Source organism: Roseisalinus antarcticus (assembly GCF_900172355.1).
In the GTDB taxonomy this organism is placed as follows: Bacteria; Pseudomonadota; Alphaproteobacteria; order Rhodobacterales; family Rhodobacteraceae; genus Oceanicola; species Oceanicola antarcticus_A.
The window spans coordinates 1-55,226 of sequence record NZ_FWFZ01000019.1 but is presented as its reverse complement, the minus strand read 5'-3'; the positions used below and the strand labels follow the sequence as shown (position 1 = coordinate 55,226).

55 protein-coding genes, 1 tRNA gene and 1 pseudogene (1 of these 57 running past the window's edge) are annotated in these 55,226 nt (G+C 67.2%); 29 read left to right on the top strand and 28 right to left on the bottom strand.

Annotation, left to right across the window (positions count from 1 at the left end; translation table 11 throughout):
* The 8 genes from ROA7023_RS15745 to ROA7023_RS15715 form a co-directional block, all read left to right on the top strand.
* A protein-coding gene (locus tag ROA7023_RS15745; protein ID WP_085879997.1) for a hydantoinase B/oxoprolinase family protein crosses the window boundary here: on the top strand, positions 1–643 show its 3' portion. 1,250 nt of this gene lie to the left of the window's left edge; only the last 643 of its 1,893 coding nucleotides appear in the window; the start codon falls outside the window, past its left edge; its stop codon occupies positions 641–643.
* Positions 644–656: 13 nt separating this feature from the next.
* Positions 657–1,307 carry an isochorismatase family protein gene (locus ROA7023_RS15740; RefSeq protein WP_085879996.1) on the top strand — a complete coding sequence of 217 codons (651 nt, stop codon included), beginning with the start codon at positions 657–659 and terminating at the stop codon, positions 1,305–1,307.
* Positions 1,304–2,386 (top strand): sugar ABC transporter substrate-binding protein, encoded by a 1,083-nt coding sequence (locus ROA7023_RS15735; RefSeq protein ID WP_085879995.1) that lies wholly within the window; start codon positions 1,304–1,306, stop codon positions 2,384–2,386. The genes ROA7023_RS15740 and ROA7023_RS15735 overlap by 4 nt, the downstream gene beginning before the upstream one ends.
* A complete protein-coding gene (locus ROA7023_RS15730; protein WP_143535590.1) occupies positions 2,383–3,945 on the top strand; it encodes a sugar ABC transporter ATP-binding protein in 1,563 nt (520 codons plus the stop codon). Before ROA7023_RS15735 ends, ROA7023_RS15730 begins: the two co-directional genes overlap by 4 nt.
* Before the next feature lie 10 nt (positions 3,946–3,955).
* Positions 3,956–5,023, top strand: a complete 1,068-nt coding sequence (locus tag ROA7023_RS15725) for an ABC transporter permease (protein ID WP_234992262.1) — start codon at positions 3,956–3,958, stop codon at positions 5,021–5,023.
* Positions 5,024–5,361: 338 nt separating this feature from the next.
* Positions 5,362–5,613: an Arm DNA-binding domain-containing protein gene (locus ROA7023_RS23900; RefSeq protein WP_143535589.1), complete on the top strand. Its 252-nt coding sequence runs from the start codon at positions 5,362–5,364 to the stop codon at positions 5,611–5,613.
* Entirely contained in the window at positions 5,610–6,044 is a 435-nt protein-coding gene (locus tag ROA7023_RS23895; protein ID WP_143535588.1) for a peptidase M15, read from the top strand. The genes ROA7023_RS23900 and ROA7023_RS23895 overlap by 4 nt, the downstream gene beginning before the upstream one ends.
* Complete coding sequence (locus tag ROA7023_RS15715; protein ID WP_085879992.1) at positions 6,041–6,313, top strand: hypothetical protein; 273 nt, start codon at positions 6,041–6,043, stop codon at positions 6,311–6,313. The genes ROA7023_RS23895 and ROA7023_RS15715 overlap by 4 nt, the downstream gene beginning before the upstream one ends.
* A 179-nt stretch (positions 6,314–6,492) precedes the next feature.
* On the opposite strand, the pseudogene ROA7023_RS15710 reads toward ROA7023_RS15715, so the two are convergent.
* A pseudogene (locus ROA7023_RS15710) lies at positions 6,493–7,286 on the bottom strand (IS5 family transposase).
* A gap of 74 nt (positions 7,287–7,360) precedes the next feature.
* Between ROA7023_RS15710 and ROA7023_RS15705 the strand changes: the two are divergent.
* Together ROA7023_RS15705 and ROA7023_RS15700 are read left to right on the top strand one after the other, a co-directional pair.
* Positions 7,361–7,723 carry a class I SAM-dependent DNA methyltransferase gene (locus ROA7023_RS15705; RefSeq protein WP_143535587.1) on the top strand — a complete coding sequence of 121 codons (363 nt, stop codon included), beginning with the start codon at positions 7,361–7,363 and terminating at the stop codon, positions 7,721–7,723.
* Positions 7,724–7,954, top strand: coding sequence for a hypothetical protein (locus ROA7023_RS15700; RefSeq protein ID WP_085879990.1), 231 nt, complete (start codon positions 7,724–7,726; stop codon positions 7,952–7,954). It abuts the gene before it with no gap.
* Between the two features lie 458 nt (positions 7,955–8,412).
* Here ROA7023_RS15700 and ROA7023_RS15695 read toward each other — a convergent pair.
* A tRNA-Leu gene (locus tag ROA7023_RS15695) sits at positions 8,413–8,499 on the bottom strand.
* 199 nt (positions 8,500–8,698) lie between these two features.
* Here ROA7023_RS15695 and lipB point away from each other — a divergent pair.
* Positions 8,699–9,376 (top strand): lipoyl(octanoyl) transferase LipB, encoded by a 678-nt coding sequence (gene lipB, locus ROA7023_RS15690; protein WP_085879989.1) that lies wholly within the window; start codon positions 8,699–8,701, stop codon positions 9,374–9,376.
* Between the two features lie 255 nt (positions 9,377–9,631).
* Positions 9,632–11,305, top strand: coding sequence for a cytochrome c oxidase subunit I (ctaD, locus tag ROA7023_RS15685; RefSeq protein WP_085879988.1), 1,674 nt, complete (start codon positions 9,632–9,634; stop codon positions 11,303–11,305).
* A 147-nt stretch (positions 11,306–11,452) separates the two neighbouring features.
* Here the strand turns inward: ctaD and ROA7023_RS15680 are convergent, their stop codons facing one another.
* Together ROA7023_RS15680 and ROA7023_RS15675 are read right to left on the bottom strand one after the other, a co-directional pair.
* The gene (locus ROA7023_RS15680; protein ID WP_085879987.1) at positions 11,453–12,070 is read right to left on the bottom strand and encodes a TetR/AcrR family transcriptional regulator; all 618 of its coding nucleotides are present in this window, start codon (positions 12,068–12,070) and stop codon (positions 11,453–11,455) included.
* Between the two features lie 44 nt (positions 12,071–12,114).
* Entirely contained in the window at positions 12,115–12,501 is a 387-nt protein-coding gene (locus tag ROA7023_RS15675; protein ID WP_085879986.1) for a cupin domain-containing protein, read from the bottom strand.
* Between the two features lie 335 nt (positions 12,502–12,836).
* On the opposite strand from ROA7023_RS15675, the gene ROA7023_RS15670 reads away from it, so the two are divergent.
* The 3 genes from ROA7023_RS15670 to ROA7023_RS15660 are packed head-to-tail and all read left to right on the top strand — an operon-like array spanning position 12,837 to position 15,141.
* Positions 12,837–13,670, top strand: a complete 834-nt coding sequence (locus ROA7023_RS15670; protein ID WP_085879985.1) for an SHOCT domain-containing protein — start codon at positions 12,837–12,839, stop codon at positions 13,668–13,670.
* 56 nt (positions 13,671–13,726) lie between these two features.
* A complete protein-coding gene (locus ROA7023_RS15665) occupies positions 13,727–14,233 on the top strand; it encodes a DUF2244 domain-containing protein (RefSeq protein WP_085879984.1) in 507 nt (168 codons plus the stop codon).
* The gene (locus ROA7023_RS15660) at positions 14,230–15,141 is read left to right on the top strand and encodes a hypothetical protein (protein ID WP_085879983.1); all 912 of its coding nucleotides are present in this window, start codon (positions 14,230–14,232) and stop codon (positions 15,139–15,141) included. Before ROA7023_RS15665 ends, ROA7023_RS15660 begins: the two co-directional genes overlap by 4 nt.
* Positions 15,142–15,145: 4 nt before the next feature.
* On the opposite strand, the gene ROA7023_RS15655 is transcribed toward ROA7023_RS15660, so the two are convergent.
* The gene (locus tag ROA7023_RS15655; RefSeq protein ID WP_085879982.1) at positions 15,146–15,613 is read right to left on the bottom strand and encodes a GatB/YqeY domain-containing protein; all 468 of its coding nucleotides are present in this window, start codon (positions 15,611–15,613) and stop codon (positions 15,146–15,148) included.
* Between the two features lie 195 nt (positions 15,614–15,808).
* Here ROA7023_RS15655 and carA point away from each other — a divergent pair, with 195 nt between their 5' ends.
* Positions 15,809–16,984, top strand: a complete 1,176-nt coding sequence (gene carA / locus ROA7023_RS15650) for a glutamine-hydrolyzing carbamoyl-phosphate synthase small subunit (RefSeq protein ID WP_085879981.1) — start codon at positions 15,809–15,811, stop codon at positions 16,982–16,984.
* A gap of 56 nt (positions 16,985–17,040) precedes the next feature.
* Positions 17,041–18,957, top strand: coding sequence for a glycosyltransferase (locus ROA7023_RS15645; RefSeq protein ID WP_085879980.1), 1,917 nt, complete (start codon positions 17,041–17,043; stop codon positions 18,955–18,957).
* Here ROA7023_RS15645 and ROA7023_RS15640 read toward each other — a convergent pair.
* Positions 18,920–19,573, bottom strand: coding sequence for a GntR family transcriptional regulator (locus tag ROA7023_RS15640; RefSeq protein ID WP_085879979.1), 654 nt, complete (start codon positions 19,571–19,573; stop codon positions 18,920–18,922). The two genes, ROA7023_RS15645 and ROA7023_RS15640, sit on opposite strands and share 38 nt — an antisense overlap.
* Before the next feature lie 101 nt (positions 19,574–19,674).
* Here ROA7023_RS15640 and ROA7023_RS15635 point away from each other — a divergent pair, with 101 nt between their 5' ends.
* Positions 19,675–20,319: a pyrimidine 5'-nucleotidase gene (locus ROA7023_RS15635; protein WP_085879978.1), complete on the top strand. Its 645-nt coding sequence runs from the start codon at positions 19,675–19,677 to the stop codon at positions 20,317–20,319.
* Positions 20,320–20,361: 42 nt separating this feature from the next.
* Complete coding sequence (locus ROA7023_RS15630; protein WP_085879977.1) at positions 20,362–21,558, top strand: UbiH/UbiF family hydroxylase; 1,197 nt, start codon at positions 20,362–20,364, stop codon at positions 21,556–21,558.
* 12 nt (positions 21,559–21,570) lie between these two features.
* Here ROA7023_RS15630 and ROA7023_RS15625 read toward each other — a convergent pair whose 3' ends face one another.
* Positions 21,571–22,710 (bottom strand): aminotransferase class V-fold PLP-dependent enzyme, encoded by a 1,140-nt coding sequence (locus ROA7023_RS15625; protein ID WP_085879976.1) that lies wholly within the window; start codon positions 22,708–22,710, stop codon positions 21,571–21,573.
* A gap of 658 nt (positions 22,711–23,368) precedes the next feature.
* Between ROA7023_RS15625 and ROA7023_RS15620 the strand changes: the two genes are divergently transcribed.
* Entirely contained in the window at positions 23,369–23,998 is a 630-nt protein-coding gene (locus tag ROA7023_RS15620; RefSeq protein ID WP_085879975.1) for an HAD-IA family hydrolase, read from the top strand.
* Here ROA7023_RS15620 and ROA7023_RS15615 read toward each other — a convergent pair.
* Both ROA7023_RS15615 and ROA7023_RS15610 read right to left on the bottom strand, forming a co-directional pair.
* The gene (locus ROA7023_RS15615) at positions 23,995–24,450 is read right to left on the bottom strand and encodes an Lrp/AsnC family transcriptional regulator (RefSeq protein WP_085879974.1); all 456 of its coding nucleotides are present in this window, start codon (positions 24,448–24,450) and stop codon (positions 23,995–23,997) included. The two genes, ROA7023_RS15620 and ROA7023_RS15615, sit on opposite strands and share 4 nt — an antisense overlap.
* Positions 24,447–24,902: an Lrp/AsnC family transcriptional regulator gene (locus ROA7023_RS15610; protein ID WP_085880025.1), complete on the bottom strand. Its 456-nt coding sequence runs from the start codon at positions 24,900–24,902 to the stop codon at positions 24,447–24,449. The genes ROA7023_RS15615 and ROA7023_RS15610 overlap by 4 nt, the downstream gene beginning before the upstream one ends.
* A 133-nt stretch (positions 24,903–25,035) precedes the next feature.
* On the opposite strand from ROA7023_RS15610, the gene ilvC reads away from it, so the two are divergent.
* Entirely contained in the window at positions 25,036–26,058 is a 1,023-nt protein-coding gene (gene ilvC, locus ROA7023_RS15605; protein WP_085879973.1) for a ketol-acid reductoisomerase, read from the top strand.
* 116 nt (positions 26,059–26,174) lie between these two features.
* Here the strand turns inward: ilvC and ROA7023_RS15600 are convergent, their stop codons facing one another.
* Positions 26,175–26,399: a hypothetical protein gene (locus tag ROA7023_RS15600; protein ID WP_143535585.1), complete on the bottom strand. Its 225-nt coding sequence runs from the start codon at positions 26,397–26,399 to the stop codon at positions 26,175–26,177.
* 66 nt (positions 26,400–26,465) lie between these two features.
* Between ROA7023_RS15600 and ROA7023_RS15595 the strand changes: the two genes are divergently transcribed.
* Positions 26,466–27,383 carry a DMT family transporter gene (locus ROA7023_RS15595; protein ID WP_370739238.1) on the top strand — a complete coding sequence of 306 codons (918 nt, stop codon included), beginning with the start codon at positions 26,466–26,468 and terminating at the stop codon, positions 27,381–27,383.
* Between the two features lie 40 nt (positions 27,384–27,423).
* Here ROA7023_RS15595 and glmM read toward each other — a convergent pair whose 3' ends face one another.
* The 8 genes from glmM to ROA7023_RS15555 form a co-directional block, all read right to left on the bottom strand.
* Positions 27,424–28,773 carry a phosphoglucosamine mutase gene (glmM, locus tag ROA7023_RS15590; protein WP_085879970.1) on the bottom strand — a complete coding sequence of 450 codons (1,350 nt, stop codon included), beginning with the start codon at positions 28,771–28,773 and terminating at the stop codon, positions 27,424–27,426.
* The gene (folP, locus tag ROA7023_RS15585; protein WP_085879969.1) at positions 28,766–29,776 is read right to left on the bottom strand and encodes a dihydropteroate synthase; all 1,011 of its coding nucleotides are present in this window, start codon (positions 29,774–29,776) and stop codon (positions 28,766–28,768) included. The genes glmM and folP overlap by 8 nt, the downstream gene beginning before the upstream one ends.
* On the bottom strand, positions 29,773–30,684 hold the full coding sequence (locus tag ROA7023_RS15580; RefSeq protein ID WP_085879968.1) for a dihydroneopterin aldolase: 912 nt from the start codon (positions 30,682–30,684) through the stop codon (positions 29,773–29,775). The genes folP and ROA7023_RS15580 overlap by 4 nt, the downstream gene beginning before the upstream one ends.
* A gap of 201 nt (positions 30,685–30,885) precedes the next feature.
* Positions 30,886–31,572 (bottom strand): cell wall hydrolase, encoded by a 687-nt coding sequence (locus ROA7023_RS15575; RefSeq protein ID WP_085879967.1) that lies wholly within the window; start codon positions 31,570–31,572, stop codon positions 30,886–30,888.
* Positions 31,573–31,727: 155 nt separating this feature from the next.
* On the bottom strand, positions 31,728–34,295 hold the full coding sequence (locus ROA7023_RS15570) for a putative PEP-binding protein (protein WP_085879966.1): 2,568 nt from the start codon (positions 34,293–34,295) through the stop codon (positions 31,728–31,730).
* A 64-nt stretch (positions 34,296–34,359) separates the two neighbouring features.
* Positions 34,360–36,447 (bottom strand): glycine--tRNA ligase subunit beta, encoded by a 2,088-nt coding sequence (glyS, locus tag ROA7023_RS15565; RefSeq protein ID WP_085879965.1) that lies wholly within the window; start codon positions 36,445–36,447, stop codon positions 34,360–34,362.
* Positions 36,447–36,977 carry a DUF6446 family protein gene (locus ROA7023_RS15560; RefSeq protein ID WP_085879964.1) on the bottom strand — a complete coding sequence of 177 codons (531 nt, stop codon included), beginning with the start codon at positions 36,975–36,977 and terminating at the stop codon, positions 36,447–36,449. The genes glyS and ROA7023_RS15560 overlap by 1 nt, the downstream gene beginning before the upstream one ends.
* Complete coding sequence (locus ROA7023_RS15555; protein WP_085879963.1) at positions 36,974–37,894, bottom strand: glycine--tRNA ligase subunit alpha; 921 nt, start codon at positions 37,892–37,894, stop codon at positions 36,974–36,976. Before ROA7023_RS15555 ends, ROA7023_RS15560 begins: the two co-directional genes overlap by 4 nt.
* A gap of 201 nt (positions 37,895–38,095) precedes the next feature.
* Between ROA7023_RS15555 and ROA7023_RS15550 the strand changes: the two genes are divergently transcribed.
* Positions 38,096–39,916 carry a serine protease gene (locus ROA7023_RS15550; RefSeq protein WP_234992258.1) on the top strand — a complete coding sequence of 607 codons (1,821 nt, stop codon included), beginning with the start codon at positions 38,096–38,098 and terminating at the stop codon, positions 39,914–39,916.
* Between the two features lie 23 nt (positions 39,917–39,939).
* On the opposite strand, the gene ROA7023_RS15545 is transcribed toward ROA7023_RS15550, so the two are convergent.
* The 3 genes from ROA7023_RS15545 to metZ all read right to left on the bottom strand — a co-directional run bounded on the left by ROA7023_RS15545 (position 39,940) and on the right by metZ (position 43,840).
* The gene (locus tag ROA7023_RS15545) at positions 39,940–41,388 is read right to left on the bottom strand and encodes a TrkH family potassium uptake protein (protein ID WP_085880024.1); all 1,449 of its coding nucleotides are present in this window, start codon (positions 41,386–41,388) and stop codon (positions 39,940–39,942) included.
* A gap of 86 nt (positions 41,389–41,474) precedes the next feature.
* Positions 41,475–42,581: a GTP cyclohydrolase FolE2 gene (folE2, locus tag ROA7023_RS15540; RefSeq protein ID WP_085879961.1), complete on the bottom strand. Its 1,107-nt coding sequence runs from the start codon at positions 42,579–42,581 to the stop codon at positions 41,475–41,477.
* A gap of 83 nt (positions 42,582–42,664) precedes the next feature.
* Positions 42,665–43,840: an O-succinylhomoserine sulfhydrylase gene (gene metZ, locus ROA7023_RS15535; RefSeq protein ID WP_085879960.1), complete on the bottom strand. Its 1,176-nt coding sequence runs from the start codon at positions 43,838–43,840 to the stop codon at positions 42,665–42,667.
* A 268-nt stretch (positions 43,841–44,108) separates the two neighbouring features.
* Between metZ and ROA7023_RS15530 the strand changes: the two genes are divergently transcribed.
* Together ROA7023_RS15530 and ROA7023_RS15525 are read left to right on the top strand one after the other, a co-directional pair.
* Positions 44,109–44,981: an alpha/beta hydrolase gene (locus tag ROA7023_RS15530; RefSeq protein WP_085879959.1), complete on the top strand. Its 873-nt coding sequence runs from the start codon at positions 44,109–44,111 to the stop codon at positions 44,979–44,981.
* 27 nt (positions 44,982–45,008) lie between these two features.
* Entirely contained in the window at positions 45,009–45,332 is a 324-nt protein-coding gene (locus ROA7023_RS15525) for a PilZ domain-containing protein (protein WP_085879958.1), read from the top strand.
* Here the strand turns inward: ROA7023_RS15525 and ROA7023_RS15520 are convergent.
* The 4 genes from ROA7023_RS15520 to ftsY all read right to left on the bottom strand — a co-directional run bounded on the left by ROA7023_RS15520 (position 45,329) and on the right by ftsY (position 48,788).
* Positions 45,329–45,958: an inner membrane-spanning protein YciB gene (locus ROA7023_RS15520; protein ID WP_085879957.1), complete on the bottom strand. Its 630-nt coding sequence runs from the start codon at positions 45,956–45,958 to the stop codon at positions 45,329–45,331. The two genes, ROA7023_RS15525 and ROA7023_RS15520, sit on opposite strands and share 4 nt — an antisense overlap.
* Positions 45,959–45,967: 9 nt before the next feature.
* The gene (locus ROA7023_RS15515; protein WP_085879956.1) at positions 45,968–46,870 is read right to left on the bottom strand and encodes an EamA family transporter; all 903 of its coding nucleotides are present in this window, start codon (positions 46,868–46,870) and stop codon (positions 45,968–45,970) included.
* 54 nt (positions 46,871–46,924) lie between these two features.
* Positions 46,925–47,611, bottom strand: coding sequence for a VPLPA-CTERM sorting domain-containing protein (locus tag ROA7023_RS15510; RefSeq protein ID WP_085879955.1), 687 nt, complete (start codon positions 47,609–47,611; stop codon positions 46,925–46,927).
* A gap of 73 nt (positions 47,612–47,684) precedes the next feature.
* Positions 47,685–48,788, bottom strand: a complete 1,104-nt coding sequence (gene ftsY, locus ROA7023_RS15505; protein ID WP_085880023.1) for a signal recognition particle-docking protein FtsY — start codon at positions 48,786–48,788, stop codon at positions 47,685–47,687.
* 106 nt (positions 48,789–48,894) lie between these two features.
* Between ftsY and ROA7023_RS15500 the strand changes: the two genes are divergently transcribed.
* The gene (locus tag ROA7023_RS15500) at positions 48,895–49,929 is read left to right on the top strand and encodes an alkane 1-monooxygenase (protein ID WP_234992257.1); all 1,035 of its coding nucleotides are present in this window, start codon (positions 48,895–48,897) and stop codon (positions 49,927–49,929) included.
* A 46-nt stretch (positions 49,930–49,975) separates the two neighbouring features.
* The gene (locus tag ROA7023_RS15495; RefSeq protein WP_143535583.1) at positions 49,976–50,371 is read left to right on the top strand and encodes a hypothetical protein; all 396 of its coding nucleotides are present in this window, start codon (positions 49,976–49,978) and stop codon (positions 50,369–50,371) included.
* A 47-nt stretch (positions 50,372–50,418) separates the two neighbouring features.
* Here ROA7023_RS15495 and xseA read toward each other — a convergent pair whose 3' ends face one another.
* Positions 50,419–51,960 carry an exodeoxyribonuclease VII large subunit gene (gene xseA / locus ROA7023_RS15490; protein WP_085879952.1) on the bottom strand — a complete coding sequence of 514 codons (1,542 nt, stop codon included), beginning with the start codon at positions 51,958–51,960 and terminating at the stop codon, positions 50,419–50,421.
* A gap of 69 nt (positions 51,961–52,029) precedes the next feature.
* On the opposite strand from xseA, the gene purD reads away from it, so the two are divergent.
* Positions 52,030–53,292 carry a phosphoribosylamine--glycine ligase gene (gene purD / locus ROA7023_RS15485; RefSeq protein ID WP_085879951.1) on the top strand — a complete coding sequence of 421 codons (1,263 nt, stop codon included), beginning with the start codon at positions 52,030–52,032 and terminating at the stop codon, positions 53,290–53,292.
* 22 nt (positions 53,293–53,314) lie between these two features.
* Here purD and ppk2 read toward each other — a convergent pair whose 3' ends face one another.
* On the bottom strand, positions 53,315–54,232 hold the full coding sequence (ppk2, locus tag ROA7023_RS15480) for a polyphosphate kinase 2 (protein WP_085879950.1): 918 nt from the start codon (positions 54,230–54,232) through the stop codon (positions 53,315–53,317).
* Positions 54,233–54,474: 242 nt separating this feature from the next.
* Here ppk2 and ROA7023_RS15475 point away from each other — a divergent pair, with 242 nt between their 5' ends.
* Complete coding sequence (locus ROA7023_RS15475) at positions 54,475–54,720, top strand: hypothetical protein (RefSeq protein WP_085879949.1); 246 nt, start codon at positions 54,475–54,477, stop codon at positions 54,718–54,720.
* Positions 54,721–54,811: 91 nt separating this feature from the next.
* On the opposite strand, the gene ROA7023_RS15470 is transcribed toward ROA7023_RS15475, so the two are convergent.
* On the bottom strand, positions 54,812–55,226 hold a 415-nt coding region (locus ROA7023_RS15470; protein WP_234992256.1), incomplete at its 5' end, for an H-type lectin domain-containing protein.

Genomic DNA, 55,226 nt, shown 5'->3' with positions numbered 1-55,226 from the left:
TTCCATGTGGCCCGCCTTCACCAACGTCCCCAACGAGTTCCTGGAGGCTTACTTTCCACTGCGCATCCGCACCTATGCGACGATCCCGGATTCGGGCGGTGCGGGCAAGCACCGTGGCGGCAACGGCATCACCATCGCCTACGAACTGCTGGAGGAGGGCGAGGTCTCAATCCATGACGACCGCTGGCTGACCTACCCCTGGGGCGTGAACGGCGGCGAGCCGGGGATGCGCTCCACCAAGACGCTGGTGCGCAAGGACGGCACGACCGAGAACATCCCATCCAAGTGCGACCGGGTGAAGGTCATGCCCGGCGACATCCTGCATTTCAACACCTGGGGCGGCGGCGGCTGGGGCGACCCGCTGGAGCGCGAGACCGCGGCGGTGCTGCTGGACGTCAAGCGGCACCTCGTGACGATCGACGGTGCCCGGCGCTACGGCGTGGTCATCAAGGGCGGCGCGGTGGACGAAAGCGCCACCGCCAAGCTCCGCAAGGAGATGGCGGCCAAGCGCGGCGGAACCGAACTCTTCAACCGCGGCTTCGGCTCGATCAAGGAGCTCAAGGCCCGGGCCGAGAAAGAGACCGGCTTCAAGCCACCGGTCGACCCGGTGTTCCGCGCCCAGTTCCGAACCGCCGCCGAATAAGGAGCCGACCGCCATGTCCGAAGACCTCGATACCAATTACAGCCGCGCGGGCTATCACGCGCGTCAACGCTGGGGCACCCGGCCGGCTGTGCTGATGATCGACTTCGCCGTGGCCTATTTCGACGAGGGCTCGCCGCTCTACGGCGGCGAGGGCTGCCAGACCGCGCTCGACAACGCCGTGCGTCTGGCGGCCGGGGCGCGGGCGGCGGGCATCCCACTGATCTTCACGCAGGTGAAGTATCAGCCGGGCGGCGCGAACGGCGGCGCGTTCTATGCCAAGGTGCCGGCGCTGGCCTGTTTCGACGCGGGCGCCGAAACCCAGAAACTCGCCTCGCCGCTGACCTACGAGGCCGGCGACATCGTTATCGAAAAGCAGTATCCGTCGGGCTTCTTCGGCACGTCGCTGGCCGCGACGCTGCACTGGCTGAAGGTGGATACGTTGCTGCTGGCGGGGGTCACCACCTCGGGCTGCGTCCGCGCGACCTGCATCGACAGCATTTCCCACGGCCTCGTCACCCTCGTGGTCGAGGATGCCGTGGGTGACCGGGCCGACGGCCCGCACCAGGCGAACCTCTACGACATGAGCGCCAAGTACGCCGACCTACTGACCACCGACGCGGCGCTCGCCTACCTCAAAGAAACCAGCACGGGAGAGACCACATGAACCGCATCCTTCTGGCCCTCGGGGCCACAGCCCTCGCGGGGCCCGCCCTCGCCGACATGGAGGCCGCGCAGGCCCTGATCGACCAGTACAGCTCGGCCCCCACCTTCACCGCCCCCGGGCCCGCGTTCGACGCCAGGGCCTGCATGGCCGACAAGTCGATGTTCGTCATCCCGCTGACCAACGCCAACCCGTTCAACCAGGCGATCTCGGACGGCTTCGTGCAGGCGGCCGAGATCGTCGGCTTCGACCTGCGCGCCTGGGAGACGCAGATGGACCCGGCCGGCTGGATCCAGGGCATCAACACCGCCGTCGCCGAGGGCTACAGCCTGATCGACATGCAAGGCGGCCTGCCGCCCGAATTCCTGGTGCCGCAGATCACCGAGGCCCGCGATGCCGGCCTACTTGTGACGGCCACGCACAACTGGGACGCCACCACCCAGGAAATCCCCGATTTCATGGACGGTGCGGGCAACGTGGACTATGTCACGGTCGGTCAGATCATCGCCGCCTGGACCATGGTCCAGACCGTCGGACAGGTGAACGCGCTGGTCCTCGGCCCTGACGAGATCACGCCGACCGCGCCGCTGCGGGACTCGATCCTCGGCTATCTGGAAGAGAACTGCCCCGAGTGCACGACGCGTTACATCAACGTGCCGGTCAATGACTGGGCGACGCAGGGACAGGGCGCGGTGCAGAACGCGCTGCTTCAGGATCCGTCGATTAACTACGTCCTGCCGGTCTACGATTCCATGTCGCAGTTCATCGTGCCCGCGATCCAGATCGCCAGGTCCGACGCCAAGATCGTCAGCTACAACGGCACGCCCTTCGTGCTGGACATGATGCGCGACGGCGACATCGTCGAGATGAACGTGGGCGAGAGCCTCGGCTGGGTCGGCATGGCCGGCACCGACGCCAACATGCGCCTGCTCTGCGGCCTCGATCCGGTGACGACGCTGAACACGCCCGCCTTCATCTTCACCGATGAGAACGTCGAGACCGCGGGCATCCCCGCAACCTTCGACGACGGCTACGGCGACGTGCATATCGAGGGCTTCAAGGCGCTCTGGGGTATCGAGTGACCGCAGCCATGACCGGGGGCGGCGACACCGCCGCCCTCGACATCCAGCACCTGACCAAGCGGTTCGGCGGCGCCACCGCCCTTGATGACGTGTCTCTGACCGTCGCGCGGGGCGAGGTGCACGGGCTTCTTGGGTCCAACGGATCGGGCAAGTCCACGCTGATCAAGGTCCTCGCAGGGTTTCATACGCCCGAGCCGGGGGCGCAGGTGCGCCTTTACGGCCGTGCCGTGCCGCTGCCGATCCCCGGTGCGCGGGTGCGCGAGCTTGGTCTGGCCTTCGTTCACCAGCACCTCGGGCTGATCCCGTCGCTGTCGGTGACCGAGAACCTCAACCTCGGCGATCTGGCCACCGGGGCCAATTGGGCCATCGACTGGCGCGGCGCCCATCGCGAGGCCGCCGAGACCTTCGCCCGCTTCAACCTGTCCCTCGACCCCAGGGCCGAGGTCGGAACGCTGTCGGCCGTCCAGCAGGCGCTGCTGGCGATCGTGCGGGCCTACGTCGACCTGCAGAGGGCCGCCAAGGACCATGCCGACCGCCCGGGTGTGCTTGTGCTGGACGAACCCACGCCATTCCTGCCGCGCGCGGGCGTCGAGCAGCTCTTCGATCTCGTCCGCCGCTGCACCGCCACCGGCGCGTCGGTCGTCTTTGTCAGCCACGACGTGGACGAGGTGCGCGAGATCACCGACCGCGCCACCATCCTGCGCGACGGCCACCTGATCGACACCGTGGATACCGCGAGCACGTCGCACGACGCCTTTGTCGAACGCATCATCGGCCGCAGCCTGGACGACTACGGCGCCCGCACCGCCCACCCCAAGGAGACCGCCGCCGAAATCGAGGACCTCGCAGCACCGGGTCTCGGTCCCCTGAGCTTTTCCGTCGGCACCGGAGAGATCCTGGGCCTGACCGGCCTGATCGGATCGGGCGCCGACCGGGTGCCCGCGCTGCTCTATGGCGCGGCCAGGGCCGAGGGCGGCCGTCTGCGCCTGCACGGGCGCGGGACCCCCCTGCCCCTCATCGACCCGCAATCCGCCCTCGCCCGCGGCATCGCCTATCTGCCCGCCGACCGGCTGGGGCAGGCCGGTGTCGGCTCTCTTTCGGTCGGAGACAATGTCGCCATGCCGGTGTTCGAACGCCTTCGCAGCGCCTTCGGCCTGACCACCGCCGGTATTGACTCCCACGCCGGCCAGCTTGGCGCCGAGGCCGGGGTCAAGCCCAACCTGCCCGCGTTGCCGCTGTCGGCCCTGTCCGGCGGCAACGCGCAAAAGGCCCTGATGGCCAAGTGGTTACAGACGGACCCCCGGCTTCTTCTGCTGGACGAGCCGACCCAGGGCGTCGACGTGGGTGCGCGCCAGACGCTCTGGTCGATGCTCGACCGGGCGGCGGAGGGCGGCGCCGCCATCGTGATCGCTTCGACCGATTACGACCAGCTTGCCCAGATCTGCCACCGCGTGCTGATCTTCGCCCGGGGCGGCATCGTCGCCGAACTGACCGGCGAGCAGCTGACCAAGACCGACATCGCCGAGCATTGCTTCCGCTCCACCAGCCTTTCAGCCTGAGAGAGACCGCATGAGCCCTACGGACACACGCGCCGACATGGCCGATTACGACGCCCGGATCGCCGAGCTGGAGGCCAAGCTCGCCCGGCTCGAGGCAACGACCGAGACCCGCACGGCGCGAACCGGCACGGGCCTGAAGGACTGGGCGGAGCGTTACGGCCTGCTGGCGGCCTGGGTGCTGATCATCCTGATCCTGGGCGCCTTCCGGCCCGAGCAGATGTTTTCCTGGAACTCCTACGCCACGATGCTGGGGTCGAACGCGATGATCGTGGTGCTGACGCTGGCGCTGATCATCCCGCTGACCACCGGAGATTTCGACCTGAGCGTCGCCAGCGTGATGGCCATATCGTCCATGCTGATCGCGGTGCTGAACGTGCGGCTGGGCTATCCCATCGGGTCAGCGATGCTGATCGCGTTGATGGCGGGGGCGGCGATCGGTTTCATCAACGCGCTGTTCATCCTCTATTTCGGCATCCATTCCCTGATCGTCACGCTGGGGACAGGGTATTTCATCAACGGAGTAGTGCTCTGGATCTCGGGCGGCACACCGATCGCGGGGGTCTCGATGGACCTCGTCCGCGCGGTGATCCTGACGCGCTTTCTCGGCATCCCGGTGGGCTTCTACTACGCGCTCGCGCTGACGGCGGTGCTTTGGTACGTGTTCCAGCACACTGCCCTCGGGCGCCGCCTGCTGTTCGTCGGGCGCGGGCGCGAGGTCGCGCGGCTGTCGGGCGTGAACGTGAACCGGGTCCGCACCGGGGCGCTGGTGGCCTCTTCGACGCTCGCCGCTTTCGCGGGGATCCTCTACACCGGCATGCGCGGGGCGTCGGATCCGTCCTCGGCGCTGGCCTTTCTGCTGCCCGCCTTCGCGGCGGCGTTCCTCGGCTCCACCGCGATCTACCCGGGGCGTTTCAACGCGATCGGCGCCTTTGTCGCCGTGTTCTTCCTGTCGACCGGGATCATGGGGCTGAACTTCCTCGGTGTGGACAGTTTCGTTCAGAACCTGTTCTACGGCGGCGGTCTGGTCATCGCGGTCTCGATCAGCCAGCTTCTGCGCGGCCGCCGCCCGATGGATTGAGCGGCAAGGGCTGCATTCCGTCTGCATCGCGGACGGGCCGGCTTGAACTCGTGAGGTTGCGAAGCCGCCCCACGTCCCTCGCTGCCACCGGCTCGCGGCCCACCGGACCGCGAAAACCGGACCGGAATCCCGGTAACTGGAGCGGGAAAACTGGTGCTGTCGATGTGCAGCAACTATCTGTTTCTGCTTACCTTTCCCTGCCCTCTCCTGCCCACATCAACCTTGAAAACATGGCCTGACTGTGCAGCCGTGCCTTGTCGCCCCATCCATATCCGGCGACAGAAGGTGGACAGGCGGGTCGACAGCTACAGCCCGCCTGAACTGGCAAAGGGCAGGAGATGCGGGCACGAAATCGGCTTTCGTCGGTTTTCGTCCGGAACGTCCCGGCGGGCAAACACTGCGACAGCGCAGGCCTGTGGTTCATGCAGCGCGAGGATGGCGGCGGTCAATGGTTCTTGCATGCCGCCATTCACGGCAGGTGGCGTGAAATGGGCCGCGGCGGCTTTCCGGACGTGACGCTGGCGCAGGCCCGCGATGCTGCCGACCATTGGCGGGCCGTGGCGAAGGCGGGCCGCGATCCAAGCACATGAACGGTGCGGTCTTTCACATCGCAATGCCGAACCACAATCCGGTGGTGGTCGAAGCAGCGGCACGGGAGGATGGGTTTCTTGGGTTCGGCTTCTATCCGCGCTCGGGGTTCATGCATGTCTATCTTGGCCCAGCCCGCCAGGGGGGGCGTTTTCCCGGCCGGGCGACCGCATTCGCCGAGGACACGCCGCCCGTGCGCGAGGTTCTGGCTGAAAGCCGAACCTTGAACGGCGGGGCAGCAGCCGGTTTGGCGACAATGGGTGCAGCGGCCGAGAAGGTCGCACGGAGCGTCCTGGCCGAGACCCAGTCCGCCGTCCTGCCACTGGTGCCCTATCTCGATACGCTTCGCTGGGTCTTCATCGCCGTGGCGCCCGTTGGCATTGCGGTCACGATCTACGCCCGCCTCGATGATTGGCAGCGGGGGCAGCGATGATCGCCACCAGTCTCGGCGGGATCGTAGCCTTCCCATGGGCGAGGGCCGCATTGCGCTACGGCACGATTGCCATCGCCATCGCCCTGTTTCTTCTGTCTGCCCGCCGCTCGGGCGAACGCGCCTGTCGGATCGCTGAACGTCTGGACATTGCGGCGAAGGCCGACAAGATCCAACGCGGGATGCTGGAGGCAGCGGCTGGCCGTCCTCCTGATCGCAACGCGCTGGTTGACCGGCTGCGCAACGGCGCGTTTTTGAGGCGAAGGGCGTAGCGGCATGTCCACCGGTCGTGGAATACGGACGGGAGTCTAAGGCGAGGGCGGTTGAGGAATTGGCATTGCTGCCAGTGGAGTCGGCAATCGCGGGGATGTCGGCAGACTACGCTGTGATGCGGAAGGAGACCGGGCCCGTTGATCGAACCGCCACCAAGGGAGTCACTCAGGGCGAGGACTCATAGCCAGTCGATGACAGTTGCGGCCAGGGCGATGGCAGATAGGAAGACCTTCGGACATCGGTCGGATCGGGTTGCCACGCGTCGCCAGTCCTTGAGCCTGCCGAACATGATCTCGATCCGGTTGCGCCGTCCGTATCGACGCTTTTCGTACTGAACGCGTTTCCTGCGCTTTTTCCGGCCCGGGATGCAGGCGCGTATCCCTCTGCCTTTCAGCGCTTCCCCGAACCAGTCGGCGTCATGGCCGCGGTCCCCGCGCAGCCAATCGACCTCCGGCAGGCTGCTCAACATTGCCCGTGCGCCGATGTCGTCGCTGACCTGTCCGGCGGTGGCAAACAGGTTCAGAGGCCGGCGTTGGCGGTCGCAGATGGCGTGCAGCTTGGTGTTCATGCCGCCCCTGGTCCGGCCGATCAGGCGGCCACGCCCCCCTTTTTCTCGCCCAGGCTGGTCGCTGTTCGGTGCGCCTTGAGGCAAGTCGCGTCGATCATCACCGTCTTCGCCTCGCCACGCTCGGCAACCAGACCCGCCATCATCCGGACAAAAGACGCCCTGTTCGGGGCTGCACTCGATCCAGTGGCGCTTGCCCCTCACCTCCACCGCTTTCGGCGATTGCAGGGCGTCTTGTGCGGGCCATGGGCGGCGGGTGCATCACGCCGGCGTAAACCATTGCGATCTATGAAGACAATCCCACTCGAGACCCGCCGGCCATTGCCCCTTGGTCTACCGTGTGACGTCGGAGAGAAGGGCTCAATCTGCGCCATCTGCGCATCCGTCAGCCAGAAAAGATCAGACATGTTCACTGCTCGGTTTTCGAAGCGTGAATCACGCCAACATGACAAGATCGATGGGTCCTGACCCTGGACCGGGGATGCGCGCCGCGCTCCAAGGACTGACCCGCTTCATAGCGAAGCCCGAAGGTGCCAAGAACCGTTTTGTCGTTTTCCTGAGCATACAAGTCGCGCCCACGGGTTCAATGTATGCCATCGCCCGCGACGACGACACGACCGTCGGCATATTGCATTCGCGGTTCCACGAACTCTGGACGCTGCGCATGGACACGTTTCTCGGCGTGGGCAACGACCCTCGCTACACCCCGTCCACCACCTTCGAAACCTTCCCCTTCCGCGAGGGACTGACCCCGGACATTCCCTCCTCGGACCATGCCGACGACCCGCGTGCGCAGGCGATTGCCACGTTGGCGGCGCGGCTCAATGAATTGCGCGAAAACTGAATGAACCCGCCCGGCCTCGTGGACCGGGTTCCCGAGATGCTGCTACTGGCCCAGATGGCGGCGATCCATCAAGCGGTGATGATGCTCGCGCGGCACCTGAACCACGTCGAATCCATCCCGCAAAAGGACTGCGCCGAAAAGGCGCTGAACAAGACCGCTCGCACCTTCGCGGCGCAGATGGATACGCTCAAACGGTATCGCTCGAAGGGGCGACAGGTGATGCGCGTGTAACGTGTCACGGTCGAGGACGGCGGGCGGGCGATTGTCGGGACCATCGAAAAGCCGGGGGCGGGGCGGCGATGAAACCTGACGCCGACCCCATGCACCGTGCGAACGTCGCGCCCCGATGCACCGTGCGAACGTCGCGCCCCGATGCACCGCGAAATCGAAACGGACGGGCCAGCCCTGCCGCTCACCCGCCGTCGGTGGGCGGACAGTCTGCCGGATGCACGCTGCAGGCGGTGGCGCACGACCGGGGCCAGCGACTCCGGGCTGGACAGACGGCGGCGGAAGTGGCGAGGCCGTAGAGGTGCGAAAGCCGGCAAATGCCCCTGGCCGCGAGGTCCGCAAGCTGGCCGCAGCGCCAGGCGAATAGCCCGCCTGTCAGAGCGCAAAGGTGGATATTCGGGGGACACGCTGGCGTCTCTTTGGAATCAAGCAAAGTAAATCAATGCTTTATTCCTAGAGAATGGTGCGGTCGAGAAGACTCGAACTTCCACGGGTGTTACCCCACAGCGACCTCAACGCTGCGCGTCTACCAATTCCGCCACGACCGCACTGTCTAGGCTTGGTGGCGGGGTCTCTAGCTTCTCGCCGAGGGAATGTGAAGGGCAAAATTTCAGGATTCTTTCGTGCCTCGGATCAGGGGCTGCAAACCCCGGCCCGCTTGTCTCTCAGGGCGGGGGAGGACTATCCTGCCGGTGGTGCAAAAGGACAGAGTCATGACGGACCGCTCACCCCATTTCGACGACGCCCATGGTTGAGTGGATCACCTCGTCCGCGCCGGTGCCCTATGACGAGGCCACCGCCCGCATGGAGGCCCGCGCCGAGGCGATCCGCGCCGGAACCGAGGACGAGGCGATCTGGCTGCTGGAGCATCCGCCGCTCTATACCGCCGGGACCTCGGCCGATCCGCGCGACCTGACCGATCCGGAGAGGTTTCCCGTCCACCCGACCAAGCGCGGCGGGCAATATACCTATCACGGGCCGGGCCAGCGGGTGGCCTATGTGATGCTCGACGTGGCTGCGCGGGGCCGCGATGTGCGCGGCTTCGTCCGCAACCTCGAATCCTGGATCATCGCGACCCTGGCCGAGTTCAACGTCAGGGGAGAACGCCGGGACGGCCGTGTCGGCGTCTGGGTCGTGCGCCACGACAAGCCGCTCACCGCGGCGGGCCTGGCCCCCGAGGACAAGATCGCGGCGCTGGGGATCCGGCTGCGCAAATGGGTCTCGTTCCACGGCCTGTCGATCAACGTTGACCCCGACCTGGAGCATTTCTCCGGGATCGTGCCTTGCGGCATCTCCGAGCACGGGGTCACCTCCCTGGTCGATCTCGGCCTGCCGGTCACGCTCACGGATGTGGACGTGGCCCTCAAGCGGACTTTCCCGCTGCACATGCCCGCGCCCACCCCCGACCCGGTGCGGGGCGCCTGAAAACCCGCGCCGATTTGACAAGGATCAAGGTGGGCGGGCTTTGCCGTTGGTAAGACGCCTCAGGGAGCGAGGCGGCGGCCCTGCCCAGCGCGTGCGAGAGCATGCGCCGGGGCCGCCTGCGCCAAACTGCCCCAACCCATTTTCCCCAAGCGTTATTGCCCCCTCACCGCGCTGCCTTTAGAACACCGTCAATGGCCATGGCCTGGCGACTCGTGCGCAAGGGCCATGGCGTCACAGAATCTTGGGGAGAGCCACATGGCAGACGCAGCCATCCACGGCCATGAACACGAAGACAACCGCGGCTTTTTCACCCGCTGGTTCATGTCCACGAACCACAAGGACATCGGGATCCTGTATCTCTTTGTGTCCGGTTTCGTCGGCTTCATCGCCGTGGCCTTCACGGTCTACATGCGGATGGAACTGATGAACCCCGGGGTGCAGTACATGTGCCTTGAAGGGGCGCGCTTCCTGCCCGCCGCCCCGTCGGAATGCACCCCGAACGGTCACCTGTGGAACGTGCTCATCACCTACCACGGCGTGCTGATGATGTTCTTCGTCGTGATCCCCGCGCTCTTCGGCGGTTTCGGCAACTATTTCATGCCGTTGCAGATCGGTGCGCCGGACATGGCGTTCCCGCGGATGAACAACCTCAGCTTCTGGATGTATGTCGCGGGCGTGGGCCTCGGCGTCGCGTCCATGCTGTCGCCCGGCGGCAACGGGCAGCTGGGCTCGGGCGTGGGCTGGGTGCTCTATCCGCCGCTCTCGACCTCCGAGGCGGGGATGTCGATGGATCTCGCGATCTTCGCCGTGCACGTCTCGGGCGCCTCGTCGATCCTCGGCGCGATCAACATGATCACGACCTTCCTCAACATGCGCGCCCCGGGCATGACGCTGCACAAGGTGCCGCTCTTCGCCTGGTCGATCTTCGTGACCGCCTGGCTGATCCTTCTGGCCCTGCCCGTGCTGGCCGGCGCCATCACCATGCTGCTGACCGACCGGAACTTCGGCACCACCTTCTTCCAGCCTGCGGGCGGCGGGGACCCGATCCTCTACCAACACATCCTGTGGTTCTTCGGTCACCCCGAGGTCTACATCATCATCGTGCCGGCCTTCGGGATCATCAGCCACGTCATCGCGACCTTCTCGAAGAAGCCGATCTTCGGCTACCTGCCCATGGTCTACGCCATGGTCGCCATCGGCGCCCTGGGCTTCGTCGTCTGGGCGCACCACATGTACACGGTCGGCATGTCCCTGACCCAGCAGAGCTACTTCATGCTGGCCACCATGGTCATCGCGGTGCCGACGGGGGTGAAGATCTTCTCGTGGATCGCGACCATGTGGGGCGGCTCGGTTGAGTTCAAGACACCCATGATGTGGGCCTTCGGCTTCCTGTTCCTGTTCACCGTCGGCGGCGTCACCGGGATCGTCCTGAGCCAGGCCGGCATCGACCGCGCCTATCATGACACCTACTATGTCGTGGCGCACTTCCACTACGTGATGAGCCTCGGTGCCGTCTTCGGCATCTTCGCCGGGATCTACTTCTACCTGCCCAAGATGTCGGGCCGGATGATCCCGGAATGGGCCGGTCACCTGCACTTCTGGACGATGTTCATCGGCGCCAACCTGACCTTCTTCCCCCAGCACTTCCTGGGCCGTCAGGGCATGCCCCGCCGCTACATCGACTATCCGGAGGCCTTCGCGACCTGGAACATGGTCAGCTCCATCGGCGCGTTTCTCGCCTTCGCCTCGTTCCTGTTCTTCATCGTGATGCTGTTCAAGACGCTGCTGGCGCCGAAGAACGCCACCGAGGCGAACCCCTGGAACGAGTGGGCGGACACGCTGGAATGGACCCTGCCCTCGCCGCCGCCCGAGCACACGTTCGAGACGCTGCCGAAGCAGAGTGACTGGGACAAGGGTCACGCCCACTGACCCGCGAGCACTGACCCGCGAGCACTGACCTGCGCCCGCGACCGCTGGCCCAGGCCAGACGGGTCACCGCAGACCGAAAGGGGCCCCGGAGAGATCCGGGGCCCCTTTTGCTTGGGAGGCCGGATGGGGCCCCGAAGGCCGGGCCGCTCAGCCCGGCCCGGCGCTCGCCCGGTCCCGCGTCACCGCCATGAAGAAGAAGTCGAGCATCGCGCCCAGGGCCTGCGGGTGCCGTTGCAACCGGCTGCGCAGGGCCGCGCCTTCCCAGCAATCCACCAGCCGGTCCGCCACCTCGCGCACGTCGCTGTCGGGGGGGATGTCGCCGCTCTGCCGGGCCTCTTCGAGGCAGGCCGCCATCCGCTCGGAGATGTAGCCCAGGCAACCGTCGATCCGGGTGCGGAACACCTCGCTGACCCCAGATAATTCCTGCCCCAGCCCACCGATCAGGCAGCCCAGATAGCCCTCTTCCCGATAGGCCGCCTGCGTCATCTCGAAGAAGTCGCGCACCCGCGACAGCGGCGGCCGTGCCCGGTCGGACAGGCAATGGTCGAGCCCGGCATGGACCTGCGCCATGTAGCCGTCCACGACCTGAAGCGCGAAATCCTCCTTGTCCCGGAAGTGATGGTAGAACGATCCCTTGGGCAGCCGGGTCTCCGCCAGGATGGCCTGCACCCCGAGGTCGTTGTAGCCATGCCTGAGAAGCAGCCGCAGCCCGGCGTCGATCAACCGTTGCTTGGTCGCGTGAATGGCCGGAGCATTGTCTGTCATCTTGCCTTTCGCGGTCGGTCGCTGGCCGGGCCGGGCGCGGCGCGTCAGCCCTTGGTCATCTCGATCATATGATCGATGACCTGTCCATGCTCGTGCTGCGGGCTGAACATGATGATTTCGGCATCCGCCTCCACCCTCACGTTGTGGCCCGGCGGCCAATAGAACAGGTCCCTTGCCGTAACCGTTTCCTCGCGGCCCTCCGCGTCGGTCGTCGTTAGACGCCCCTCGAGAACGTAGCCCCAATGGGGGGATTGGCACAAGTTGCCCTCCAGCCCTTGGAACAACGGCGCGGTGTCGACGCCCGCGGACAGGCTGAAGTACTCGCCGCTAATCTTGCCGAGCCCGGTCGCATCCCCGAAATCCTTTTTCTGACGAACGACCGCTCCGGGAATCTGCATCTTGATGTCGACTGCTTCTCTGGCGACGCGCATGGCCCCACCTCCCTGTGGATTGCGAAAATTAGACCGATCGGTCTAGATCATGCTACGCCTCGGAAAATCACGCTGTCAATGATGTTGACCAGGCCGCGCACGTCAACACGACGGCCTCTTCCGAAGATATGTCGACATTTTGCGCAAATATTCCGTGCTTTTCACCGCCGGCAGGCAACGGTGCCCTGCGCCCCGGGGTGCCCCGCCCGCAGGACCCGATCGGCTCGCGCGGGGTCGGCGCAATCTCTCGGGCCGCGACCGCCCCGCGAATCCGCCTCTGTGAAACGCCGTGCCCCTGTGCTAACGGCTGCGCACCTCAATCCAAGGACTCCGATATGCGCCCCCTTACCGATGCGGGCCAACGCCTCGTCGCAGATACCGCAAGCCGCCACGGGCTTTCCGAAGAGACCGTGGTCCGGATGCTCACCGCCCTGATCAACGGCGGCGGCACTCAGGCCCAGTTCAACATCCCCGAGCTTGGCGGTATGGGCCAATGGTCCAGGGGCGGAATGACCATGGTCGGGGACATGTTCAACAACGGGCTCAAGGCCCGGGTCGATGCCCTGTGCGCCGATCTGGCGCAATCGCTCGGGGGCGACGCGATCTTTGCCCCGGCGCCCGCGTCGCAATCCCAATACCAGGGTGACGGCGCGGCGGGACCGACCGGCGGGTCGAGCTTCTTTGCCCCCGACCCGTCGCACGACTGGCCGGCCGAGCTCGGTCAGCCCGCGAGCCAGGGTGCGCAGAACGACATGCGCTATGCCTTCTTTCCCTCCACGCGACGGCTCGCGATTTCGGTCGGCGGCAAGACCACGGTCCATGACACCGGCGACCACCGGATCGGCGGCTTCGGCCAGGCCCAGGGCGGCACGCAAAGCCTGACCTTCAGCAGCCAATACGGGACATTTCAGGTCGCGGACCTGCCGCGCGTGGACATGTCCGGCAACGCCGCGCCCGAGCCGGCCGAGCCCGCCGGGGCCAATCCGACCTCCCCGCCGGCGGCCGCGCCACAAGAGCCGCCCCCGCCGCAGAACGCCACCGAGACCGCACCGATGTCGGACGAGCAGATCTTTGCCCGTCTCGAAAAGCTGGCCGACCTGCGGGATCGCGGCATTCTGGAGCCCGAGGAGTTCGCCGCAAAGAAGGCAGAGCTTCTGGCCCGTCTCTGAGGCCTGCGACACCGGGAATCGGTTTACCCCGCGCCCGGCTGCGCTAACCTTTCGACATGCCGTATGAATGGATGACACCTCCCCCCGGGGACGACGCCCCAAGCGCCGAATTGCACCTCTGGCCCTACCGCTCGCTGCCGCGGAAAGGGATGGCGGTCTTTCTGGGGATCACGCTGGGCCTCATCGCGATGCCGCTCTTGGCGGTCGTGGGCTCGCCGGTGCTGTGGGGGCTGTTGCCGTTCCTGGCCATCGCGATTTTCGGGGTCTGGTGGGCGATCGAGCGCAGCTACAGCGACGGCTCGGTGCTTGAGGAACTGCGCCTCTGGCCCGACCGCGTGGCCCTGACCCGCCATAACCCCCGCAGCCCCCGCCAGGATTGGGAGGCCAACCCCTATTGGGTCGACATCCGGCTGCACCCCAAAGGCGGCCCGGTCGAGGAGTATCTGACGCTGAAGGGCAACGGGCGCGAGGTGGAGCTTGGCGCCTTCCTGGTCGCCGAGGAACGCAAGGCGCTGCATGCCGACCTGTCGGACCGGCTTCGCGCCCTGACGTCGCGCCCATGAGCCAGCGCAGGGCCACGCCGAAACTGCGCCGCGCGACAAACCTGCTGCGGGCGGCCCTCGGCCTGCCCTTGCCCGCCGGTCTGTCAGCGTCGGAACGCGCGGCGCTGGCCCTGCGCCGCACCCGGCCCGCCGCGCCGCCGCAAGATCCCACGGTGGTGTTCCTCATTCCGCTCGTCGGCCGGCAGCACGTGACGGACCACGCCGCGGTGACGGCCCGGCTGCTGGGCACGCTCGCCAGCTTTCGCGCCCAGACCGACCCGCAATGGCGCGCCATCGTCTGCTCGCAAGAGGATCCCGGCCTGCCCGAGGATCACCGCATCACCTTCCTGCCCTTCACCTCTCCGGTGGATGGCAACGACAAGTGGGACAAGCTTGCCCATCTCGCGACCCATCTTCCGGAATTCGGCGGGGACGCGGGCTATGCCATGCCGTTCGACGCCGATGACCTGCTGCATCCAGGCGCCGTGGCCGAGATGCGGCGGGGCGGGGCGCCCGGCGGCTATCTGGTGCGGACCGGCTATGTCCGGGACGTGGGCACCGGCGACATCGCGCTGGCCGGGCCGCGCAGCCTCGCCCAGCCCTTGCGCAAGCCGTTCTGGAAGCTCTGCGGCAGTTGCGCTGCCTTCGCCTTCGACACCACGCGCGACCGGATGGATGCCGAGTTCATCGCCGCGGCAACCCGGCACGAACACCGGATGTTTCCCTATCTGGCGGCACTCGCCGGGCGCAGGCTCACGGTCCTGTCCCGGCCCTCGGTCCTCTATGAGCTGAACCACGGCGAGAACTTCGGCGCCCGGCGCGGGCGGGTGTCGTTCAAGACGCGTTTCGTCCAGCGTTACAAGGTCGCGGACCCCGCCGCGGTCGCCGGGATCGAGAGCGAATTCGCACTGGGCAGGCGGACCGGCTGAGGGATCAGCCGGTCAGCTTGTTCTTGACCATGGGGCCAACCTTGCCGAAGTCGAGCTGCCCGGTGTGCCGCGCCTTCAGCTCGGCCATGACCTTGCCCATGTCGCGGATCGACGAGGCGCCGGTGTCCGCGATGGCCCGGTCGAGCGCGGCCTCGGTCTCCGCCTCGTCAAGCTGGCGGGGCAGGAATTCGCCGATCACGACGATTTCGGCCAGCTCCCGTTCGGCGAGGTCGAGCCGTCCGCCCTCCTCGTAGGCGCGGGCACTTTCCTGGCGCTGCTTGACCATCTTGCCGAGAATGCCCAGCACCTCGTCATCGCTCACACCCTCGGCGCCGCCTTCTTCCCCGGTCCGGGCGGCGATGTCGCGGTCCTTGATCGCCGCATTGATCAGCCGCAAGGTCGAGAGGCGCTCGGCCTCGCGCGATTTCATTGCATCCTTGAGGGCCGAATTGACCCTGCTGCGCAGTCCCATCCGCTGGTATTCCTTTGGCTTCTGTGCGCCCGTCCGCGCTGTCTCCGGTCTCACATCATAATTCCGCCCGCCGGCATAGACAACCATGACCGCCGCCACGTCAGCCCGCTTGACCCTGCCCCCGCTGCCCCGTAGATCAGCCAAGATTTGTTGCCCCCCTGCCCGCCCCGCCGGCGGCCATCCGAGGAGCCGAGAATGCCCGACATCCCCCAGCGGCCCACTGCCTGCCTTGCCCTCGCGGACGGGACGCTGTTCTACGGCCGCGGCTTCGGTGCGCCGGGCCAGACCACGGCAGAGCTCTGCTTCAACACGGCCATGACCGGCTATCAGGAGATCATGACCGACCCGTCCTATGCGGGGCAGGTCGTGACCTTCACGTTTCCCCACGTGGGCAATGTCGGCGTGAACCCCGAGGATGACGAGACCGCGGACCCGGTCGCGGCCGGCATGGTCGTCAAGTGGGACCCGACCGAGCCCTCGAACTGGCGCGCGGCCGAGGCGCTCTCGCCCTGGCTGGAGCGGCGCGGGCGGATCGGGATCGGCGGGCTGGACACGCGGCGCCTGACACGGGCGATCCGCCAGCAGGGGGCGCCCCACGTGGCGCTGGCCCATGACCCCGAGGGCAATTTCGACATCAGTGCCCTGGTGCAGGCCGCCCGGGCGTTCAAGGGGCTGGTGGGCGTGGACCTCGCCCGCGAGGTGACCTGCGCCCAATCCTATCGCTGGGACGAGACGCGGTGGTCCTGGCCCGAGGGCTTCGGCCGCCTGACCGCCCCCCGGCACAAGGTCGTCGCCGTGGACTACGGCGCGAAACGGAACATCCTGCGGTGCCTGGCCAGCACCGGCTGCGATGTCACCGTGCTGCCGGCGAGCGCCACCGCCGCCGACGTTCTGGCCCAGTCGCCCGACGGGCTGTTCCTGTCGAACGGGCCCGGCGATCCGGCCGCAACCGGCATCTATGCCGTGCCGATGATCCGCGAGATCCTGAACGAGACCGCCCTGCCGATCTTCGGCATCTGCCTGGGGCACCAGATGCTGGCGCGGGCGCTCGGCGCCCATACGATCAAGATGAACCACGGCCACCACGGCGCCAATCATCCGGTCAAGGACCTGGAGACCGGCAAGGTCGAGATCACCTCGATGAACCACGGCTTCACCGTGGACAGCCAGACCCTGCCCGAGGGCGTCATGCAGACCCACATCAGCCTGTTCGACGGGTCGAACTGCGGCATCCGGATGACCGACCGCCCGGTGTTCTCGGTCCAGTATCACCCCGAGGCGAGCCCCGGCCCGCAGGACAGCGCCTATCTGTTCGACCGCTTTGCCGCCGCGATGGCCGGCCGCGACGTCACCGCGGAGCAGCCGATTTAACCCTCTGTTAAGGTTAGCGGGCCAAGATATCCCCGACTGCATGGAAGGGGAGGTCGATGTCGCTGAGTCTTGCCGGCCGCAATCTCGATCGTCTGCCGTTCGGTGGGCGGTCTTCGACCGCGGATATCGGGACCTGGCTGGTGGCCGATGGCATCCTCTCGCAGGCCGAACTGGACCGGGTCCGGGGCCGCATCGAGCGCCGCGGCGTCCGCCTGGCCGACGCGCTTGGCAACCTTTCGGCCGTCGACCGGGGCGTCATCGCCACGGTCGAGGCCCGGCACTACCGGACCTGCGTGGTCGACCCGGTGGTCGAGCCCGCCGATGTCAGGATGGTGGCCGCCCTGGGCCCGGATACCTGCCTTCGCGAGGGCTTGCTGCCTTGGCGCAGGGTGGGCGGTTGCACCCTCGTGCTCAGCTCCCGCCCCGAGGAATTCGCCCGGCATATGGCGCACCTGACCGCGCTGTTCGGCCCGGTGCGCATGGCCGTCGCCCGTGAGGACAGGCTACACAGGGCGGTCCAGATGTCGTCTGACACCGCCTTGGCGATCCGCGCGGAAATGCGGGTGACCGCGGCCGAGAGCAGCCGCACATGGAACGGGCCCCGGAATGGCCTGCGCCTGATGCTGCTGTCGATCCCGCTGCTGGCCCTGGCCATCTGGGCGCCGGCGGCCAGCCTGTTCGGCCTGCTCCTGGTCGCCACCCTGTTTCTGGTCCTGTCCACCGCCCTCAAGGTCGCCGCCGCGATCGCAGCCCTGCGCAGTCCCCCGGCCAGCACCGCATCGCCGGTCATCCCGGCCAGCCGGCCGGTCGTGTCGCTGCTTGTCCCGCTGTTCCGCGAGCGGGAGATCGCGGCCCATCTGCTGTCACGCCTGATGCGGCTGGATTACCCGCAAGAGCTTCTGGACATCTGCCTGGTGCTAGAGGTCGACGACCGGCTGACCCGCGAGGCGGTGCGCGACACGATTCTGCCGCCCTGGGTCCGGACGATCACCGTCCCCCACGGGACGCTCAAGACCAAGCCCCGCGCCCTGAACTACGCGCTGGATTTCGTGCGCGGCTCGATCGTCGGGGTCTACGACGCCGAGGACGCGCCCGCGCCCGACCAGATCAACGCCGTCGTGGCGCGGTTTGCCCAGCGCGGCCCGCAGGTTGCCTGCATCCAGGGGATGCTCGACTATTACAACCCCCGCACCAACTGGTTCACCCGCTGCTTCACGCTGGAATACGCCACCTGGTTCCGCCTGGTGCTGCCGGGGCTGGAGCGTCTGGGCCTCGTCGTGCCCCTGGGCGGCACCACGCTTTTCTTCCGCCGCGAGGCGTTGGAGCGGATCGGCGCCTGGGACGCGCATAACGTGACGGAGGACGCGGATCTGGGCCTCCGCCTGGCCCGCCACGGATACCACACCGACGTGCTGGAGACCGTCACCGAAGAGGAGGCGAACGGTCGCCTGCTGCCCTGGGTCCGGCAACGCTCGCGCTGGCTCAAGGGCTATGCGATGACCTATGCGGTGCACATGCGCCGGCCGGCGGAGCTCTGGCGCGACCTGGGGCCCTGGCGCTTTCTCGGGGTCCAAGCCCTGTTTCTGGGCACCGTCGTCCAATTCCTGCTGGCGCCGCTGCTCTGGGCCTGCTGGTGGATCCTGTCCGGCGTCGGCGTGCCGTTCATCGACGGGGTGCCGCACCGGATGATCCTCGGCCTCACGCTGCTGTTTCTGGCCGCGGAGGCCGTCAGCCTGGTCATCACCTCTCTGGCCGTGCGCCGGGCGGGCAAACCCTGGCTCGCGCTCTGGGCGCCGACCTTGATGCTCTATTTTCCGCTGGCCACCGCGGCGATGTACAAGGGCCTGTGGGAGCTGTTCGTGAAGCCGTTCTACTGGGACAAGACCGCCCACGGCATCTTTCAGTTGCCCGAGGCCGCCGGGACCCAGGCCGAGGCTACTCGGCCGCCTCCACCGCCGCGGCGTCGAGCTTGAGCCTCGTCACGAACGCCATCGAGATATGCGTCCGCAGCGCCTCGTCGGCGGCGTCGCCGTCGCCGGCCTCGATCGCCTTCACGATCTCATCGTGCTCGCGCAGGGTATCTTCCGACCGCCCGTCCGCCGCGATCGAGGTCGAGGCCAGAAGCGCCATGGACCGGTGCACGAGGTCCAGCTGCTGCACCAGAAAGCGGTTGTGACTGGCCAGATGGATCTGCTTGTGAAACCGCCGGTTGGCCCGTGACATCGCCTCGGGGTCGTCGACCAGCGCCTGATCGGCCTCCAGCATGTCGCGCAGCACCCGCACTTCTTCGGGGGCCGCATGGCGCGCGGCCAGGCGCGCGGCCAGACCCTCCAGCTCGCCCCGCACCACGTAAAGCTCGGCCAACTGCGAATGGGTCAGCGACGCCACGATGAGCGAGCGCCCGTCACGGGTCAGCAGGGATTGTGTCTCCAGCCGCTGCAACGCCTCCCGGATCGGGGTGCGGGACACGCCGAACCGCTCGGCCAGCTCGCTTTCGACAAGCCGGTCGCCGGGCCTGTAGATGCCGGTATCTATCGCGTCGAGGATCAGCCCGTAGGCGTCCTTCTGCGGTGCTCTGGGCTCTGCCATGGCGTCAGACCTCCGTCGGTGCGGCAACCGTATCCGCCGCGGCGCCCCTTGGGCAACCCTAAGCCGTTGCAGCCGGCCGTCTGCCGGGGCAAAAGCGGCCCATGGTAGCTGCATCCTTTTCCCATGTGCGCGTCTGGGTCTTCGACCTCGACAACACGCTGTACAATCCCGACGTGCGTCTGTTCGACCAGATCGTGGACAAGATGATCGCTTTCATCACCCGCGAGCTGAAGGTCAACGATGTCGAGGCCAACCGGTTGCGCGGCGACTACTGGAGCAAGTACGGCACCACCCTGTCGGGGCTGATGGCCGAACACGACCTGGACCCCGCGCCGTTCCTGGCCGAGGTGCACGACATCGACTTCTCCGCCCTGGCGCCCGACCCGGACCTGGCGGCGGCCATTCGCGCCCTGCCCGGCCGCCGGATCGTCTATACCAACGGCGACGGGCACTATGCCGGCCGGGTTCTGGAGGCCCGCGGGCTGACCGGCATATTCGACGCGGTCTACGGGATCGAGCATGCGGGCTATCGCCCGAAACCCGAACAGGCCGCGTTCGAGGCGGTCTTCGCGCTCGACGGGCTCGCGCCCGAAAGCGGCGCGATGTTCGAGGACGACACCCGCAATCTCGCAGTGCCCCACGCCATGGGGATGCGCACCGTGCATGTCGGACCGGCGCCGTTGCCAGCCGATCATATCCATCACCACACCGACAACCTCACGGCCTTTCTGTCGCAGCTGGGCTGAGCGGGCTTTCCCATTGCCCCCGGCGGACCTAGGTTCCCGGGCATGGACATGGATTGCGATATCTTCATCTCGGGCGGCGGCGTGGCCGGCCTCACGGCGGCAGCGGCCTTCGGCGCCGCGGGCTTCCGCGTGGTCTGCGCGGACCCGGCCCCGCCCGTCACCGAGGCCCTGGCCGAGGGGGCCGACCTGCGCACGACCGCCTTTCTGCAGCCCGCCCGAACGCTGCTGGAAGAGGCGGGCATCTGGCCCCACCTCGCGCCCCATGCCACGCCCCTGCGCATCATGCGCATCGTGGATGCGGGCGGCGCCGAGCCCGAGGCCCGCGTCACCCGGGATTTCGACAGCGCCGACATCGGCCCCGAGCCCTTTGGCTGGAACCTGCCGAACTGGCTGCTGCGCCGGGAGATCCTGTGCCATATCGACGAACTCGGGACCGTGGACTTTCGCCCCGGCACCGGGTTTCGCTCGATGCTCACGCGTGAGAGCGAGGCCCGCGTCGTGCTGAGCGACGGCAGCCGCCTGCGCACCCGGCTGGTCATCGGCGCCGATGGCCGCGACAGCCCCGTGCGCGAGGCCGCGGGGATCGACGCGCGGACCTATCGCTATGGCCAGAAGGCCGTCACCTGCGCGATGACCCACAACGCCCCGCACGACAATATCTCGACCGAGATCCACCGCACCGGCGGCCCCTTCACCCTGGTCCCGCTGCCCGACCACGAAGGGCGGCCCTGCTCTGCCCTGGTCTGGATGGCCCCGGGCGCGGAGGTCCAGCGCCTCATCGCCCTGCCCGACGCCGCCTTCGAGGCCGAGGCGACCGAGCGGTCCGCCGGTCTCTATGGCCCGCTCAGCCTGGTGACACGGCGCACGACCTGGCCGATCATCAGCCGCGTCGCCGGGCGCATGTCCGCAGAGCGCACCGCGCTGATGGCCGAGGCCGCGCATGTCATGCCCCCGATCGGGGCGCAGGGGCTGAACACCAGCCTGGCCGATCTCGCCTGTCTGCTGGGTCTTGTCCGCGCCGCCCCCGAGGCGCTCGGGACCCGGGCCATGCTGGACCGCTACCATCGCCGCCGGCACCCGGACGTCCTGCTGCGGGTGCAGGGGATCGACGCGCTCAACCGCGCCTCGATGGCCTCGGCCCCCGCCCTGCGCGATCTGCGCGCGGCAGGGATCGAGGCGCTGCATGGCATGGCCCCGGTCCGGCGGGGGCTGATGCGGCTCGGGCTCGGCGCCCGCTAGCCCAGTGGTCCGTCAGCCAAGCACCTTGTCGAGCGCCGGCGTCAGCCGCGCCAGGGTCCCCGGCACATCGACCAGCTTGTCGAGCCCGAAAAGGCCGATCCGGAACGTGGAAAAGCCCTCGGGCTCGCCGACCTGCAACGGCACACCCGCCGCGACCTGAAAACCCTCGGCGACGAATTTGGCGCCCGATTTCACGGCCGGATCCGCGGTATAGCTGACCACAACCCCCGGCGCACCGAAGCCGTCGGCCGCAACCGACCGGACACCAAGCCCGGCAAGATGCGCCCGCACGCCGTCGCCCAGACGCCACTGCGCCTCGCGCAGCACGTCAAAGCCGATCTCGCGGCTCTCAAGCATGGTGTCGCGGAAGGCCCGCAGGGAATCGGTCGGCATCGTGGCGTGGTAGGCATGCCCGCCCGCCTCGTAGGCCTCCGTGATCGAGGTCCATTTCTTGAGGTCCATGGCAAAGGAATCCGACGTGGTCGCGTCAAGCCGCGCCCGCGCCGTCTCGGACATCATCACCAGACCCGCGGCGGGGGTCGAGGACCAACCCTTCTGCGGGGCCGAGATCAGCACGTCGACGCCGGAGGCGGCCATGTCGACCCAGACGCAGCCGCTGGCGATGCAGTCGAGCACCATGAGCGCCCCGACCTCATGCGCGGCGGCCGCCAGCGCCGCGACATAGTCGTCGGGCAGGATGATCCCCGCCGACGTTTCCACATGCGGGGCGAAAACCACGTCGGGAGAGGCCGCCCGGATCGCGGCCGTCACCTCTTCGATCGGCGGCGGGGCGTAGGGCTCCGCCGTTCCGTTCCCCGCGGCCCGTGCCTTGGCCACCTGCACATCGGCGGCAAAGCCACCGGCCTCGAATATCTGCGTCCACCGGTAGGAGAACCAGCCGTTGCGCACGACGAAGACACGCGCTCCGGCCCCGAACTGCCGCGCGACGGCCTCCATCCCGAAGGTGCCACCGCCGGGCACGACGGCCACGGAGGATGCGCCATAAACCTCTTTCAGCCCGGCAGAGATGTCCTTCATCACTTGCTGGAACACCGCGCTCATATGGTTGAGCGACCGGTCCGTGAACACGACCGAAAATTCCTGCAACCCGTCGGGGTCGACCGTGCTTTTGAAATCCGGGTTTCCGTCCATCACAATTTGCTCCTCATGGATGCGCCAACGGCGGTCGCGACGCAGTATTGCCACATTAATGCCCTGTTTGCACCGCACCGGATCGCGGGACCCGGAACACCGGCGCAGCCCGGCTTCTGTCCCTTACGTGGTATCGAGCGACGCAGGCAGAAACAACACTCATGCTGACCGGAGACGGCACCGCCGACGGTGCATGCGGTCGCCATCCGACCGGTCGAGCAGCGCCCGTCCGACGGACCGGCTCCGCCCGCGCCCCTCGCAGCCGGGGGGGGATTTGCGACCTTTTTGCCTCACTCCACCAGGTCGGGCCAACCAGCAGTTCGTCAGTCATGGCCCGGGAGGGCGCACAAGCGATGCCCTTCGTGACAAGGACCCGGGCCAACCACCTGCAGCCCGGGACGGCCGGCCGCGCGTTGTGCGGTCGTTTCACCCGCTTTTCAAGCTGCGGCGACCGTTTCCAGCCCGCTGGCCCCTCGCCGCGGATCGCCGTCCCGGCAGCCGGCGCCCATGCCGACACCGGCCGGCGCGGCCAAACCCGGATCGCCCGCCGCTTTCCCGAGCCCCTTCCGCGCCGCGGGGATTTCCGCTGCCGGGCTTTTCTGCGCCCGGCCCGACGCAGCCCCTCGACGGCGCATCCGTCGGGGCGTAGCGTCCGGCCATGAACAAAACTGACGACGTGCGATTTTCAGCAATATTATGGGACTTTGACGGAGTCCTGAATCCAAATGAACGGCAGGGACGTTTCCGCTGGTCGGAGGAGTTCGAGGCGGATTTCGGTGCCCCCCTGGCCACCTTCGTGGACCAGGTCTTCGGCGACATACAGCCCCTGCTGACCGGACAGGAGAAGATCGAAACCCGCATCGCCGCCTGGATCGCGCAATCGGGCGTGGACGCAACCCCCGAACAGGTCGTCGAGTATTGGCTCTCCCGGGATTTTCACCCCGACCGCCGCCTGATCGAGCTGTCCGCAGATGCGGCCAAGCGCGGAATCCGTCAGGCCATCCTGACCAATGCCGACCTGCGCCGCGGTGCCTGGATCGAATCCCGCCTGCCCGACATGCCGCATATGGAACGGCTGTTCGTCTCCAGCAGCATCGGCCATGCGAAGCCCGACCCTCGCGCCTATGCCGCCGCCGTCGAGGGTCTGGGGCTGGAACCCAACAAGATCCTCTTCGTCGATGACGTGACCGCCAATGTGAATGCGGCGGCCAAGCTCGGGTTCCGGACCTTCCGCTATTCGCGCCTTTCCTACGACGCCCTGCGCTCGCGCCTGCCCCGCTCGGTCTAGAGCGGGCCCGGAAACCGTTCCTCGGTCAAAAGAACATTCGCCTCGACGTTCCCGATCCCCGGCAGCGTCATGATCCGGCGCCGTAGGACGCGTTCGAAATCGGCCAAGTCCCGCGCCACGACACGCAGGCGGTAATCATAGAGCCCCAGCACGTGCTCGACCCGCCGCACCTCGGGAATGGCGCAGACCGCCCGCTCGAAATCCTCCAGGCTGACCCGCCCCTTGGTGGCAAGCTTCACGCCCAGGAACACGGTCACCCCCAGGCCCAGCGCCCCCGGATCGAGCCGCAGACTCCGCCCCGTGACGAACCCGGCTTCCTCCAGCCGCCGGATCCGGCGCCAGGCGGCCGGCTGCGACAGCCCCACCCGCCGGCCCAGCGCCCCCGCGCTCTGGGCCGAATCCCGGGCCAGGATCCGCAGCAGCGCGAGATCGGTCTCATCGAGCCCGGTCATATCGGCAACCCGCCCTCGTCCTTGACGGTCGAGATGGTCAACAAGGCCTCGATGTCGGCGATATGGGGCAAGGCCAGGATCCGCTCGCGATAGGTCTCCTGGTAATGCTCCATGTCCCGCGCGATGACCGACAGCCGCAGATCGACCCGACCGAGAAAAGTCTGCATCTCCGCCACCTCCGGCACCTTTCGGGCCGCCGCCATCAGCTCGTCCAGCGCCCGCGGCGCGGCCTTGTCCACCGTGATCCGCAGCGAGACATGCACCGCGAAGCCCAGCGCCGGCCAGTCCAGAACCGCCTCCTGCCCGACGATGACGCCATCCGCCTCCATCCGCTCCACACGCCGCGCCGCCCGCGCGGCGGTCGTGCGGGCCCGGTCGGCCAATTCCGCCATCGACAATGTCGGATCGGCCTGCAGCTGGCGCAGAAGTCGTCTGTCGAGGTCATCAAGCATGAAATTCGGCATATTCACGCCTCGGGCGAATAGCAACTTCATCTTGGCAGAAAAACTCACTGTCGGAGCGCTCGAATTCCGCGCCACCGCGGTTAGGTTGCGCGACAGGAACAGATACAGGAAGGAACCGCCCATGCGCGTCTATTACGATCGCGATTGCGATGTGAACCTCATCAAGGACATGAAGGTCGCCATTCTCGGATATGGCTCCCAGGGCCATGCCCATGCGCTCAACCTGCGCGACAGCGGCGCCAAGAATATCGTCGTCGCCCTCCGCGAAGGCTCGCCCTCCCGCGCCAAGGCCGAGGCCGAGGGCCTGACGGTCATGGGCATCGCCGAAGCCGCGTCCTGGTGCGATCTCATCATGTTCACCATGCCCGACGAGCTGCAGGCCGCGACCTACAAGGCCCATGTCCACGACAACCTCAAGGACGGCGCGGCGATCGCCTTCGCCCACGGCCTCAACGTCCACTTCGGCCTGATCGAGCCCAAGCCCGGCGTCGATGTCATCATGATGGCGCCCAAAGGCCCCGGCCACACCGTGCGCGGCGAATATGTCAAGGGCGGCGGCGTGCCCTGTCTGGTGGCCGTCGACCAGGACGCCTCCGGCAAGGCGATGGAGATCGGCCTGTCCTATTGTTCCGCCATCGGCGGCGGCCGCTCGGGCATCATCGAGACCAACTTCCGCCAGGAATGCGAAACCGACCTCTTCGGCGAACAGGCCGTGCTCTGCGGCGGCCTGGTGGAGCTCATCCGCATGGGCTTCGAGACCCTGGTCGAGGCCGGCTACGAGCCCGAGATGGCCTATTTCGAGTGCCTGCACGAGGTGAAGCTGATCGTGGACCTGATCTACGAGGGCGGCATCGCGAACATGAACTACTCGATCTCGAACACCGCCGAATACGGCGAGTATGTCTCGGGGCCCCGCATCCTGCCCTATGACGAGACCAAGGCCCGGATGAAGGCGGTTCTGCACGACATCCAGACCGGCAAGTTCGTGCGCGACTTCATGACCGAGAACACCGTGGGCCAGCCGATGTTCAAGGCCACGCGCCGCCTCAACGACGAGCACCAGATCGAACAGGTCGGCGAAAAGCTCCGCGCCATGATGCCCTGGATCTCGGCCGGCAAGCTGGTCGACCAGACCAAGAACTGATCCGCCCAAAGGGGCGCCGACAGGATCGGCGCCCCGGTCTCACGTCCGGCCTGACGACATCTGCCGGGCCTGAAATGGCCCTCCGGTCAAGCGGTGACCCGCCGGGCCGGAGGGCGTCACGACCGATCCTTGCCAGGTGACCGCACCGGCGCGGGGCCGGGGCCATCGGTGGCGAGGCTCGACTTGTCCTGCTCGCGCACGTGCGACATCTTCCGGGTCTTGCTCTTGCTCCAGAGGGCAACGACAATGGCCGCTCCGATCGTCACAAGGGCCAGAGTCGGCAATAGAAATCCGTCAACCATTTGTTTTTTCTCCATCAATGACGTTATTTCGAAACTCATGTTTCGACATTCTGCCTTCACAACCTGCGGCGGTCCCGCCCGTTCCATGCAATCCCAGGGTGAGACATCATGCCCCAACCGACACCCGCGAACTGGCTGGCGATCCTCTTTCTGGGGCTGATCTGGGGCGGCACGTTCATGGTCGTCGAGGTGGCGCTGGCCGGCGGATACGGCCCGGTCACGATCGCCTGCGCCCGGGTATCGCTGGGCGCCGCGGCGATGCTCGTGCTGATGGCCGTGCTGCGCCGCCCGTTCCCTTCCGCGGCCGTCGTAGCGTCCGTCTGGCCCTATCTACTGGGCATCGGCATCTTTTCCTCGGCGCTGCCCTTCTTCCTGTTCAGCTGGGGGCAACAATATGTACCCTCGGCCTTCGCCGGATTGTCCACCACCGCCGTGCCGCTCTTCGTGCTGCCGCTGGCGCATGTCTTTTCCGACGAGCCCATGAGCCTGCGCAAGTCCCTGGGCACCGTGCTCGGCTTCGTCGGGGCCATGGTGCTGATCGGGCCGGGTCTGGCCAATATCGGCCAGGGCGCAGAACCGCTCGGCCAGGTCGCCTGCCTCGGCGCGGCGCTGTGCTATGCGGCGGGCTCCATCATGACGCGGCGCTGCCCGGCGATCGACCCGGTCACGCTGGGTGCGCTGACCCTCGCCGTCGGGGCCGCCTGCCTGATCCCGGCCATGCTGCTGGTCGAGGGGCTGCCCGGCTGGAACGGCCCACTGGCCGGCGGCGCGATCGTGTTCCTCGGGCTGTTCCCGACGGCACTGGCCGCCTTGCTGCGGATCGCCATCATCCGCAGCGCGGGCTCGCTGTTCATGTCGCTGGTGTCCTACCAGATCACGCTATGGACGATGTTCTTCGGCTGGCTTGTGCTCTCGGAAACCCTGCCGGGGCGGTTCTACGTCGCCCTGCCGCTGGTCCTGATCGGGCTGGCCATCACCCAGAGCGACAGCCTGCGGCGCATGTTCCGTCACGCGCCACGCTAGGCGGCGGCCCCCCTTTCGGCACGGCCAGGGCGACCCCGCCTCAGGCAGGCTGCAACGCCGCCTCGATCTCGGCCACGATCCCGTCGACCACCTGTGAGAGCAGGCCCTCGTCCTCGCATTCGGCCATCACCCGCACCAGCGGTTCGGTGCCCGACTTGCGGATCAGCAGCCGGCCACGCTCTCCCATCGCCCCCTCGGCCGACGTGATCGCCGCCTTCACCGCCGCGGCGGACAGCGGATCCTGGTCCACGCCGTAGCGGACGTTCTTCAGCATCTGAGGCACGCGCTCGAAATTGCGGGCAAGCTCGGAGGCGGGCAGATCGGTCTCGATCATGGCCGCGAGAAACTGCAGGCCCGCCAACAGGCCATCGCCGGTCGTGGCGTAGTCGGTCATGACGATATGCCCCGATTGCTCTCCGCCGAGGTTCCAGCCGCCGGCCCGCATCGCCTCGACCACATAGCGGTCGCCGACCTGCGTGCGCTTCAGGCTCAGCCCCTTGCCGGTCAGGAACCGCTCCAGCCCCAGGTTCGACATCACCGTCGCAACCAGCGTGCCGTCCCGCAGGCGCTGCTGTTCGGCCCAGCGGGCCGCGAACAGCGCCATGATCTGGTCGCCATCGGCCACTTGCCCGCTTTCGTCGAGGATCACCACCCGGTCCGCGTCGCCATCGAGGCAGATGCCGACGTCGGCGTCATGGGCGATGATCGCCTCGGCCGCCGTCATCGGATGGGTGGAGCCGCAATGATGGTTGATGTTCAGCCCGTTGGGCGCGGTGCCCACGGGAATGACCGTCGCCCCCAGCTCCCACAGGACCTCGGGGGCGACCTTGTAGGCGGCCCCGTTGGCGCAATCGATCACCACCTTCAGCCCGTCGAGGCGGATGCCCGACGAAAACGTCGCCTTCAGCCGCTCTGCATAACGGAAGCGGCCGTCGTCGACCCGCTTCGCGCGGCCGATGTTCTGGGCCCGGGCCGGATCGATCGGGCCGTTGACCAGCGCCTCGATCTCGGCTTCGGCCGCGTCCGACAGCTTGAACCCGTCAGGCCCGAAGAACTTGATCCCGTTGTCCTCATGAGGATTGTGCGAGGCCGAGATCATGATCCCCACATCCGCCCGCATCGACGTCGTGAGCAACCCCACCGCGGGCGTCGGCACCGGCCCCAGCAACAGCACGTTCATGCCGGTCGAGGTCAGGCCCGCCGTCAGCGCATTCTCGAACATGTAGCCCGACAGGCGCGTATCCTTGCCGATCACCACCCGGTGGCCGTTCGACCCGTCGTTTCGAAAGAAACGCCCTGCCGCGGCCCCGATCTTGAGCGCCATCTCGGCGGTCATGGGCCAGGCGTTGGCGGTGCCGCGCACGCCGTCCGTGCCGAAGAGTCTACGCATCCGGGGTCTCCTCGTATCCCTCGTGTATCGCCAGGTGCAGGCGCAACGCCTGTCTGGTCTCGTATGTGTCGTGGACGCGCAGGATATGCGCCCCCTGGTCCGCCGCGACAAGCGCCACCGCGATGGATCCGCCAAGCCGCCCGTCGGTGTCGGAGTGCCCGATCGTTCCGATGAACTGCTTGCGGGACGCGCCGAACAGGATCGGCACGCCAAGCGCATGGTAGCGGGAAAGCTCGCGGATCAGGGTCAAATTGTGTTGCAGAGTCTTGCCGAAGCCGATCCCGGGGTCCGCGATCACATGCGCCTTCGGAATGCCCGCCTCCAGCGCCGCCGCGATACGCTCCGCCAGGTGGTCGAAGACCTGTGTCGAGACATCGTCATAGCTGGCATGGGCCTGCATCGTCTTGGGGTCGGCCACCGAGTGCATCAGGCAGATCGGAACCCCGCGCCGCGCCGCCAGCGGCAGCATCCGGGCGTCGAACCGCCCCGCTGTCACGTCGTTGATCATGTCGGCCCCGGCGTCGAGCGCGGCTTCCGCGACGGCCGCCTTGCGCGTGTCGACCGAGATCGGAATCGCCATCCCCGCCGCCCGGATCGCCGCGATGACGGGTGCGACGCGGGCGACCTCCTCGGCCTCGGGCACCTCATCGGCGCCCGGGCGCGTGCTCTCGCCGCCGATATCGAGGATGTCGGCGTCCTCGGCCATGGCCACTGCCCGCGCGACCGCGGCCTCGCCGGCAAGATACTTGCCGCCGTCCGAGAAACTGTCGGGCGTGACATTCAGAATGCCCATGATCCGCGGTGTCCGCAGGGTCAGCCCGCAGACCGGCGGACGCTCGGTTGAGAGCAGGTCGCGCAGGTCGGGCGCAAGCTCGCCCGCCGCCGCCATCTGTCCGCCCGTCAGCACCCGGTCAAAGCCGACATGGGCGCTGCCGGCCAGCGGCAGGACCTGCCCGGACGCATGCCTCAGCGCACCGGGCCAGGGGCGGGGCGTCACATTCATGCGGGCTCCTCGCGGACAGGCAGGTCCACGGGCAGGTCAGTGGCGGGCGGAGCCTTTGCCCCGACGGTCACCAGCTCGGACGCCGCCATCAACTGGGCGAACCAGGCGGCCAGCGCCGTCGCATCCCGAGGCGAGGCCGACGGGCTCTCGACCGCGTCCAGCACGACCTTGGAGGGCGCCCAGACGCAGATCTGGCCGTTCTTCATGGCCCAGTCCAGCTCCGTCCGCGTGCCCACGACCACGCAGCGCCGATCCTTCCCGGCCAGGACCCAGGCGTTCTGCTCGATGGCAAGCAAGTCTATTCGCCGCTGCACAGGGGCGACCGGCGATTGCGGCGCGGGCACGTCCGCCGCTCCCACCACGACGATCAGCGGCCCGCCGGCATGGCGGTCGAGCACGGCGCCAAGCCCGGGAGAGTCAAGAACCTCGTTGGACAGGAACAGCACCCGAGGCCGGGGACCGGCCTGATGCAGCCGCGCGGGCTCCGCTTCCTCGCCCCTCGCCCGGACAATTTCGACCCCGAGATCATAGGGCCCCCGGTCGATCTTTTCGATCCGCAGAAAGACCCGCGCCGCCAACGACTCCGACAGGATCCGGGCCGCGACGCGCTCGGCCAGCGTCTCCAACAGGTTGATCCGCTCGGCCGCCAGCTCGATGGCAATCGCCTCGGCAAGGCGATCGTAGGACAGGATGCGATCCACGTCGTCGTCGATCGCGGTACCGGCTGTCGCGACCTCGACCACGACGTTGAAGCGCACGCGTTGCATCACGCCGCGCTCCTGCTGAAAGGCGCCAATCTCAACGTCGACCACGTGATCCCGCAAGGAGATCCTGTCGCGCGGCACCTGCGCCGTCGCCTCGGCCCTCTCGGAGGGATGGGCGAACGCTTGGCGGATTTCGTCGCTCATCTGGCACCTGATATCTGGTCGCTGTCACTGGCGCCCTACGCCGCGCGGCCCCGGCGGTGCAACCCGATTCCGACCCGAGACGGCAGAGATCCATCGCCACCCGCGCCAGCCGGAGGTCTACGGGCCTTGCCCGTAGGCCGACATATAGGGCGCGGGGCCCCAGGCCCCGCTCCGCAAGGGACCGGCGGGGCGCCTCGCGCCTCAGTTCGAGGCGGTGCGCAGGGGCCAGCGATAAAAGTGGTGCACCCCAAGAGACGTGGTCCGCGGAAACCGCCGCGCCCAGTTCGGGTTGACCGCGCGGGTATGATAATGGGTCGCGCCTTCCGTCAGGGCACGGGGGGCCCCGTCAATCATCAAGCGGGCCACCTTCCCGACGCGGCGCCAGGAGCGCTGATCGTTGACGGTCTCGGGCCGCCCATCACAGGTATAGGTGAACTGGCAGGCGAACTGCCGCCCCGTCCCCTGGTTCACCACCGAACAGACCGATCCGGGAAAACGCGGATCGTCGACCCGGTTCAGGATGACCTCACCCACCGCAAAGAGCCCGGCCAGGTCCTCGCCTCGCGCCTCGAAATACAGCGCCTCGGTCAGGCAGCGCCATTGCGACCCACCGGTCGCAACCGGCTGGGCGGCCACGAAACGCTCGTCATACGAAAAATCCCCGGCGGGACGGGTGGCCTGCGCGGTCGGCGGCGCCGTGAGGGCGGCGAGCCGGTTCGAGGGCACGACCCGCAGGGCCTGCCGCTCCTGGCCGAGCAGCGCCTCAAGCCGGGCCGCCATCAATTCTTGCGCCGCGGCAGGTCCGGGCAGGCCGACAGCCAAAGTCGAAAACACCAAAGCCGCCGCAGCGGCCGTACGCAGATACGTCCGTCCCCAGGTCATGTTCATCCTCTCACATCTCGTCCCGCGGATCGGATCCGCGCAATTCGCGCGGTCATACGTCAGAAAGGTCAGGATTTCCAGCCGCCCCCCGGAACACGCCGGTCAACCGGCGCCTTGACGGGCCGGGATCGCAAGACGCCTCCAAATGTGGTGGCTTGCGCTCAGACGTCCTCTAGACCTGCACTCGACCGCCGATCGGCCAGCGCCAGCTGGGCGGCGGAAAGCCGCGCAATGGGTACGCGGAAGGGTGAGCACGACACATAGTTGAGACCGCGCTGCCGCGAGAACTCGATGGCCGAGCGCGCCCCGCCATGCTCGCCGCAGATCGACAGCACGATGTCGGGCACCGCGTCCCGCGCCCGCTCGGCGCCCATGGTCAGAAGCTCGCCGACCCCTTCGAGGTCCAGCGTGTGGAACGGATCCTCGTCATATACCCGTTGCTGCACGTAGGCCGACATGAACCGCCCGGCGTCGTCCCGGCTCAGCCCGTAGGTCATCTGGGTCAGGTCGTTCGTCCCGAAGGACAGGAACGCCGAATGCAGCGCGATATCGCCGGCCCGCAGCGCGGCGCGCGGCGTCTCGACCATCACCCCGAGACGGTAGGTGAAGCTGGCTCCCGTCTCGTTGCGGACCTTCACGGCGATCGCATCGAGCCGGTTCTTGACCAGTTCGACCTCGCGCATCGCCGAGACCAGCGGGATCATGATCTCGGGCACCACCGCCGCCCCCTTGCGCGAGGCGGCGATGGTGGCCTCGAAGATCGCCCGGGCCTGCATCTCGTAGATCTCGGGAACCGTGATCCCCAGTCGCACGCCCCGCATCCCCAGCATGGGATTGTATTCCTCAAGCTCCTCGATCCGCCGCGTGACATCCGACAGCTGAAGGTCCAGCACGTCGGCCAATTCGCGGATGCCCGCATTGTCCGAGGGCAGGAATTCGTGCAGCGGCGGATCGAACAGGCGGATGCAGACGGGATGCCCCGCCATGATCTCGAACAAATCCATGAAATCGGCGCGCTGCATCGGCAGCAGTCGTTCGAGCACGGCGGTCCGATCCTCACCCTTGTCGGCAAAGATCATCTCGCGCATCACCGACAGGCGCTCGCCTTCGAAGAACATGTGCTCCGTCCGGCAAAGCCCGATGCCCTCGGCCGCGAAGTTGCGGGCGGTCTGCGCATCCGCCGGCGTGTCCGCGTTCGCGCGCACGCCGATGTCGCGGAAATCGTCGGCCCAGGTCAGCAGCTGTTGAAACGCCTCGTCCAGCGCCGCCTCGAGCATCGCCGGTTCGCCCGCCAGAACATCGCCGGTGGTGCCGTCCACGGTCACGACGTCGCCTTCGCGGAACTGCCGGCCGTCCGCCGCGATCAGCACCTTGTGCTTGCGGTCGATCCGCAGATCCGACGCGCCGACGACGCACGGCAGGCCCAGCCCGCGCCCGATGACGGCCGCGTGGCTGGTCACACCGCCGCGCATGGTCAGAACCCCCACCGCCGCATGCATGCCGCGGATGTCCTCGGACGAGGTCTCGCGCCGGACGAGGATGCAGTCCTCCCCCCGCGCGGCGCTGGCCTGGGCGTCATTGGCGGTCAGCACGATGCGTCCGGTCGCGGCGCCGGGGCTGGCGGCGATGCCGCGCGTGACCCGATCCCGCGACGCTGCCGGATCCACCTGCCGGTGCAGCAATTCAGACAGGGCCGCCGGGTCCACACGGGTCACCGCCTCTTCCGGCGAGATCACCCCGTCGAGCGCCAGGTCGACCGCGATCCGCACCGTCGCCCGTGACGTCCGGGCCACCCGCACCGCGTCGAGAATCGCGAGCTGCCCTCCATCGAGCGTGAATTCCAGCTGCATTTCCTCGCGCAGGCGGGTCCGCGTCCGGTCGCCATAGGCAATCAGGTCACCGAAGGTCTCGGGCAACTGCTCCTCGAGCGAGGGCCCCCGCGGATCGCGGGTCAGATAGAGCGCACCGGACGGCGCCGACAGCGCGTCGCGCCCCTGGCTCTGGCTGAGGTAGCGCCCGCGCACCTGGGGCTGGCCGGTGGACGGGTCAACGAACTGGATCACACCGGAGCCGCACTCGCCCTGCCCCACACCCAGCGCCATGGCTTGCACGACCAGGCCGAGGCCCGCGTCCGGCGGCGCCCCCTTGGCCCGGCGCAACAGCCGCGCCGAGGTGCCTTCCCAGGCCCGCGACATGGAGCCCAGGATATCGGAGAGCTGCCGACGCACATCTTGGGGAAACCGCTCTTCGGCCTCTTCCTCGTAGGCTTGCATGACCCGCGCCAGCGCGGCCCGGTCCGGAATCTCGGGCAGATCGAAGGCCTCGTCATCCAGCCGCGCGACGTGGGTCGCATAGCTCTGGATGAACCGCAGGTAGAGAGAGGTCGCCGCCTGTTCGCCGATCTGGCCGCACATGGCCTCGTAGCGGCTGTCGCACATGCCGACGTTGAGGATAGCGCCCGGCCCGCCCCAATCAGGCGACTGGCTGGAGGGGCGCACTGACAGCAGCGGCTCCGGCCCGAACGGTTGCAGAATGGCGTTGATGTCGGGGACCTCGCCGGCGGCGATCTTGCGCACCGCGGCAAAGCTGAGCGCGACCGTCGTGGGCACCGGCATCCCCAGCCGGACCAGCCTTTGCAGGCATTTCGCCCGCCCGCCATGCACCGCCGGAGACATGGCTGCATCGGGCGCAATCAACGTCACGTCGGCGTAATCGAACTCTTTCTGCACTGCGGCATCCCTTCGTCGCGGACCATAACGCTTGAAGGATGCGATGCAAAGAAAACCTTGCGGGTCAGCCCTCGATCCGGGTCAGATCGGCAACGGAGAGGCAGAGCCCGCGAATACGGCTCAGCAAATTCAATCGGTTGCGACGGACGACCCCGCTGTCGGCATTGACCTGCACCGCGTCGAAGAAGGCATCCGTCGGCGCCCTCAGCCCCGCCATCGCGCCCATGGCCGCCGCGAAATTCTCGGCCTGCATCGCCGCGGCGATCCGGGGGTCGGCCGCGTCGAGCGCATCGAATAGCGCGATCTCTTCAGGCCCTTCTGCGAATTTTCGATCGGCGCCAAAGGAATACTCGACCCCGTCCTTCTCCTCGGCCTGGGTCAGGATGTTGTTGGCCCGCTTGAAGCCCTGCAGCAGGTTCTCCCCATCGTCGGTCTTGAGGAAGGCCGCCAGCGCCTCGGCCCGCTTGACCAGAAGCGCCAGATCATCGCTGCCCGGCATGGCGAGGCAGGCGTCGATGACGTCGTATCTTACGCCCTCGTCGCGCAGGTGCACCTTGAGCCGGTCGTGAAAGAACCCGACAAGGTCGACGACCCCCTGCTCCGGTGCCTGCTCGTCAGCCCAGCGGTGCAGCCCCGCAGCCTGCCGCAGGTGCCCGGCAAGGCCGGTCTCCAAGCCATTGGCCAGGATCAGCCGGATCACCCCAAGCGCCGCGCGGCGCAGGGCGAACGGGTCCTTGGAGCCGGTCGGCTTCTCGTCGATCGCCCAGAACCCGGTCAGCGTGTCGAGCTTGTCGGCCAGCGCGACGGCCACCGAAACTGCGGCGCTCGGCACGGCGTCGGACGGGCCGAGGGGCGAGTAATGCTCTTGGCAGGCGGCGGCGACCTCTGCAGGCAGGCCTGCCGCCTCACTGTAATACCGCCCCATAAGCCCCTGAAGTTCGGGGAATTCATAGACCATTTCCGAGGACAGGTCCGCCTTGACCACCCGCGCTGCCCGCTCTGCCAGATCCGGCTCCGCGCCGACGAGCGGGGCGATTTCGCGCACCAGCGCCGCGATCCGCTCGATCCGGTCGCGCTGGGTGCCGAGCCGCCGCTCGAAGGTGACGTTTTCCAGCGCGTCGAGCCACGGGGTCATGCCCGCGCCCGCGACGCGCAAATCATTCTCCCAAAAGAATTTTGCATCCGACAGCCGCGCCGCCAGAACCTTCTGGTTGCCGGCCAGGATCGTAGCCCCATCGTCGGGTGCCTCGATGTTCGCCACGGTCACGAAGCGCACGATCCGGCCCGATTTCGGGTCGCGGACCGAGAAGAATTTCTGGTGTTCCTTCATCGAGGTTTGCAACACCTCCGGCGGCAGGCCCAGGAAATCGGCGCCGATCTCGCCCATCAGCACCACGGGCCATTCCACCAGCCCGGCAACCTCGGCCAGAAGCCCCGGATCCTCGACCAGCTCCAACCCGGCGGCGAAGGCGCGGTTGGTCGCGTCATGCCAGATGGCATCGGCCCGTTCATCGGCTCGAAGCACCACCTTTGCCCGCTTCAGCTTGGTCTCGTAATCATCGAAATTCGCGACGGAAAAGGCGTCCGGCGCCATGAACCGGTGGCCGCGCGTGGTGTTGGAGGCGGTGACCCCCTCGATCTCGAACGGGACGACCTCTGCCCCGGCCTCGTCGGTCAGGATGCACAGGATAGACTGCAGCGGACGCACCCAGCGCAAGGTGCCGTCGCCCCAGCGCATGGACTTGGGCCAGGGAAAATTGCGGATCGTCCGATCCAGCGTCTCGGCCACGATCTCGGGGGCCTTGCGACCCTTTCGCGCGATCACGGCGAAGTAGAATTCGCCCTTGCCGGTATCGCGGGTCTCGAGCGCGGACCGCTCCACGCCCGCGCCCCGGCAAAAGCCGTCGATCGCCTTGTCGGGTGCGCCGACCTTGGGGCCGCGGCGCTCCTCGCGCGTGTCCGGGCTCTCGGCCGTCAGCCCGTCGATGGTCAGCGCAAGACGCCGGGGCGTGGCGAAACTGGCCGCCGAGGCGTAGGTCAACCCCGCCTCGACCAGCCCGTCGGCAACCATTTTGCGCAGGTTTTCCGAAGCCTTGGCCTGCATCCGGGCGGGAATTTCCTCGGAGAAGAGTTCGATCAGAAGGTCAGGCATTACTGCATACTTTCGGGTGGCGGCGGACAGCCCTCGGGGGCCGGGTTTCCGTCGAAGACGACCTCGCCGCAAGCGTTGATCTGATGCCACGACCGGGCGCGGCCATCGGGAAAGACAGCGACCACGCGGTCGATGCCGTATCGGATGTTCTCGACACCCAGGAATGCGACAGCCCGGCCCTCGGTCAGCGCGTCGCCGACCTCCTCGGCATCGAAGCAATCGAACCAGCCTGGCGCCACCAGGGGCTCGGCTGCTTCGTAGGGCGCATAGATCTCGGCCAGTTCCGCCACCGGGCGGCCCAGGTCGAAGCAGGCGCGATACCGGATCGGAGAGGACGTCGCGTCGATGCCCTTGTAGTTTTCGATCATGACGACCTCTGGCAGGCCGGTATCGGCCCGGGTCAATTGCACATCTGCGGACTCCACCGGAATCCGTTCATAATAGTAGTAGACCTGCAGGTAATAGAGCCCCAACCCGGCGGCGAGCGCCGAGACGAGGATCGCGAGGATGGCGATGCGGGTGGCGTTCATGCCGCGGCCCCGCCGGCCTCTGTCTGCACGAAGGCATCGGCGCAGAGCTTGGCGAGCGCCCGGACCCGGCCGATATAGGCCTGCCGCTCGGTCACGGAAATCACGCCCCGCGCGTCGAGCAGGTTGAACAGATGGGACGCCTTGATGCACTGGTCATAGGCCGGATGCGCCATGATGATGTGCCGGCCGGTCTTGGGGTCGACCTCGGGCGCCTGCAGGATGCGGGTGCACTCGGCCTCGGCCTCCTCGAAATGGCGCAGCAGGATGTCGGTGTCGGCGATGTCGAAGTTCCAGCGCGAATACTCGCGCTCGGTCTGCCGGAAGATGTCGCCGTAGGTCAGCGGCTGCGGCGAGCCGGGCGCGTTGAAGGGCATGTCCATGACGTGATCGATGCCAAGGACATACATCGCGAGACGCTCCAGCCCGTAGGTCAGCTCTCCGGAGACGGGATGGCAATCGTGGCCGCCGACCTGCTGGAAATAGGTGTATTGCGAGACTTCCATGCCGTCGCACCAGACCTCCCAGCCCAGGCCCCAGGCGCCCAGCGTCGGGCTTTCCCAGTCATCCTCGACGAACCGGATGTCGTGCATGCCCATGTCGATCCCGATCGCCGCCAACGAGCCGAGATAAAGGTCCTGAAGGTCCGGCGGCGAGGGTTTGATCAGCACCTGGAACTGGTAATAATGCTGCAATCTGTTGGGGTTGTCGCCATAGCGCCCATCAGTCGGCCGCCGCGACGGCTGGACATAGGCGGCGGCCCACGGACGCGTCCCGAGCGACCGCAACGTGGTGGCCGGGTGGAACGTGCCGGCGCCAACCTCCATGTCGTAGGGCTGCAGCACGGCGCAACCCCTGGCGGCCCAATAGGCCTGAAGGCGCAGGATGATCTCCTGAAAGCAGGTAGGTTTTTCGGCCATGTGCGCTCCGTTCCGGCGGGTCGCGCCTCATTATGCCCCCTGTCCGAAAGGGTCAATCGCGCCACGCCCGATCAAATCCTTGAGGGGGCCTTGCTTTTTAAGCTGACGTCGCGCCGCGCTTTGATAGGGTTCGCATCGACAAGCGTAACAGGCCGAATTTGCAGCGATTTGCGCGGCACGATGGAATTTTCTGAGGTATTCATGACAAGACGACTGATTGGCCTTTTCCTTGGCACGACGATGGCGCTGCCGATGTCGGCCTTCGCGCAGGAAACGCTCTGGCTGCAGATCGAGGCCCGCCGCACCCTGCAGGGCGCGGCAGAGGCCGCCCGCGGCTATGCGTCCCGGCTGGAAAATGTTGCGGGGTTTTCGGTCGGCAACGGGTACTACGGCATCGCCCTCGGCCCCTACGAGGCGGAGGATGCGCGGCGTCTGCTCAACGAGCTTCTGGCGCGGGGCCAGATCCCTCCGGACAGCTACACCGTGAGCGGCGCTGATTTCGAACAGCAATTCTATCCCGTGGGCGTCGGCGCCCCGCTGGAGGCGCAGCCCCTGCCCGACGCCGTCGCGGACGCGGCCCAGGACAACGTGCTGACGCCGGACGACATCACCGCAAGCGCGGCGGCGGCGATCGAGAACGCAGACGTGCCGACAGAGCCGGTGATCGAGACGCCGCCGGAGCCCGAGCCGGTCCCCGACGAGACCCGCAGCGAGGCGCTGCAGAGCGAGGCGCTGCTCGGACCCGACGAAAAACGGCAGCTTCAGATCGCCCTGCAATGGGCGGGCTATTACAACTCCACCATCGACGGGCTGTTCGGCCGCGGCACCCGCGGATCCATGGCCGGCTGGCAGGCGGACAAGGGCTATGAGGCGACCGGCGTGCTGACCACGCGCCAGCGCAACGAACTGCTGTCTGACTACAACGCGGTGCTCGAGGGGATGGAGCTGGCCCGCGTCCGCGACGACGCGACCGGGATCGAGATCGTGATCCCCACCGGCCCCGTCGCCTTTGCCGAATACCAGCCGCCCTTCGCCAAGTTCGAGCCTCGCAGCGACGCGCTGCCCGCGCAGGTGCTGCTGATCTCCCAGCCTGGCGACGAGGATCGGTTCTTCGGGTTCTACGAGATCCTGCAATCGCTTGCCCTGGTCCCCCCCGAGGGGGAGCGTAGCCGCAGCAGCCGCGCCTTCGAGATCGACGCCATCGGCCCGGAATTGCACACCTACGTCTATGCCACGCGCGAGGACGGGGCGATCAAGGGCTTCATGCTGATCTGGCCCACCGGCGACGAAGAGCGCCGCTCGCGCATTCTCGCCGAGATGCGGTCGAGCTTCACGCGGATCGACGGGGTGCTCGATCCCGCCATCGCGCCGCCTGACGAGGACCAGGGCGTCAACCTGGTGGCCGGCCTCGAGATACGTCAGCCGCGCGAGACCATGTCGGGGTTCTACATCGACAATGCCGGCAGCGTGCTGACCAGTGCCGAGATCGCGACGGGCTGCACCGAGCTGACCATCGAAGGCAGCTATGACGCCAGCGTGGCCCATATGGACGCCGACCTCGGCATCGCGGTCTTGCGCCCCGCGGAGCGGCTTGCCCCGATTCGAGTGGCGGAGTTCCAGACCAGCGTGCCCCGGCTGCGCGCCGAGGTGGCGGTGGCCGGCTATCCCTTCGGCGGGTTGCTCTCGTCGCCGGCGCTGACCTTCGGCACGCTGGAAGACATCCGCGGCCTTGCCGGCGAGGAAGAGGTCAAGCGCCTCTCGCTCCAGGTCGAGGACGGGGACGCGGGCGGACCGCTCTTCGACAACGGCGGCGCCGTGCTCGGCATGTTGCTGCCCCGCGACGACAGCGGGACGCGGGTCCTGCCCAAGGACGTGAACTTCGCCGCCGATGCCGAGGCGATCATCGCCTCCCTGCGCGGCGTCGGGATCACGGTGCAGACCACCCCGTCGATCGCGGCCATCACGCCCGAACTTCTGACGCTGCGGGCCGCGGAGATGACCGTGCTGGTCAGCTGCTGGTAGCCACGCGCCCGGATCTGGCGCGGTCAGTCGCGCCAGAACCGCAGCGTGAGGATCGTCAGAACCGCCATCACCTCCAGCCGGCCCACCAGCATCGCCGCGGCCAGCAGCCACTTGGCGCTGTCGTTGAGGTCGTAGAAATTGCCCGAAGGGCCGATCTTGTCACCAAGCCCCGGGCCGATATTCCCCAGCGCCGTCGCCGCCCCCGAGACAGAGGTTATCAGGTCCTCTCCCGTCAGGCCGATGGCGATGGTGAAAAGCCCCATGCTGACGATGAAGGCCACGAAGAAGGCCATCACGGAATTCAGCACGTCGTCGCCCACCGGCCGCCCCTCGTAGCGCGGCGTGAACATCCCGTGCGGCGAGTGGATGCGCTTGATCTGCGTCTTGATCGAGGCGAACAGCAGCTGGTAGCGGAAGATCTTGATCGAGCAGGAGGTCGACCCGGCGCAGCCCCCGATGAGGCCGACGAAAAAGAACAGCGCGACGGCGAAGGGCCCCCAGAGCATGTAATCCGCGCTGGCAAAGCCGGTCCCGGTCATGATCGACACAACGTTGAACAGAGCTTCGCGGAAGGCGATCTCGGAATAGCCGTGGAAGGTCTCGAACAGAAAAGCGGTGAGGACGAGCACGACGACCAGGACCGTGGCGATGAAGCTGCGGATCTGGCTGTCGCGCCACAGCGGCTTGGGATCCCCCGCGATCATCTGGACATAGCGGACGAACGGCAGCGCCGCGAGCAGCATGAAGACAACCGCAACATAATGCGCCCCGGCCCCGTAGGCCCCGAAAGAGGCATCGGTATTGGCCATCCCGCCGGTTGAGACGGTGGTCATCGCGTGGACCATGGCATCGAACCCGTTCATCCCGGCCATGGCATAGGCCATGGCGCAGGACAGGGTGAGGCCCACGTAGATCACCGAAATGCTCGACGCGATCTCCGCCGCGCGGGGCAGGATCTTGCCCATCGTGTCGAAAGCCTCGGACCGGAAAATCTGCATGCCCCCGACCTTGAGCTCGGGCAGGAACACCATGGCGACGACGATGATCCCGATGCCGCCCAGCCATTGCAGGATGCCGCGCCAGAGCTTCAGCCCCTCCGGCAGCGCCTCGATCCCGCCCAGGACCGTGGCGCCGGTTGTGGTCAGGCCGGACATCGCCTCGAAAAACGCGTTGGTCAGCGACAGGTTCGTTGCGCCGATGACAAACGGAATGGCCCCGAACAGCGGCAGCGCGACCCAGACCAGCACCGTCAGCAGGAAGGTCTGGCGGATCGTCAACCCTTCCGTCACCCCGTTGGAACAGGCGACCGCCGTCAGCCCGCCGGTCAGCACGGTCATCGCCGAGGCCTCCAGGAAGACCGGCCAGTGGCCGTTGCCCGCGATAAGATCCGAGACGAGCGGTGCCAGCATGGTCACGCCCAGCGCCGCCACGAGAAGACCGATCACATATCCAACGGGGCGCACGTCCAGCATGGAGAAACGGTTGGCCCGCGCGACAGAGAGTGTCAAGCGTGCCAACCGCGGTTCCGGGCCCAGATTATTCGCGAATAATCTGGCACCTAGCCGACATGGAACAACGTCATGAACAGCCGCGGGTCCAAGCTTTCGGCGGCGAAAGTGGGTCCTTCGGTCAGCACCGATACCGCGTCATGGCTGTGCAGGCTTTCCTGGTGGCTGGCCACGATGCGGAAGTCGCCGACCCGTGGGTCGGCCTTCAACTGCTCGCAAAAGAGCCGCGCCGCATCTTCCACAAAGATCGGGTTGGCGGCGTTGAGCTCGGCAAAAGCCTGCTCGTCCTCGCGCTTGACCATGACCTGGGTCTCGGTCGGCACCGCCGCGCGGGCCATGTCGATCAGGTCCTCGAACCACAGGCAGCCGGGGGCGGAGCCGTCCACCTCGACGCTTATCCGCGCGACGGAACGCTGCGAATGCGGCGTCGCCAGCTGACCGCGCACCTGCCGCGCGTGCTCGGAAAGCTCCAGCGAGCAGGGGCAGGTCGAGGAATAGACGAAGTCGAGATGGATGATCTTCTTGCGGATGCCGTCCCGCTCGACCAGCTCCAGCGCGATGTCGTAATACTGGAACCCTTCCAGCCCCGAGCGCAGGCTCTGCACCTGCATCGGGAAGGAAAACCGCATCTGGATCCGCGCGTCGAAGCTCTCCAGGTCGGATTTGTAGGCATCCAGCGCCCGTTCGATCACCTCGAACGAAAACGTCTCGTTCGCATGCTTGTAGAAGGTCCGCATGATCCGGGACATGTTGATGCCCTTTTTCTCGGCCTCCAGGCTCACGGTTCCGGTTACGCTGGTCTCGAGCGTCAGATCGCCGTTGTCGCGCGTATGGAACCGGATCGGCAGGCGAAAGTTCGAGATCCCCACATGCTGGATCTGGGTGGCGCAGCCGCGGATCAGCGACGCGGGGCCGTTCTGCAGATCCGGCATGGTCGCGCGATAGGCGGCGTCCGCCTCGAACGCCTCCGGATAGGCCCGCGTCAACGCTGGATACTCTGCGCCCGCATGACCCGGCAGCAGCGCGGCCACCGTGGGGTCGAGCGTGGCCACTTCATCGGCGCTCGCCTCCCCTGCCCATCGGCGCAGCACAGCCAGCGCGGCCTCGGCTTCGGATCTGGTCGGTTCGCGGTCGAAATCAGGTGCATGCAAGTTCATTGGCAGGGCCCCTCTGTGGCTAGAAACTGTATATGGACCGGCAGGGGCCCATGTCCACATATCGTGCCGGAAAAGTGTGCGCATCAGATCGTCGCCAGCGCCTGCTCCAGATCTTCCAGTAGATCCCCGACCGCTTCCAGCCCGACCGACAGGCGGATCAGCCCCGCGGTGATGCCCAGTGCCGCCCTTTGCACCTCCGGCAACCTCTGGTGAGTGGTCGTGGCGGGGTGGGTCACGATGGACTTGGCATCCCCGAGGTTGTTCGAGATCGTCCAGATCTGCAACGCGTTCAATACCTTGAAGGCTGCATCCTTGGTGCCGCAATCGACCGCCAGCACGGTCCCGGCGGTCCCGTTCTGCCGCATCGTCAGCGCGTGCTGCGGATGGTCGGGCAGACCCGGGTAGAGCACGCGGGAGAGCTTCTCATGGCCCGACAACTGCCGCGCCAGGGTCAAGGCGGAGGCTGACTGTGCGCGAACGCGCAGGTCCATGGTCTCGAGCCCCTTCAGCAGCATCCAGGCCGTGAAGGGCGACAGGCTGCCCCCGGTGTGTTTCAGATAGGGCTCCAGCGTCTTGCGGATATACTCCCTGGAGCCGAGCACGACGCCGCCCAGCGCACGCCCCTGCCCGTCGATATGCTTGGTCGCGGAATAGACGACCACGTCCGCGCCCTGCTCGATCGCCCGCGAAAAGACCGGCGTGGCAAAGACATTGTCGACGATCACGATCGCGCCCTGAGCATGGGCGAGTTGTGAGACCGCCTCGATGTCGATCACGTCCAGCGTCGGGTTCGACACGCTCTCGAAAAAGACCGCGCGGGTGTCGGGACGGATCGCTTCCGCCCATTGGTCGAGGTCCGTGCCATCGACGAAGGTCACCTCGACGCCGTAGCGGCTGAGCACGTCCTCGAGGATATAGAGGCACGAACCGAAGAGGGCCCGCGACGACACGACATGGTCGCCCGACCGCAGGATCGAGGTCAGCGCCGCGTTGACGGCGGCCATGCCCGACGCCGTGGCAAAGGCATCCTCGGCGCCTTCCAGCGCGGCCATCCGATCCTCGAACATGCGGACGGTGGGGTTGCCGTAGCGGGCATAGATGAATTCATCCTCGCCGGCCTTCAGAAACCGCGCCTCGGCGGCCTCGGCACTGTCATAGACGAAGCCCTGGGTAAGGAAAATCGCCTCGGACACCTCGCCGTACTGGCTGCGGCGGGTGCCGCTGTGAACGGCCTTCGTCTTTTTGTCCCAATCGGTCATGCGGGTCCCTTTCGCGCATCAAAAAACCCCGACACCGGGCAAGGTATCGGGGCGTGACCCCTGACCTCTTTAGCGGCTTGTTTTCACCCGTGTCCGAGAACACGCGATAGTGGCCCGCAATCCGGTAATCAAATCGCCACGAAAAATGACTTAGCGAGCGCGGGTGTTGCGGTCAAGCGGGGGTCACCGTCACGCAGGCTTAACAAAGAGTTCAAGGACCTGTCGCATGCTTTTGGCAATAGCGGCCACAAGATGTTGTGGGGCGGGCATGGCACTCCTTTCGATCAACAGCGACGACACTTTCGACAGCGGCGCCCTGCGCAGGGCGCTCGCGAGCCTTCCGGAGGGTGCGCCGGTGGTGGTCATGATCCATGGCTTCAAGTTTTCGCCCGCCTGCAGGACGCACGACCCCCATGACCACATCCTCTCCCTGCGCCCGGGCCGGGCCTGCTGGAAGGCCGTCTCCTGGCCGAAACACCTGCATCTGCACGGGGCGGCGGGGCTTGCCATCGGCTTTGGCTGGAACGCCAGGGGCTCGATCTGGCGGGCCTGGCGGGCCTCGGCCCGGGCGGGGCGGCGGCTGTCGCGCCTGATCGCCCTGGTGCGCGAGGCGGCCCCGGACCGGTCGGTTCACCTCGTCGCCCATTCCCTCGGGGCGCGGGTGGCGCTGGGGGCCCTGCCCGGCCTGCCCGCGGGCGCGGTGGCGCGGATCGTGCTGATCTCGGCGGCGGCCTTCCGAACCGAGGCCGAACGGCGGATGGCGACGGCGGCGGGCCGGGCCGCCGAGGTATTCAGTGTCACCGGCCGGGAAAACGCCGTATTTGACCTGCTTCTGCGGATCGCGATGCCGCTGGGCGGGGCGACGCTCGGGCGCAGAGGGCCGCCGATGGCGCGGTGGCTGGACCTGCCCCTGGACCAGGCCGAGAGCCTCGAGGCCCTTGCTGCCCTGGGCTTTCCGATCGCGCCGCCCCGGGTCCGGATCTGCCATTGGTCGGGATATCTGCGGCCGGGCGTCTGGCGGCTCTACCGGGTCCTCCTGCTGACACCGGAGGCGACCCCGCTGGGCGTGCTGCGGGCGCAGCTGGCCCGGCCGGCGCCCCGACCCACGCCCGTTAGGGCTTTGGCAAGAGTTCACCGCTAGGCTTATCCGAAGCTTCGGGAGGGCCGCGTGAAACACCGAGATCACAGGGCATTGTGCGACTACGCCGCACGGTTTCATACCGCACAGGGGCCGGTCTGGGCCGAGATTCGGAATGTTTCGGAATTCGGGGCCCGGGTGGCGGGCCTGTTCGAATCTCCCGGAAGCAGGGTCGCGCTCGTGCTCCGGATGTCCGAGATCAGGGGCCGCGTCGTCTGGCGCCGCGCGGGCCTCGTCGGCCTGCGATTCGACCGGCCGCTGTCGGACGCCGAGATGGCGATGATCCGCGGCACGGTCGAGGCGAGCCGGGCGGTCCGCAACACCGCCGGCTATCACCGGTTCCGGGAGCTTTAGCTGTCGGCCTTGTCCGTCGGGGATGTCGCGTCAGGCGGCTCGATCAGGTATTTCTGCAGGGCGAAGATCTGCCACCACAGAAAGGCGATCAGCGCGACCGGAAAGGCGAAGGTCTCGAGCTTGACCCACAGGTCGGTGCTTTGCGTGCGCCAGATGAGCTCGTTGGCCAGCGCCAGCACCACCAGGAAGGCGGCGAGGCGCCGGGTCAGGACCATCCAGCCCTCATGCTGCATGGGCATCAGCTCTCCGATGACCCATTCCAGCCAGCTTTGCCGCCGCAGAAGGCCCAAGCCCAGAAGTGCTGCCATGACGCCATAGACGATGGTGGTCTTGATCTTGAAGAACCGCTCGTCGTTGAACCAGGCCGTCAGCCCGCCGAAGAAGATCACCATGAAGGCGGTGAAGATCTGCATCCGGCTCAGCTTGCGCGTCAGCGCCCAAAGCACGCCGATGGCGGCTAGAAGCACCGGGATGAAGACCAGCGTCGCAACGATGAAGCCGGAATACTCCACCCCGCCGATGGTGAAGGTCTCGTCCCGCAGGCGGAGATACGCCAGGAAGAAGACGATGGTGGGCCCCAGTTCGAGGACCTGCTTGAGGACGGGATTGATCGGTCGGTCTGACATGTCGCCTCCTTAACCTCCCAATTCGACGATGACAGCCCCAAGAGCGATCATGGCCATCAGAAAAAGCCGCCGCGGCCCGACTTTCTCGCCGAGGATGAACCAGCCGATCAGAGCCGCGAAGACGGTGGAGGTCTCGCGCAGGACGGCGGCCTCGCCGACCTTGTCGAGCCGGGTCGCCAGCATCACGCCGCCAAAGCTGAGCCAGGCGATCAGGGCCCCGGCCGCCCCCCGCCGCAGCAAGGAACCGAACCCGCCCGGCACCCCGCCGCGCCGGATCCGGAGCGCCGCGATGACCGGGAAATCCAGCGCCGTGATGAAGAAGAACCAGGCCAGGAAGGTGAACGGGTTGAGCGATTGCCGGATGCCCGCCGCGTCGAACGTCGTGTAGAGCGCGACCATGATGCCGCCCGCCAGCGCCCAGGCCAGCCCGATTCGCAATGCACGGGGGTCGATGCTCTCTTCGGTCAGGTTGCGCACCGCCAAAAGCAGGATACCGCCCGAGAGGCACGCGACCCCTGCCCATTGGGTCGCGGTGAAATGCTCCGAGAACACCAGGCTGGCAAAGATGACCGTCACCAGCGGGCCGGTGCCCCGGATCACCGGGTAGACCACCGTGTAGGCCGCCCGCTCGTAGGCAAGGGCCACGGTGAGTTTGTAAATGAAATGCAGCCCCCACGCGCCCGCCAGGAACAGCGCCGTGGTCGGCGTTGGCCAGGGAACCACGAACAGCGCCACAGGCGCCGAGAAGATCACCAGCCAGAGGTCGATCGCCCCGCGCATCAACCAGGGGTCGTGGCGCCCCTTCTGCAACGCCCCGAAAACGGCATGCGCCAGCGCCGACATGAGCGCGAGCATCGTTGCCAATCGGGCCCCGTCGGGCGTTCCGGCAATGGATACGAGAAAGTCCCCCATGCGCCTCTGTTCGCCGGAATGGCGTCAGGCGCAAGGGGGTGTGATGTCAGCCTGTCAGGCGACGGCTGTGCGGCGGCGCAGCAACGCAAAGCCGCCAAGCCCGGTCAAGAGCAGAAGCGCCCCGGCAGGCAGGGGAATTGCCGCGAATTCAAAACTTCCCGCGGCGAAGCAATTTTCAGCGATGCCGTTACACGAAAAGGTTCCGACAGTTGTCGAGCTCGGAAAGGTAGACAGCGGATTCGGATCGTTCCCATAGCGGCTGTCCAGGAAGCTGATGAGCCCGCCGCCAGTCGACGTCAAAATCGGAAATCCGCTGCCCGTGTTCGCATTGCCGTTCTGATCCGCACCGGAAAAACCGGAAGCGATGATGCTGTAGCTGCCCGGGCCGAGGATCAGCGGAGACAACAGCGATGCGTAGCGGAACTGTCCCGAGAGCGGATCGCCGCTACCGGAAATCGTCTTTTGCGCAAGCGCCGACTGGGTCCCGAGATCGACGAGCCAGACGTTGATGGCCCCCGATATCCCGTCGGCATCGTCGTCAAACGCGCCGAGGGCGGACACTGTGATCGTGCTGTTAACACTGAAATCCACACCAAGGGACCCACCGAAGACCTGGTTGCCTGCAACCGCTCCGCCAGAGACCGACAGGGCATCGAAGGTCACGGCGGAGGCAGCACTCGCCAGGCCAACCGATATTGCAGCGACCGCGAGCGTCGTTTTGAGGTTTGAAAAAAATGACACGCTTGTACTCCTCTAACATACCTTACCTGTCAGTATCGCAACGATCTCCGCGACGTCAAGGATTTGTTAACGATCAGCCGTCGAACCCGACCAGTGCGGCGGCGAATTCCTCCGGGTCGAAGGGGGCAAGATCGTCGATCTGCTCACCGACGCCGATCGCATGGATCGGCAGACCGAACTTGTCGGCAAGCGCCACGAGAACTCCCCCCTTTGCGGTGCCGTCGAGCTTGGTCATCACCAGCCCCGAGACGTCGGCGAGTTCCTGGAAGGTCTTGACCTGGCTCAGCGCGTTCTGACCCGTGGTCGCATCCAGCACCAGCAAAGTGTTGTGCGGCGCGTCCGGGTCCTTCTTTCGGATCACCCGGACGATCTTGGCCAGTTCCTCCATCAGGTCGGTGCGGTTCTGCAGCCGCCCCGCAGTGTCGATCATCAGCAGGTCGGCCCCCTCGGCCTGGGCGCGGGTCATTGCATCGAAGGCCAGCGACGCGGGGTCGGATCCTTCGGGCGCCGTCAGCACCGGCACGCCGGCGCGGTCGCCCCAGACCTGAAGCTGCTCCACCGCCGCGGCGCGGAAGGTGTCGCCGGCTGCGATCACGACGTTCTTGCCCGCCGCGCGGAACTGCGAGGCGAGCTTGCCGATGGTCGTCGTCTTGCCGGAGCCGTTGACGCCGACCACCAGAACGACCTGCGGCTTGGTCGGGTAAAGCGGCAGGGGTCTGGCCACCGGCTCCATGATTCGGGCCACTTCGGCGGCGAGGGCCTGCTTGATCTCGAGGGTGGAAACGCGGCGGCCAAAGCGTCCCTCAGCGAGGTTTGCCGTTACCCGGCTCGCCGTGTCGACGCCCATATCGGCCGAGATCAACAGGTCCTCGATGCTTTCGAGCATGTCATCGTCAAGTATGCGCCGCTGGACCGTCCCCTCGGCGCCGCCCATCAGGCGACCGAGGAAACCGGGGCTTGCGGACTTCTCGGAATTCTCGGAATTCGACGTTTCGGTATTGTCGGTCGACGGTGATGGCGGCGGGGCCGCGGACGGCGGCGGCCTGGTCTCGGCGGGCGCCGGGTCTGGCACAGACGGCTTTTCGGTGGCGCCTTCATCGACGATCGCATCTAGCCCCTGCTCCAGCTTGGAAGAGGATTTGAACAGGCGGTCCTTGAGCTTGGTGAAGAAGGCCATGGTCACTCCGGGCGTCGTTTTGCCTCAGGTAACGTCCGGGGGCACCATTTGGAAGGGCCAAGACCGGAACGCCGCGCTGTGCTATGTGCGGCTCATGCGCAATCCGATGCCATATTTCGCCGTCGCGGCGCTGGGACCGGTGCCGTTGCTGGCCGCCGGCGCCCTCTGGGGTGGAGTCTGGCCGGTCCTGGCCCTGGCATGGATCACGGCCATGGCGGCGGTGCTGGACGAGGCCGTGGCATGGGTCCTTCCCGCGGGCGAGGCGGGGGCCGAGTTTCCAAGGGCCGATCTGCTGTCGATCGCGCTGGCCTGCGGTCATTTCGCGGTCCTCGCCCTCATCGTCGCGGCCCTTGCGGGCGCGTGGCTGGTGCCATGGGAAAAGGCGGTGCTGTTCGTCGGAACGGGGCTTTTCATGGGCCAGGTCGGCAATTCCAACGCCCACGAGTTGATCCACAGGGGCCGGCGCGGGCTCCGCACGCTGGGAACCTGGGTCTATGTCACAATGTTGTTCGGCCACCATGCCTCGGCCCACCCCCTCGTGCACCATGTCCGGGTCGCCACGCCGAAGGACCCGAACTCCGCGCGGCTCGGCGAGGGGTACTACCGGTTTGCCTGGCGGGCCTGGCGGGGGTCATTCCGCGAGGGACTCCGGGCGGAAAACCAGCGGATGGCCAGGGCGGGACGCGCCTGGTGGCGCCATTCCTACCTGATCTATCTGGGCGGCGCGGCAGTGACGCTGGGCCTGGCGGGCCTATTGGGCGGGGCGGGCGGGGTCGTGGCGCTTCTGGCGCTGGCCGGCTTCGCGCAGAGCCAGCTTCTGCTGTCGGACTACGTGCAGCATTACGGGTTGGTGCGCCGGGAGGGGGCCGACGGGCGGACCGAACCCGTGGCGGAACGGCACAGCTGGAACGCCCCCCATTGGTTCACCTCCGCCATGATGTTGAACGCGCCGCGCCATTCGGACCACCACGCCCATCCCGCCCGGCCCTATCCGAACCTGCGCCTGACCGAAGCTGCCCCGCGTCTGCCGCGCAGCCTGCCGGTCATGGCCTGCGTCGCTCTCTGGCCGCGCCTCTGGCGGCGCGTCATGGACCCGCGAGCCCTGCGCCAGCGCGAGGTCGGGCCGCTCGCGGCGGAGTGACCGGCAAGGTCTGGCCTTGGGAGCGCCGCGCATGCAAGGTCGTGCGATGAGGTGGCTTGTCACATGCGCGTTGATCTCCGGCACGGCGCTGTCGGCCCAGGCGGAGACCCCGCTCGACGCCGAGGCGTTCGACGCCATCACCCAAGGCCGTACCCTGACCTTTCTCGTGGACGGCGCACCCTACGGGATCGAACGCTACATGGCCGATCGCCGGGTCCTTTGGTCCTTTCTCGACGGACAATGCGCTCTCGGCGAATGGTATCCGCAAGACGACTCGATCTGTTTCCTCTATGACATCGACCCGGAGGCGCCCCAATGCTGGGAGGTCTTCAAGGACGGCGACGGGCTTCGCACCGTTTTCACCGAGGATCCGGACCGGCCGGCGATCTACCGTGCCCGCGAGGGCGACGAGGAAATGATCTGCGAGAATTTTGGGACCTGAGCTTCGGAGCGCCCAGAATATTCGCGAATATTCTGCCACCGCTCCGATCAGAACAACGTGCCCTGATCCGGCGGGGGGGCCGAGCGTTTCGCCTTGGCGCGGGAGATTGAGCGCGTGACCGTCCCGTCGACAAACTCGATCTCGAGGACCGCCGCCTTTTTCGCCTCGACCGCACGGGTCACCACCGCCCCGTCGCCGCGCACGACCGCGTAGCCGCGGGCCAATGTTCCCTTGTAGCTGAGCGAATCGAGCAGGCGCATTGTCGTTCCCAGCCTGTCCCGGCGGCCGGTCTGCTGTTGGTGCACGACCCGCCCGAAGCGTGCGGCCAGTTCCGTGAGCCGCCGGTCGTCCCTGGCCAGGTCACGCTCCAGGGGCGCGAGACCGATGCGTCCCGCCCGCAGCTCCAGCGCCTCGCGGCGGGCCTTCAGGATCCGGTCGAGGGCGGGGGCAAGGCGGGCGGTTTCGCGGCCCAGCACCCGCCGCCTGTCCGCCAGGGCAGTCCGAAGCGCCGCCGGTCGCAGCCCGCCCGCCGCTTCGGCGAGCTGATGTCGCCTGGTCGAGACCACGGTGCCCAGGGCCCTCGGCAACCGGCTGTCCTGGGTGTCGAGCCGTTGACGCGCGGTCTCCAGCAGCGCCTCGGGCCGGCCCAGCCCCCGCGCGAGGTCCCGCAGGCGCTGGCCACGCTGGGTCAGCGCCTGGCTCACGTGCCGGCTGAGCCGGGCACCCTGCCCGTCCAGCCAGGCCTTCAGCTCGGAGCGCACCGGAACGGCCATCTCCGCCGCTGCCGTGGGGGTCGGGGCGCGCCGGTCGGCGACATGGTCGATCAGGGTCGTGTCGGTTTCGTGCCCGACCGCCGAGATCAGCGGAATCTCCGACGCGGCCGCGGCCCGGGCCACGATCTCCTCGTTGAAGCCCCAAAGATCCTCGATCGATCCGCCGCCTCGGGCGACGATCAGCAGGTCAGGCCGCGGCAGCGCCCCGCCAGGCGCCATCCTGTTGAACCCCTCGATCGCCCGGGCGACCTCGGCCGCGCAGGATTGGCCCTGCACCGCGACCGGCCAGACCAGAACCTTGCGCGGGAACCGATCCGCCAGGCGGTGCAGGATGTCGCGGATCACCGCGCCGGACGGCGAGGTCACGACCCCGATCACATCGGGCAGGTATGGCAGCACTTTCTTGCGCTCGGGCGCGAATAAACCCTCTGCTTCAAGCAATTTCTTGCGCTTTTCGAACATGGCCATGAGGGCGCCGACCCCGGCAACGGCCACCTCGTCCACGTTCAGGTTGTATTTCGACTGGGCCCCGAAGGCCGACAGCCGCCCGGTGACGATGACCTCGAGCCCCTCTTCCGGCATCACCGACAACGCGCCGACCTGGCCTTTCCAGGTGGTGCAGGCCAGCACGTTCCGATCATCCTTGACGTCGTAGTAGAGGTGACCGGACCGGGCCTTGAACACCCGGCCGACCTCGCCCCGCACCCGGATCCGGCCGAACTCGTCCTCCAGCGTCCGCTTCACCGCACCGGCAATCTCGGAGACCGTGTATTCGGCGGTATTGCGTCCGGGCGTCGGGTCGTCGATCAGGTCCATGGGCCACCTTGTGCTGGATGGACCGCCACCCTAGAACGCCGAAGGATCGAGGCCAAGCGGGGAGACCCCATGAACATCCTTATCCTGGGCAGCGGCGGGCGCGAACACGCCATGGCCTGGGCGGTGAAGCAGAACCCGAAATGCGACCGCCTGATCGTGGCCCCCGGCAACGCCGGCATCGCCCAGATCGCCGAGACCCCGGGGCTTGATATCCTGGAAGGCGATGCCATCGCCGTCTTTGCCGCCGAAAACGCCGTCGATCTGGTCCTGGTCGGCCCCGAGGCCCCGCTCGCCGCCGGCGTCGCGGATACGCTTCGGGCGGCGGGGCTCGTCGTCCTCGGCCCCTCCGCCGCGGCGGCGCGGCTGGAATCCTCCAAGAGCTTCACCAAGGCGATCTGCGACGCGGCATCGGCGCCGACAGCCGCCTACGCCCGTTTTGTCGATGCCGCGGCGGCCCATGCCTATGTCGTGGCCCAGGGTGCGCCCATCGTGATCAAGGCCGACGGGCTCGCGGCCGGCAAGGGCGTCACCGTGGCCATGAGCGAGGACGACGCCCACGCGGCGCTCGACGACATGTTCGGCGGCGCGTTCGGGGCCGCCGGCGCCGAAGTGGTGATCGAAGAGTTCATGACCGGGGAAGAGGCGTCATTCTTCTGCCTGGTGGACGGCGAAGAGGTCCTGCCGATCGGCACGGCCCAGGACCACAAACGCGCCCATGACGGCGACGAAGGTCCCAACACCGGCGGCATGGGGGCCTATTCTCCCGCCCCGGTCCTGTCGGACAGCGTCGCGCAAAAGGCGCTGGACGAGATCGTCCGCCCGACCATGGCGGTGCTCGCGCGGCAGGGCACTCCCTTCCGGGGGATCCTGTATGTCGGCCTGATGATCGAGGACGGCCAGCCCCGGCTGGTCGAATACAACGTCCGCCTCGGCGACCCCGAGGCGCAGGTCCTGATGATGCGGCTGGGGGGCCAGGCGCTCGACCTGTTCCAGGCCTGCGCCGAGGGCCGCCTGGGCGAGGTCGCCCCGGCCTGGGCCGACGATCATGCCCTCACGGTCGTCATGGCGGCGGAGGGCTATCCGGGATCCTACGAAAAGGGCTCCGAGATCAAGGGGTTGGATCGGCTGCCCGAGGACAGCTTCGCGATGACCTTCCACGCGGGCACCGCCGAGGCCGACGGCCGTATCCTGGCCGCCGGCGGCCGGGTGCTGAGCGTGACCGGCCGGGGCGCCACCCTGCAGGAGGCCCGCGACCGCGCCTATGACCTGGCGGGCGCCATCGACTGGCCCGGCGGCTTCTTTCGCTCCGACATCGGCTGGCGAGCCCTCTGACCGGGCCCCCGCCGGGGCGGGATCAGTGTTTCTCGGGCACGTAAAGCTCGGGTGGGAGCGTCGCGCGTTCGTAATCCGAATTGTAGACCCGCGACGGCAGGGTGATCTCATCGTGCGGCACTTCGGCGTAGGGGAACAGGGTCAACAGGTGGTCGATGCAGTTCAGCCGCGCCCGTTTCTTGTCATTGCCAGCCACGATGTACCACGGCGCCTCGGGGATGTTGGTCCTGGCGAACATCTCCTCCTTGGCCTTGGTGTATTGCTCCCAGCGGACCCGGGACTGAAGGTCCATCGGCGATAGCTTCCATTGCTTGAGCGGGTCGTGAATGCGCATCAGAAACCGCATCTGCTGTTCCTCGTCGGTGATCGAGAACCAGTATTTCACAAGCCGGATACCCGAGCGGACCAGCATGCGCTCGAACTCCGGAACATCCTGGAAGAACTGCTCCACCTGCGCGATGGTCGCGAAACCCATCACCCGCTCCACACCGGCCCGGTTGTACCACGACCGGTCGAACAGCACGATTTCCCCGCCGGCCGGCAGATGCGGCACGTAGCGCTGGAAATACCATTGCGTCTTCTCCCTGTCCGACGGCGCCGGCAGGGCCACGGTCCGCACCACCCGCGGGTTGAGCCGCTGGGCGATCCGCTTGATGACACCGCCCTTGCCCGCCGAATCCCGCCCCTCAAAGAGGATCACGACCTTCTCGCCGCTGTGAACCACCCAGTCCTGCAGCTTGATCAGCTCCGATTGCAGATGCAAAAGCGACCGGAAATACTCAGGCCGCGGGATCGAGGGACCGTGGCTCTTGCGATAGATTTCCCGGATCTTCATCGACAGAACCGAGTCCTCCAGTTCCAGCTCCATCGTCTCGTCAAGGGAGTCGGCAAGCTCGGCCCCCAGCCAGTCCTCCGCCCCGTGTTCCATGTCGTCGTCCATGCTCACCTCCGATCGTCAGGGACAGGGTATCACGGCGGTGTGACACTTTCGCGGGCCGGAAACGGATTTCATTGCCTCGGGCCGCCGTCTGCGGCATGATATAAGAATTGAGCATGTCAGGTCCGACACCCGGAATAGGGGCGGACCGGCGTATATCGAGGCAGTCCAGAGGCAGGACCATGCATCGTTTGGTAATAATTCTGGCGATTCTGACGTTGTCGTCCTGTGGCAGCAGCAGGGGCGTGACCGGCGAGGTTGGGCAGGCTTGCCTCGCAGCGGGTCGATCCTCGGCCAATGCGCAGATCTGCGGCTGCATCGACGAGGTGGCAAAGCGCACCCTCAATGCCCGCGAACAACGGGCGGCCGCCAGCTATTTCGAGGATCCCGAAGCCCTCCAGGCGATGAAGATCGACGACCGGCCGGCGGCGGAACGGATGTGGGTAAACTACGACAACTTCGTGGATACGGCCCGCGCCACCTGCGGCTAGGTGCCCTGCGGGACGGTGGGCGGGGCGCCTTCGAGCGGCCCATCAAGGGCCGCGTCGAACAGCGCCGTGCACCGGCCTGCCAAACCACCCCTCATTCGATGTCCCAATCGTCGGGATGCCGCAACTCGCCGATCGCCATCCAGCCGACCCGGATCCGCGCCACCCGTGTGTCGCCCCAAGTGCTGAAGATGATCTGGAACCCGGCCGCCGTGACCTCCTCGGCCCGCACGTCCGCGCGCGCATTCGATCCGGCGGCGATGTCCCACATCGACACCGACACCATCACCGACGGCGGCGCACGAAACGCTTCGGAAAACACCTGGTCCGACGCGATCTGCCGCGGGCCCGAGCCGGTCCACATATCCCCGCCATGCTGGTACCTGAATCGGTGACCTAACCCCTGCCAACCCATTTTACGGCCTCGATTTTCACAATGCCGCCGCAAAATCTCGTAGACGTCCCTGTCTAATCTCGTCGTTACACTAAACAGGCCCACATGCAGGGTT

Bases quoted from the DNA above. Each gene is read 5' to 3' on its own strand.
- ROA7023_RS15555 (WP_085879963.1), bottom strand. From the start codon at position 37,894: ATGGCCGAAAAACCTACCTGCTTTCAGGAGATCATCCTGCGCCTTCAG.
- ROA7023_RS15515 (WP_085879956.1), bottom strand. From the start codon at position 46,870: ATGGGGGACTTTCTCGTATCCATTGCCGGAACGCCCGACGGGGCCCGA.
- ROA7023_RS15675 (WP_085879986.1), bottom strand. From the start codon at position 12,501: ATGCGCGTCGCCAGAGAAGCAGTCGACATCAAGATGCAGATTCCCGGA.
- ROA7023_RS15635 (WP_085879978.1), top strand. From the start codon at position 19,675: ATGGTAGCTGCATCCTTTTCCCATGTGCGCGTCTGGGTCTTCGACCTC.
- folP (WP_085879969.1), bottom strand. From the start codon at position 29,776: ATGAATGTGACGCCCCGCCCCTGGCCCGGTGCGCTGAGGCATGCGTCC.
- ROA7023_RS15530 (WP_085879959.1), top strand. From the start codon at position 44,109: ATGGCACTCCTTTCGATCAACAGCGACGACACTTTCGACAGCGGCGCC.
- folE2 (WP_085879961.1), bottom strand. From the start codon at position 42,581: ATGAACTTGCATGCACCTGATTTCGACCGCGAACCGACCAGATCCGAA.
- ROA7023_RS15705 (WP_143535587.1), top strand. From the start codon at position 7,361: ATGCGCGCCGCGCTCCAAGGACTGACCCGCTTCATAGCGAAGCCCGAA.
- ROA7023_RS15640 (WP_085879979.1), bottom strand. From the start codon at position 19,573: ATGGCAGAGCCCAGAGCACCGCAGAAGGACGCCTACGGGCTGATCCTC.
- ROA7023_RS15680 (WP_085879987.1), bottom strand. From the start codon at position 12,070: ATGACAGACAATGCTCCGGCCATTCACGCGACCAAGCAACGGTTGATC.
- purD (WP_085879951.1), top strand. From the start codon at position 52,030: ATGAACATCCTTATCCTGGGCAGCGGCGGGCGCGAACACGCCATGGCC.
- ROA7023_RS15615 (WP_085879974.1), bottom strand. From the start codon at position 24,450: ATGACCGGGCTCGATGAGACCGATCTCGCGCTGCTGCGGATCCTGGCC.
- ROA7023_RS15660 (WP_085879983.1), top strand. From the start codon at position 14,230: ATGAGCCAGCGCAGGGCCACGCCGAAACTGCGCCGCGCGACAAACCTG.
- ROA7023_RS15620 (WP_085879975.1), top strand. From the start codon at position 23,369: ATGAACAAAACTGACGACGTGCGATTTTCAGCAATATTATGGGACTTT.
- ROA7023_RS15715 (WP_085879992.1), top strand. From the start codon at position 6,041: ATGATCGCCACCAGTCTCGGCGGGATCGTAGCCTTCCCATGGGCGAGG.
- lipB (WP_085879989.1), top strand. From the start codon at position 8,699: ATGGTTGAGTGGATCACCTCGTCCGCGCCGGTGCCCTATGACGAGGCC.
- ctaD (WP_085879988.1), top strand. From the start codon at position 9,632: ATGGCAGACGCAGCCATCCACGGCCATGAACACGAAGACAACCGCGGC.
- ROA7023_RS15630 (WP_085879977.1), top strand. From the start codon at position 20,362: ATGGACATGGATTGCGATATCTTCATCTCGGGCGGCGGCGTGGCCGGC.
- xseA (WP_085879952.1), bottom strand. From the start codon at position 51,960: ATGGACCTGATCGACGACCCGACGCCCGGACGCAATACCGCCGAATAC.
- ftsY (WP_085880023.1), bottom strand. From the start codon at position 48,788: ATGGCCTTCTTCACCAAGCTCAAGGACCGCCTGTTCAAATCCTCTTCC.
- ROA7023_RS15495 (WP_143535583.1), top strand. From the start codon at position 49,976: ATGAGGTGGCTTGTCACATGCGCGTTGATCTCCGGCACGGCGCTGTCG.
- ROA7023_RS15600 (WP_143535585.1), bottom strand. From the start codon at position 26,399: ATGAGTTTCGAAATAACGTCATTGATGGAGAAAAAACAAATGGTTGAC.
- ROA7023_RS15575 (WP_085879967.1), bottom strand. From the start codon at position 31,572: ATGAACATGACCTGGGGACGGACGTATCTGCGTACGGCCGCTGCGGCG.
- glyS (WP_085879965.1), bottom strand. From the start codon at position 36,447: ATGCCTGACCTTCTGATCGAACTCTTCTCCGAGGAAATTCCCGCCCGG.
- ROA7023_RS15560 (WP_085879964.1), bottom strand. From the start codon at position 36,977: ATGAACGCCACCCGCATCGCCATCCTCGCGATCCTCGTCTCGGCGCTC.
- ROA7023_RS23895 (WP_143535588.1), top strand. From the start codon at position 5,610: ATGAACGGTGCGGTCTTTCACATCGCAATGCCGAACCACAATCCGGTG.
- ROA7023_RS15520 (WP_085879957.1), bottom strand. From the start codon at position 45,958: ATGTCAGACCGACCGATCAATCCCGTCCTCAAGCAGGTCCTCGAACTG.
- ROA7023_RS15610 (WP_085880025.1), bottom strand. From the start codon at position 24,902: ATGCTTGATGACCTCGACAGACGACTTCTGCGCCAGCTGCAGGCCGAT.
- ROA7023_RS23900 (WP_143535589.1), top strand. From the start codon at position 5,362: ATGCGGGCACGAAATCGGCTTTCGTCGGTTTTCGTCCGGAACGTCCCG.
- ROA7023_RS15740 (WP_085879996.1), top strand. From the start codon at position 657: ATGTCCGAAGACCTCGATACCAATTACAGCCGCGCGGGCTATCACGCG.
- ROA7023_RS15625 (WP_085879976.1), bottom strand. From the start codon at position 22,710: ATGGACGGAAACCCGGATTTCAAAAGCACGGTCGACCCCGACGGGTTG.
- ROA7023_RS15645 (WP_085879980.1), top strand. From the start codon at position 17,041: ATGTCGCTGAGTCTTGCCGGCCGCAATCTCGATCGTCTGCCGTTCGGT.
- ilvC (WP_085879973.1), top strand. From the start codon at position 25,036: ATGCGCGTCTATTACGATCGCGATTGCGATGTGAACCTCATCAAGGAC.
- ROA7023_RS15580 (WP_085879968.1), bottom strand. From the start codon at position 30,684: ATGAGCGACGAAATCCGCCAAGCGTTCGCCCATCCCTCCGAGAGGGCC.
- ROA7023_RS15500 (WP_234992257.1), top strand. From the start codon at position 48,895: ATGCCATATTTCGCCGTCGCGGCGCTGGGACCGGTGCCGTTGCTGGCC.
- ROA7023_RS15665 (WP_085879984.1), top strand. From the start codon at position 13,727: ATGCCGTATGAATGGATGACACCTCCCCCCGGGGACGACGCCCCAAGC.
- ROA7023_RS15545 (WP_085880024.1), bottom strand. From the start codon at position 41,388: ATGCTGGACGTGCGCCCCGTTGGATATGTGATCGGTCTTCTCGTGGCG.
- metZ (WP_085879960.1), bottom strand. From the start codon at position 43,840: ATGACCGATTGGGACAAAAAGACGAAGGCCGTTCACAGCGGCACCCGC.
- glmM (WP_085879970.1), bottom strand. From the start codon at position 28,773: ATGCGTAGACTCTTCGGCACGGACGGCGTGCGCGGCACCGCCAACGCC.
- carA (WP_085879981.1), top strand. From the start codon at position 15,809: ATGCCCGACATCCCCCAGCGGCCCACTGCCTGCCTTGCCCTCGCGGAC.
- ROA7023_RS15655 (WP_085879982.1), bottom strand. From the start codon at position 15,613: ATGGGACTGCGCAGCAGGGTCAATTCGGCCCTCAAGGATGCAATGAAA.
- ROA7023_RS15670 (WP_085879985.1), top strand. From the start codon at position 12,837: ATGCGCCCCCTTACCGATGCGGGCCAACGCCTCGTCGCAGATACCGCA.
- ROA7023_RS15550 (WP_234992258.1), top strand. From the start codon at position 38,096: ATGACAAGACGACTGATTGGCCTTTTCCTTGGCACGACGATGGCGCTG.
- ROA7023_RS15725 (WP_234992262.1), top strand. From the start codon at position 3,956: ATGAGCCCTACGGACACACGCGCCGACATGGCCGATTACGACGCCCGG.
- ppk2 (WP_085879950.1), bottom strand. From the start codon at position 54,232: ATGGACGACGACATGGAACACGGGGCGGAGGACTGGCTGGGGGCCGAG.
- ROA7023_RS15700 (WP_085879990.1), top strand. From the start codon at position 7,724: ATGAACCCGCCCGGCCTCGTGGACCGGGTTCCCGAGATGCTGCTACTG.
- ROA7023_RS15735 (WP_085879995.1), top strand. From the start codon at position 1,304: ATGAACCGCATCCTTCTGGCCCTCGGGGCCACAGCCCTCGCGGGGCCC.